Genomic DNA, 41,436 nt, shown 5'->3' on the forward strand with positions numbered 1-41,436 from the left:
GCCCCCGCCGCCGCCCGGCTCCGGGGGGGGGGGCCGCGCCCTCCCCCCGCCCCCGCCACGGTCGCGCGAGAACGATGCGCGAACCGTTGACACCCTCCTCGCGGCCTCACTACGGTCGCGCCACGATTTCGAACGTGTGACGAAATATCGAACGTACTGCGTGAAGGAGTCCCATCGACATGACCATCAACAGACGCACGGTGATGGCGGCGGGCGCCGCCGGAGTGGCGGCGGCGGCCGTGGGGGCGGCCCCGGCGTTCGCCTCCGGAGGCGGGGAACGAGTGGGCGGAAAGCCGACGAAGGAGCTGTTCGGGACCCTGTCCGACGGCACGCGCGTCCACCGGTGGACCGTGGCCGCGGGAGGCACCCGGCTGCGCGTGCTGTCGTACGGCGGCATCGTCCAGGCCCTCGAAATCCCGGACCGGCGCGGGCGGTACGCGAACGTGTCGCTGGGCTTCGACAACCTCGACGACTACGTGGCGGGCAGCCCCTACTTCGGCGCGCTCATCGGCCGCTACGGCAACCGCATCGCGGGCGGCGCCTTCACCCTCGACGGCCGTACGTACCGACTCCCCGTCAACGACGACCCGAACAGCCTGCACGGCGGGGACAAGGGCTTCGACAAACGGGTGTGGGACGTCGAGCCGTACGCGCAGGGCCCGGACACCGGCCTCACCCTGCGCTACACCAGCGCCGACGGCGAGATGGGCTACCCCGGCACCCTGCGCGTCCGGGTCGACTACGTCCTCACCCCGCGCGGCGAGTTCCGCGTCGACTACGAGGCCACGACGGACAAGGCCACCGTCGTGAACCTCACCAACCACACGTACTTCAACCTCGCGGGTGAGGGCAGCGGCAGCATCCTCGACCACCGCCTGAGGATCGCCGCCTCCCGCTACACCCCCGTCGACGCCACCCTCATTCCGACCGGCGAACTCGCCAGGGTCGCCCACACGCCCTTCGACTTCCGCGGCGGCAAGCCCATCGGCCGGGACATCCGCGAGGCGCACCCGCAGGTCGTCTTCGGCCGCGGCTTCGACCACAACTTCGTCCTCGACAAGGGACTCACCGACACCCCGCAGTATGTCGCGACCGTGGCGGAGCCCGTCTCCGGCCGCGTGATGGAGATCGCGACCACCGAGCCCGGCGTGCAGTTCTACAGCGGCAACTTCCTCGACGGCACGCTGGCGGGATCCTCCGGAAAGGTCTACCGCCAGGGGGACGGCTTCTGCCTGGAGACCCAGCACTTCCCCGACTCGCCCAACCAGCCGTCCTTCCCGTCGACGGTGCTCCGCCCGGGACAGACCTACCGCTCGACGACGGTGCACTCCTTCACCGCGCGCTGATTCAAGCCCGCGTGGACGCGCGGGCCAGTGGGAGGCGCCTGACCGGCGGAAGCCGTGTCGGGCGCCTCTTCGCGTTCCGTATTCAGATTTAACTACAGGTCTGCAGCTCTTGACCGGGGGAGATGGACACGTCTTAAATCTGGTTTTAACAAAGCGTCTCACGTGAGGAGCCCCGCCGTGACGCTCGACGCGCATGACACCAGCGCCGGACCAAGAGCCGCCGCACCCCCCAGCCCCCTCGGCAAGGGGCTTCGCCGCGGCAGCGTGGGTCTGCTCGGAGTCGTGGCCCTGGGGCTCTCCTCCACCGCCCCGGCCTACTCCATCGCCGTCACGCTCGGTCTGGTCACCATGACCGTGGGACACCTCGCCCCGGCAGCGCTGCTGATCGGCTTCGTCCCGATCCTGCTCACCGCGTTCGCCTTCCGCGAGCTCAACCGGGACATGCCCGACTGCGGCACCACCTTCGTGTGGAACACCCGCGCCTTCGGTCCGTGGACGGGATGGCTCGTCGGGAGCTGGGTGCCGACGATGGCCTCGCTCTTCGCGATGACCGCGCTCGCGCAGGTCAGCGCCACGTACCTGCTCTCGGTCCTCGGCCTGGACGCTCTGGCCGGCAACGACGCCGCCGTCACCGTCACGGGTCTCGTCCTGCTCGCCGGCGCCACCGTCCTGGCCCGCCGGGGGCTGCAGATCGCCACCGGCATCCAGTACGCGCTGCTCGGACTGCAGCTCGTGGCACTGTTCGGGATCGGCTTCGCGGCCTTCACCGCGCCCGGCGCCGCCGCGCCGTCGCTGTCCTGGCTCAACCCCTTCGCCTTCGACGGCGTCGGACCGTTCGCCGAGGCGGTGCTGCTGTGCCTCTTCATCTACTGGGGCTGGGACGCGCTGATCACCGTGAACGAGGAGAGCAGCGACGCCGACCGCGTCCCCGGTCGCGCCGTGCTGATCTCCACCTCCGTCCTCCTCGTCACCTACCTGTTCACCGCGTTCGCGGCGGTCGGATACGCCGGAACCGGCACCACCGGGATCGGTCTCGGCAACCCCGACAACGCCACGGACTTCCTCGCGGCTCTCGCCCCGCCGCTCCTCGGGAACGCGCTGGCGACCGTCGTCCAGTTCGCCGTCTGTGTCAGCGCCCTGTCCGCGATGCTCACCTGTCTGGTGGGCAGCGGCCGCGGCTTTCTGTCGATGACCACCCACGGGGCCCTGCCCGAGAGGTTCGCGCGCATCCACCCCCGCTTCCGGACGCCCACCGTCGGTACCGTCTTCCTCGGTGCCGCCACCGCCGTGACCCTGGTGGTCCTCAAGACCGCCTCACCGCGCTTCCTGGGCGACGCCATCCTCTGCATCGGTCTGCTGATCGCCTGCTACTACGGCGCCACCGCCTTCGCCTGCGTCTGGCACTTCCGCCACCGCCTCCGCGACTCCGCCCGCGACCTGCTGTTCAAGGGCGTGCTGCCGGCACTCGGCGGACTGATGATGCTCGCCGCACTCGCCCGCAGCGCGTACGACACGATCGCCGCCGACTACGGCAGCACCTCCTTCCACGGCATCGGCGGCGTCTTCCTCCTCGGCATCGGCTCCGTGGCCCTCGGGGTCCCCGTCGTCCTGCTGATCCGCACCCGCTTCCCCCGCTTCTTCCGCGAGGGCAAAGACACCGTCGCCCCGCCGACCACCACCGAATCCGCCCGGAACGAAAGCTGATCCCCCCGATGCGTACCCTGGCCATCGCCGCCGTCCAGACCGCCCCCGTGCCGTACGACCTCGAAGCCACCTGGGCCCGCTTCGCCCACCAGGTGAGGACGGTCCGCGCGCTCTTCCCCCACGTCCAGCTGGTCGTCGTCCCCGAACTGTTCCTCGCCGCCGAAGGGCCGCTGCTCGGCGAGCACCCCGAGGGGTGGATGGAGCAGGCCGCGGTCACCGTCCCCGGACCGCTCACCGACCGCCTCGCGGAACTGGCGAGGGAGACCGGGCTGTGGCTCGTGCCCGGCACCGTCTTCGAGCGCACCGCGGACGGCACGATCCACAACACCGCGCTCGCGATCTCGCCCGAGGGGGACATCGCCGCCACCTACCGCAAGGTCTTCCCCTGGCAGCCGTACGAACAGGCCACGCCCGGGAACAGCTTCACCGTGTTCGACATCCCCCAGGTGGGCCGCGTGGGCCTGGCCATCTGTTACGACGGCTCCTTCCCCGAGACCATGCGCCAGCTCGCCTGGCTCGGCGCGGAGATCGTCATCCAGCCCACCCTGACGACCACCCGCGACCGGGAGATGGAAGCGGTCTGCGCCCGCGCCAACGCCTGGACCAATCAGCTCTACGTCGTCAACGTCAACACCTCCGACCCGGCAGGCGTGGGCGGCAGCCTGATCGTCGACCCCGAGGGCACCGTCCGGCAGCAGGCCGGAACGGGCGAGGAGGTCCTCGTCGACGTCCTCGACCTCGACGCCGTCACACGCGTCCGGCGGTACGGCTCCGCGGGCATCAACCGCCCGTGGAGCCAGCTCGCCCGCCACGGATCGACCATCGAACTGCCCATGTACGGCGGAACGTTCCGCACGCCCGACTGGCTCAAGGAGACAGCAGGGCACTGAGCCGGGAACCCACCGGGTGCGGTCCCAGGTGGGTCTCCCGAGCCGGTGCCGCCCGCCCCGCCTCTGCCCTGGGGCGGGCGGCACCGGACCCCGCACGGCCGGAGTCGGCGAGGCCGGCGGAGAGCAGACGGCGGGCGGCGCGTTGCGCGGGGGGCGTCGCCGCCGAGGGCACGGAAACACGGCTCGCGCGGCCATGGGGTGGGTCCGCCCGAGGGCGCCCGGCTAAGCGCGGTCCGTGGCCCGTCGGCGGGCGCGGTAGGCGCGCAGGTTGGCCGTGTTGCCACAGGTCTTGACGTCGTGCCAGACGCCGCTGTTGTTGCGGGAGCGGTCGTAGAAGGCCGCCTTGCAGCGCGGATCGCGGCAGGTCTTCAGACGGCGGCGGGTGTCGGCCCGCTGTCCCTCGAAGGCGGCGGCGACGACCAGCGCGGCGAGTCGGCGCCACCCGGTGCCGCGGGGTTCGCGGCGTACGATCCCGTCCTCGCCGAGCTGGAGGGCGGCCGTGACGGTGTGCAGAACCGGTACGGCGCCCCCGCCCCCTTCCTCCTCCTGGCCCGCGCCCGAGCCCCGGGCGACGAGTGTCTGCAGCTCGTCGCGGAACGCGCGCAGGTCGGCGAGGCTGTCGGCGTCGAGGACTCCCGGGCGGTCGGCTTCTCGCCGAGCAGCCGACGGGCGTCGCGCGGATACCCGCGGGTCTCCTCGACGATGGCGGGGGTATCGGGGCGGTCCCTGTTCTTGTGGCCGGCGACGACGGCGCGCGGGGCGAGCGCCTCGATGCGGTCGAGCGCGTCCAGCCACGCGGAGAGCCCGCCGTCGGCGCCTTCCATGATGTAGGGGTGGACGTCGGTGTAGGCGACGTCTCCGGCGATGGCGAGACGCTGGTGCGCCGGCCGCGGCGGGCGACCTCAGCTCAGGCTCTGGCTCAGCGGTGTCGGATCGTGCTGCGTTGCGCGGAGGGAACGTCGAACCAGCAGATGGCCGCCGAACTCGGCGTTTGGCCGCAGGCAGTGGGCAAGTGGCGACCCGTTGGAGCAATCGGCGGAGTGGTGCGTCCGCCATCCGGCTATAGCCCGGCGCGTGCGACTCGTCTGCCTGTCCGCTCGGGCGATGCTCGCCCCCGAGACCGTAGGACACGCCGAGCCGAAGGGGGCTGGTGCCCGATGAAACCTGTCCGAATGCGCCTGCGCACCGCCATGACGTCCGCCGTACTCGCCCTGGCGATCGCAGGGACAGGTGGCGCCACCGCCCGGGCACAGACGATGCCTGCATCGCAGGTTCCGGCCGCGCAGCCGCCCGTCGAACACGCGTGTGCGTTCGAGGGGATCAACCTCAACGAGTTCCTCGGCGTCGCCCAGCGGCTCATCGGCCCACCTCCCTGCCGCGAGGCGTTCGTGGGCGAGCAGTGGGTCAGGACGTTCCCCTCCTGGGGCACGGCGCCGAGTGCCCAGGGAACTGTGTATCCGGCGGGCTACACGCCCGCGCGCCCCGCTCCCATGAACGACTTCACCTCGAAGTTCCTCGGCGTCCGTATCGTCAACGACATCGGCACCGCCCAGCAGCGCAGTTACACCTTCGGCCCCGAGGTGCTGCGCCGTATCGCGCTCGACCCCGAGTCCGGCTTCCTCTTCGCCTACTTCGCCACGCCCCCGCTGCATCCGCTCAGGGCCGGTGCCCACACGACCACGGTCTTCATGCGGCTGAGCGCGGAGCACTGCGACGGGATCGGCACCAACCCCGAAGAGAACTGCCTGCCGGCCGGCGAGTTCCAGTACACGGGGAACACACCCATCAGGTTCTTCCCCCGCGACGCGGGCTGACCACTCGGGGCGCCCCGCACAAGCGGGGCGCCCCCAGAGCATCAGTACCGGTGCCGGTGCGCTAGTTCTGCGCCTGAAGTTCGTTGAATATGTATAGCCTTGCGTGTGTGGCGCGCACGGTACGGCCCGTGGCCGAGGTGACGTTGACCGACGAGGAACGCGAGACACTGCTGCGCTGGTCGCGGCGGGCAACGTCCTCGCAGGCCCTGGCCCAGCGGTAACGCGTTTACCTCTTTCGCTCAACAGTCTGCGGAGGGGTGGGCGGGAAGCGCCGCTGGGCCAGCCGTCGGCGGGCGCGGGCGATCGCCGACGGGTCCCAGCCGACCTTGGGGACCGACTCGCGGAGCAGCCGTGTGTAGGGGTGGCGGGGTGCCATCAGGACGCTCTCGGTGAAACCGGTCTCGACCGCGGTGCCGCGGTGCAGGACCAGGACGTCGTCGGTGACGTACCGGACGACGGCCAGGTCGTGGCTGATGAACAGGTAGCCGATGCCGGTGTCGCGACGGATGTCGCACAGCAGGTTGAGGATCTGCGCCTGGACGGAGACGTCGAGGGCGGCGACGGCCTCGTCCAGGATCAGGACCCGCGGCTCGCAGGCCAGGGCGCGGGCGATGGCCACGCGCTGACGCTGGCCGCCGGACAGCTGCCGGGGCAGACAGCCGGCCTCCCGGGGCCCGAGGCCGACCTGGTCGAGCAGTTCGGTGACGCGCCGCTCCAGCTCGGCCCGGCCGGGGCGGAGGTGAAGACGCAGCACCTCCGCCAGGCAGTCGTGGACCGTGACGCGCGGGTCGAGCGAGAGGTACGGGTCCTGGAAGACCATCTGGATCTCACGGGCCCTCTCCAGCCGTTCACTCCGCCGGCGCCTGCCGTCGATCCGTACCCTTCCCGCGTCCGGGGTCTCCAGGTCCACCAGCATGCGGGCGATGGTGGTCTTCCCCGATCCCGATTCGCCGACGATGCCGAGCGACCTGCCCTCCTCCAGACGGAAGGAGACGTCGTTCACCGCGCGTACCGGGCCGAAGTCCTTGCGCAGGCCCTCCACTTCGAGCAGGGTCACCGGGAAACCTCCTCGGGGCGCAGGCATGCCACTTCGGCGCCGTCGTGCGTGGTCAGGGGAACGCGGTTCACGTCGCAGTCGGGAACCGCCCGTGCGCAGCGCGGTGCGAACGGGCATCCCGACACTGCCTGGTCCAGGCCCAGGGGCCGGCCGCTGATCGCGTCGAGGCGGGCGGCCGGCCCGTCCAGATGGGGGCGGGAGCCGAGCAGGGCCGCGGTGTAGGGATGGCGCGGAGCGCCGAACAGGCCCCGGGTCGGCTGGGTCTCCATCACCTGCCCCGCGTACAGCACGTACACCCGGTCGCAGAGCGCACCGGCGAGATCCAGGTCGTGGGTGACGAAGAGCATGCCCATGCCGCGCTCGCGGCGCAGCCGAGTGAGGATCGCGATGACCTCGGCCTGGGTGGACACGTCCAGGGCGGTGGTCGGCTCGTCGGCGAGCAGCAGGCGCGGATCGGCGGCCAGAGCCGCCGCGATCACGACGCGTTGCAGCATGCCGCCGGAGAACTCGTGCGGCCACCGCCGCAGTGCGGCCGCCGGATCGCCGATGCCCACCGACTCCAGGAGTTCGGCGGCCCGGGACTCGGCCTCCCGACGGGTCAGAGCACCGTTGGTGCGCATCGCCTCGGTCAGGAAGTCGCCGACGCGGTAGAGCGGGTTGATCGACGAGCGGGGGTCCTGGAAGACCATGGCCGCCGTCGCCCCGCGCATCCGTCGCAGCGACGCCTTGTCCATGCGGTACCCGGCCGCGGAGTCGAGGACGGTCGAGTCCGCGACCCTGACCGTGCCGGTGGTGGTCGCGCCCTCGGGGAACAGGCCGAGCGCGGCCCGGCTGGTCACCGACTTGCCCGACCCGGACTCGCCGACCAGGCCGACGGTCTCGCCGTCCTCGACGGTGATCGACACCCGGTCGAGGATGGGCCGGGCGGCCTGACCCGGCGGCAGGACGACCGTCAGGTCCTGGATGCTGAGGAGTGTCATCTACCGCTCCCTGCGGGTGACCCGGTCGGCGATGCCCTCGCCGACGATGTTGAACGCCACTACGGCGAGCACCACGGCGAGACCGGGCACGAGCGCCGACAGGGGCGCGCCGAGCAGGATCGCCTGCTGCGCCTGGTTGATCTCGTTGCCCCAGTCGGCGCCCGGCGGCTGCACGCCGAATCCCAGGTACGACAGGGTGGCGAGGTCGATGAGCGCGTAGCCGAAGTTCAGCGTGGACTGGGCGAAGACCACGCCCGAGATGTTCGGCAGCACGTGCCGCAGCGAGATCGTCCGGCCGGCGAAGCCCTGGACCCGGTAGGCGGCGACGTACGGCTTGGCCTGCTCGGCCAGGGCGGCGGCGCGGACCAGCCGGGCGGTGTACGGGGTGTAGGCGATGCCCATCGCGATCACCGGGGCGGTCAGGCCGGGGCCGACCATGGCCACCACGACGATGGAGATGAGCAGCGCCGGGAAGGCGAAGACCAGGTCGAGCACCCGGGCGACGCCGGCGTCGACAAGACCGCCCTTCCAGGCCGAGACCAGGCCGAGGACGACCCCGAGAACCGTGGACATGATGACCACGACCAACGGGGCGAACAGGCTCGGCCGGGTGCCGTGGATCAGCCGGGACAGGACGTCCCTGCCGGAGTAGTCGGTGCCGAGCAGGTGCGCGGCGGACGGTGGAGCCATCGACTCGGTCAGGTCCGCGAAATCCGGGTCGTGCGGCGCGATCCACGGGGCCAGGAGACCGACGACGACCAGCAGCCCGAGGACGGCGATCCCCGTCCAGAACACCGGGCCGAAACCCGCGGCCCGCAGTCGCCCGAGCAGCGCCCGGCGGTGCAGAGTGATGGTGCTCATGCCTTCCTCCACGCGCCGCGGCCGAGCCGGACCCGCGGGTCGAGGACCGACCCGATCACGTCCACCAGCGTGTTGGCGACCACGAAAACGAACACGACCAGCAGGCAGACCGCCTGCACGACGGGGAAGTCCTTGGTCGTCACCGACTGGATGAGCAGCGAACCGATCCCGGACAGACCGAACGCCACCTCGACGACGGAGGTGAGGACGAAGAGTCCGGCGGCCAGCAGACCCGTCATGGCGATCACGGGCGGCAGCGCGTTGCGCAGCACGTGCCGGCGGATGACCCGGCTCTCGGCCAGTCCGCGCGAGCGGGCGACCTCGACGTGCTCGCGCCGGACCTCCTCGAGGACGGTGGACCGGGTGACTCGGGACAGCAGGCCCACGTATGACAGGCCGAGCGCGACGGCGGGCAGGGTGAGGTGCCACATCCGGTTCCAGAAGCCGCTGCCGTCCCCGAACACCGGGAACCAGCCGAGCGTCACCGAGAACAGACCGATCAGGACGATGCCGGCGACGAACGCGGGCAGCGCGGCGGCGACGGTCGTGACGACCATCAGGACGGTGTCGACGACACCCCTGCGCAGGGCGCCGGCCAGACCGAGCAGGGTGCCGACGGTCACGCTGAGCAGAAGGGTGTAGACGACGAGGTAGAGCGTCCCCGGCAGACGGGCGGCGAGCAGCGAGGACACCTCCTGCCGGTGCTGCACCGAGCGGCCGAAGTCGCCCTGCACGACGCCGCCGAGCCAGCGGACGTACTGCTCGAAGAACGGGTCGTCCAGGTGGTACTGGGCACGGATGGCGTCCATCGCCTCAGGTGAGACCGAACGGCCCTTGGTCAGGAACGACGCCGGGTCACCGGGGGCGAGATGGACCATGCAGAACACCAGGAAGGACGTGACCAGGAGGGTGAGCGCGAGCCCACCCAGCCTGGTCAGCAGGAATCTCGTCACTGAGCCGATCCGATCTGCGCGCCCCACGGGAAGTAGAGGTAGGCGTTGGTGGCGGTCACGCCGGTGACCCCGTTGCCGAGGAAGACCGTGTTGGGGGTCTGCAGCAGCGGGATCCAGAGCAGTTCCCCGCTCACGGTCTTCTGGGCCTCGACGGTGATCGCGGCACGCTTCGCCGGGTCGTCCTCGCCGATGGCCCGCGCGATCAGCTTGTCGTACGCGGCGTTCTTGTAGCCGCCGTAGTTGGCGAAGGTGTCGCTCTGCCAGTTCGTGTACACGTTCAGCGGGTCGGCGATGTCGTCGTACCAGCTGGTGAGGAACAGGTCGATGCCCTCGCGTGCCTTGGGGTCGCTGAACAGCGCGCTGTAGGCGTCCGGCGCGACGGCCTTGATCTGCATGTCGAGGCCGACGCGCTTGCCCGCGGCCTGGACCTCGGTACAGATCAACCCGTTGATGGGGTCCGCGCTGTTGCACGCGACGGTGATCGGACGGGACGGCGCACCAGCCTCCTGGACCAGCTTCTTGGCCTGCGTGAGGTCCTGGTCCACCGAGGGGAGGGCGTCGTACGCCTTCTCGTAGACGGACCTGGCCGGCTCCTGTCCCCAGGTGAAGTTGGATACGACGGCCTTCGACGGCTCCCCGTGCCCGGCGTATGCCGTCTTGATCAGTGCCTTCCTGTCGATCGCGAGGGAGAGTGCCTTGCGGATCCTCAGGTCGGCCAGCGGGCCCTTGAGGTCGGCGACGACGATGCTGACCGAGGAGGTCGTCGGGCCGTAGTGGACCGTGCCCTTCTGCGAGGCGAGCAGCTTGGGCAGGGCGGTGGCCCCGACGTCGTAGCCGCCGTCCATCTCTCCGGAGATCAGTGCGTTGACCGCGGTCGAGGTGTCGGAGAGGAAGGCGAAGTCCAGGTTCCTGGTCTTGGCCGCGTGGGCGGTGTCCCAGTAGCCGTCGAACCGGGAGAGGCTGATCGACTGTCCCTTGGTCCACTTGGCGAGCTTGAACGGGCCGGTGCAGTCGAGGCCGCCGTCCGGGGTGCCGAACTTCTGGCCCTGCTTCTCGACGTAGGCCTTGCTCGCGACGACACCGGGCGGGGTCGCAAGGAGCTGGTTGAACAGGGCGTCGGGCTTGGTCAGCCTGACCGTCACCTGGTGGGCGCCGGTCGTCTCGACCGATGCGACGTTGGCGTAGGTGTTCGCCCAGTAGGACCCGAGTTCGGGGTTGAGATGACGGTTCAGGCTGTACGCGACGTCCTCCGCCGTCATCGTGGAGCCGTCGTGGAACCGTACCCCCTGCCGGATCGTGTAGACCCAGGTCTTCGGGTCGGGGTGGTCGATCTTCTCGGCGAGGTTGGGCTTGACGGAGAAGTCCGAGCCGAGGCGCAGCAGGCTCTCGCAGACGTTGGCGATGACGGTGTTCGGCGGGTAGTCGTAGCTGTAGATCCAGTCCAGCGAGCTCGGCTCGATGCCCAGGTTCCATCGCACCTTGTCGAGCTCGCCCTGGGCGGCGGGCGTGTCGATCGTCAGCTCGACGTCCTTCCCGGCGGAGCCCTTGGTACCGGGCTGGCCGCCGGAACAGGCGGCCGCCGTCGCCAGGACCAGCCCGACCGCGACGCATCGTGCGGCGCGGGTTCTGCGTGTGTTTCGAGTCATGCGGGAGCTCCTGTCGGAAGGGCGGGGCCACAGCTGGTGGCCACCGAGCCATCGGGAGGTGACGTGGGGAGGGGAGATCTGGTCGGCGGGTAGCCGGAGCGGGCCGTCGGCCGGGAACGGACGAGGACGGGGGCATGTCAGACACGCGGGTCGTGCGCCGGGTCCGCCCCCTCGCGACGATCAACTTGAGGCGGACAGTAGGAAACGGCGGGAGGGCGGCACCATCGTCCGGCTTACGTATATGCAGATCAGGAAGTGCGGTTCCGCGGCGAGCGCTTAACGGCGCGGACACGAACGACTCACGGGGCGGACACGGCTCGGCGGCAGGGTGAAGGCCCCCTGTTAACCTCTCGCCACCTCACGGGGGAGAGCCGATGCACACACGGACCGACACGCGCCGCCTGGGCGCCCGCCGCATGGACGTACTCGCCGAGGTCGGCTTCCGCGCCGCCCGAGGCCACGGGGCGGCGGCCGGGACCGACGTCATGGAAGCGCTCCGGGAGATCGTCCCGGCCGAGGCGTACGAACTGGTCGTCTACGACTCCGTGGCGAACCGTCACCACAGCCTGACCTATGACGGCTACGCGCCGGAGAACCCCCAGCTGGGCGCGGTGGAGTTCCCCCTGACCGAGACGTTCCGGGAGATCATGGAGCTCCGCCTTCCCAGCCGGATGAACGAGCCGGACAGCGACTTCCACCAGACCCCTTACTTCCAGGACTACATCGCCCCTTACGGCTGGCGCGCCGGCCTCACCGCACCGCTGTTCCTGCGCGACGGCCGCTACACCGGCATGCTGCACCTCAGCGACCGCGACCCAGAGGCGTTCGACGAGGGGACGAGCGAGGTCATCCGGGCCGTGTCACCCGTGCTCGCCCATGTCACGGACGTGATGCGGTACGTGGATCCGCTCGGCCTGCCGCAGGGGTGCGGCGCCCTGGTCTGCGAGGCGGCCGGTGCGCAACGCCCTCTGTCAGGGCGGCCGTTCTCCACGGCGATCGCCGCGGAACCGCGCATGGCCGGCCTCGCCCGGGAGTTCCTCTCCTCGGGCGAGGCCCACCGCAGGGGCCTCTGGCAGGACCGCGCGGGCCAGTGGAGGGATCTGCGTCTGATCCGCTCCGCTCCGTCGATCGACGGCACACCCGACTGCGTCGTGCTCGCGGAGCGGCCCTGCCGTGTCCCGTACGGCCTCACCCCGCGCGAGCTGGACGTCCTGGGCCTGATCGCCCGTGGTGACTCCAACCCCGAGATCGCCGCCCGACTCGTGCTCAGCGTGCGCACGGTCACCACGCACATCGTGCACATCTTCGACAAGCTCGGCTGCGACAGTCGCGTCCGGGCCGCGGGGATCGCCCTGCGGGAGGGGCTGGTCAGGGTGGAGTTCGCCGACGCGTGACCGCCTCACGGGGCAGGTCGCCGGCTCTCCCGGGCGCACGGACACCCCCATGAGGCACGCCTCACGGGGGTGTCCGTGCGCCCGTGTCAGGCGAGGCCGAGAAGGGTGCGGACGCGGTCGTGGGGGAGTGCGGGGGTGCGGTGACCCTGTCGGCCGGTCATGGTCTCGTTGGCGACCAGGGCGTTGAGGACGGCTTCCTCGACGCACTGCACGGCCGCCTCGTAGAAGCGGTCGATGCGGCCCCAGGGGACGAAGCGGAGGGTGTCGTACTCGTCCTCGGTGGGTTCGCCCTCGGGGAAGGTGCTGTTCAGGGCTCCGTCGTTGGCGGTGGAGAAGGCGAGGAAGATGTCGCCGGAGAAGTGGCCGCCGTTGGTGCCGGTGCGGCCGAGGCCGAGCGCGGCCCGGCGGGCCAGGGCCTTGCACTGGCCGGGGAGCAGGGGCGCGTCCGTCGCCAGGACGACGATCACGGAGCCGGCCCCGCCCGGTGCGCGGCCGGGGGCACCCGCCAGGTCGCGCTGGAGCCAGTCGTCGTCGTCCAGCGGGTTGTCGTCGAGCAGGGAGCGTCCCGCCGGCACGCCGGCGATGACGAGTTCCCGCCGTTCGCCGAAGTTGGCCTGGACGAGGGCGCCGACGGTCCAGGTGTCCGGTCCGTAGCCGACGGTACGGGACGAGGTTCCCGAACCGCCCTTGAAGCCGTAGCAGTTCATGCCGGTGCCGCCGCCGACCGAGCCCTCCTCCAGCGGGCCGGAGGCGGCCGCTTCGATGGCGGCGACGGCGTGTTCGGGATGGACGTGGCGGCCGTTGATGTCGTTGAGGTAGCCGTCCCACGTCTCGGCGACCACGGGAAGCATCCACTGCGCGGCGAGGCGCGGGTGGTGGTCGGCGACCCACCGGTCCACACCGGTGTGGACCGCGCCGACCGCGTGGGTGTTGGTGAGCGCGATCGGCAGGTTGAAGCCGCCGGACTCCTCGATCCAGGTGGTGCCGGTCATCTCGCCGTTGCCGTTGAGCGAGTACCAGCCGGCCGCACAGGCCGAGCCGACCCCGTCCCGGCCCCTCGGGAGCAGGGCGGTGACGCCGGTGCGGACGCCTTCGCCCTCGATCAGGGTGACGTGTCCGACCTCGACGCCCGGGACGTCCGTGATCGCGTTCCAGGGGCCGGGGGTGCCGTCGAGCGGGATGCCGAGGGCGCGCGCCCGGGGCCGGCCGGAGGGAGTGTGGTGGAAGGTGACGCTCGGGGTCATGATGCCTGGCTCTCTCTACGAGGGCGGAGAAGGGGCTGATTTGAATCGGAATTTAAGAAGTGCTCGTCAAGGCTGTCAACAGATGGATCTCCCTGTTTTAATGGCAGTGAGACTGTGCAGGGTGACCGAGGAGAGGGTGCGCGTGGCGAGCGGCAGGGGCAAGGGCAAGGAAGCCCGCATGGCGGAACTGGCCGAGGCGGTGGAGCGGGCCCTGCTCACGCGGGGGCTCGAATCGCTCCGGCTGCGGGACGTCGCCGAGGAAGCGGGCGTCACCCCGGCCGCGCTGCTGTACTACGGCGACCTGGACGCCCTCGTCCACGACACCTACCAGCGGGCCATCGAGCGCTTCGCGCGCGAACGCGAGGAAGCCGTCGAGGCCCACCCCGACGCACGGGACCGGCTCCGCGCCTGCATCGACAAGGGGGTGGCGACCGGACCGGACGACACGCTCACGCGGCTGCTGTTCGAGTACTGGCCGCGCTGCCTGCGCGACGTCAAGGCCGCCACGCTCGACAGCTCCCTGACCGAGCGCCAGGTGGCGATCTACTACGGCATCCTGCTGCTCGGCCAGGCCCAGGGGCACTTCACCCTCCAGGACCCGCCGCTCCAGCTCGCGGCCACCTTCATCGCCCTGGAGGACGGCTTCCAGATGGAGGTCCTCGCCGGCCGGCGCTCCCGCGCCCAGGTGATCACGGCCATCCACGCCTACGCCCGGGCGGTCACGGGCTGGGCGCCCTGAGGCCGGCTCGGCACTGTCGGTCTGGTCCCCGACCGGACGTCGGCGTCGACCTCATACTTTCGGCGCGGTGGCCGTACTCCGTCCCCCGCGGGGTGCTCAGATCATCACGTGCTTGGGCCGGGTGTAGTCGAGGAGGCCCGAGAGGGACAGGTCGCTGCCGTAGCCGGAGTGCTTGACTCCGCCGTGCGGCATCTCGGAGACCGTGGTGCCGTGGGTGTTCACCCACACGATCCCGGTGTGCAGGGCCCTGGTCGCGCGCATCGCCCGGTCGTGGTCCCTGGTCCAGACGCTCGCGGCCAGTCCGAAGCGGACGTCGTCGGCGAGCCGCAGCGCCTCGGACTCGTCGGTGAAGGGCTGCACGGTCACGACGGGGCCGAAGATCTCCTCCTGGACGATCTCGTCGTCCTGGCGTACCCCGGCGACGACGGTCGGGGCGTGGAAGAAGCCGGGCCGCGCGGGGCGCGTGCCGCCGGCCACGATCCGGGCGTGGCCGGGCAGCCGGTCGAGCAGGGCGCGGACCGAGGCGAGCTGGCCGGCGTTGTTGAGCGGGCCGAGGTCGGTGCCGGGGCGCAGGGCACGGGCGGCGCCGGCGAGGGCGTCCAGGAAGGCGTCGTGCACGCGGGCGTGGACCAGGAAGCGGGTCGGCGCGGTGCAGTCCTGGCCTGCGTTGAAGAAGGCGACCCGGGCCAGGGCGGCCGCGGTGCCGGTGACATCGACGTCGTCGTGGACGATCACGGGCGCGTTGCCGCCCAGTTCGAGGTGGACCCGCTTCAGGCCGGCCGCCGCCGCGGCGGCGATCTCCTGGCCCGCACGGACGCTGCCCGTGAGCGCGATCAACGCGACGGCCGGGTGCGTGGTGAGCGCGCGGCCGGTGTCGCGGTCGCCGCAGACGACGTTCAGGACCCCCGGGGGCAGGTGCGGGGCCGCGATCCGGGCGAGCAGCACCGATGAGGAGGGGGTGGTGTCGGCGGGTTTGAGGACCGTGGTGTTGCCGGCGGCGAGGGCCGGTGCGATCTTCCACGCGGCCATCATCAGCGGGTAGTTCCACGGCGTGATCTGGGCGCAGACGCCGACCGGTTCGCGGCGCAGCAGGGACGTGCGGCCCTCGGTGTACTCGGCCGCGGCCGCGCCCGGGAGGCTGCGGGCGGCTCCGGCGAAGTAGCGGAAGACGTCGGCGATCGCCGGGAGTTCCTCGCTACGGAACTGTGCCACGGGCTTGCCGGTGTCGGCGGTCTCCGCTGCGGTCAGCTCGTCCGCGTGCGCCTCGACGGCGTCGGCGACGGCGAGCAGGGCCCGCTGCCGGTCGGCCGGGGTGGCGGCCGACCAGGGACCGTACGCTGCCGCCGCGGCCGCGCAGGCGGCGTCGGTGTCGGCGCGGCCGGAGCGGGGGGCGCGGCCGTGCACGCGCCCGGTGGCCGGGTCGACCAGCTCGGTGGTCGCGCCCGTGGCGGCGGCCCGGTCCTCGCCGCCGATGTGGTTCAGCAGACCGTCAGCCACGGCGCAGGGCCTCCTTCGCGGCGGCGCGGCCGGTACGGACGGCGCCCTCCATGTAGCCGGCCACCCACTGGTCGGAACCGCAGACGTAGAAGGGCGGTTCATGGGTGCCGTGACGGGGGCCGACGGCCATGACGTCGCCCGGAGCCCAGTGCGTCACGTACCCCTGGGTCCAGGGGTCCGTGCCCCACAGGCGCAGGTGCGCGGAGCGCGGCCGGTGGGCCTCCTCGCCGTACAGCCGGGCGATCTCGGTGAGGAGTTCGCGGGTGCGCAGGTGGGCGGGGGTGCCGAGCAGGACGCCGTAGCGCTCGGGCGGGATCAGGGCGGACAGGATGCCCTCGCTCTGCGGCCAGGTGCTGCCGAGCACCCCCTCGCACTCGGACAGACCGCTGAGCCCCCGGTCGCGCCAGAACGGCCGGTCGTAGGCGGCGACGAACTTCGCGGCGAGGGCGTGCCGCTGGTGGTGCAGCGAGGCCAGGCGCTGCTCGCCGACGCCCGTGACGGCGAGGGAGCGCAGCGGGCCCGCGGGCAGGGCGCTGACGACGGCGGTCGCGGTGAGGGTCTCGCCGCCCGCGAGGCGCACCGAGCAGCCGCCGGAGCGGACCGCGAGCGCCTCGACGGGCGCGCCGGTACGGATGCGGCCGTCGAGCCCGGCCGCCATCCGCAGGGCCACGGTCGCCGAGCCCTCGGCCACCCGCAGGCCCTCCCAGGCCTCGTACTCGTAGGGGCCGAGGCCGGGGACGGCGGCGTGCTTGCGGAGGGCCGCGAGCAGCGAGGTGCGCTCGTTCGAGCCGTCGGCGAGCGCGAGCCGGCCGATCTCCCAGAGCCGTACGACGGCCGGGCTCGCCCCTTCGTCACGCAGCCAGCCGGCCACGGACGACAGGTCGAGCGCGGTGGCCCGCGGGTGGGACCAGGGGTCGTCGGGGTCGACGGTCGCGGCGAGGGCGGCGAAGGCGGCGGTGACCTTGCGGTGGGAGGCGTCGTCGCCGGGGCCGAACCAGTGCGGCGGGTCGCCGGCGCCGACGCCTTCCGGCGTGGCGCGGGCGAGCGCGCCGGGCTCGGCGACGTAGCTGGGGACGAGGGAGAGGCCGAGTTCGGCGACGAGGGCCGTGTACGCGGTGTGCGCCGAGCCGACGACCTCCCCGCCGAGCTGGACGAGTCGGCCGTCGGGGAGCGCCGTCTGCTCGACGCGGCCCCCGACCCGGTCGCGGGCCTCGACGACGAGGACGTCGGCCCCGCCCGCGGCCAGGTCACGGGCGGCGGCGAGTCCGGCGAGTCCCGCGCCGAGCACGATGACGTCGTGGTTCATGGGGTGTTCCTCCGTTGCGGGCCGTCGTCAGTCCAGGACCAGGCAGTGCTCGGGCCGCCAGCCGAGCTCGACCTCCTCGCCGCCGCTCCAGCGGTCCTCCCTGCGGGAGCGGGCGGTGTTCTGCTCCAGGACGTGCACGGTGACGCCGGGGGCCAGTTCGATCAGGTACGTGGTGGTGGGGCCGGAGTAGACGGTCTCCCGGACGACGCCGGTGACCCGCGCCATGCCGGGCTCGAAGTCGGACAGCCAGATCTTCTCGGGGCGCAGGGAGAGGCTGACCCGGCTGCCGTCCGCGATGCCCGGGCGGTCGCCGACGGGGAGCGCCGGGCCCTGGTCGAGCAGCACCCGTCCGGCGCGGTAGGTGCCGGGGACCAGGTTGGAGGTCCCGAGGAACGAGGCGGTGAAACTGCTGGTGGGGCGCTCGTACACGTCTTCCGGAGTCCCGCACTGTTCGATGCGGCCCTCGTTCATGACGGCGAGGCGGTCCGACATGGTCAGGGCCTCGTCCTGGTCGTGGGTGACGAACAGGAAGGTGATGCCCACCTCGCGCTGGATCTGCTTCAGTTCGACCTGCATCCGCCGCCGGAGCTTCAGGTCGAGGGCCGCGAGGGGCTCGTCGAGCAACAGCACCTGCGGGCGGTTGACCAGGGCGCGGGCGAGCGCGACGCGCTGGCGCTGGCCGCCGGAGAGGGTGGCCGGTCTGCGGCCCGCCAGGTCGCCGAGCTGCACGAGGTCGAGCATCTCGGCGACCCGGCGGCGGATCTCGGCGCGGCCGACGCCCTTGCGCTTGAGGCCGAAGGCCACGTTGTCGGCGAGGGACAGGTGGTCGAAGAGGGCGTAGCTCTGGAAGACGGTGTTGACGTCGCGCCGATGGGGCGGGAGGCCCGTCACGTCCTCCCCGCCGAGCAGGACGCTGCCCTCGGTGGGGTCGGCGAAGCCGCCGATCATGCGCAGCAGGGTGGTCTTGCCGCAGCCGGACGGGCCGAGCAGTGAGAAGAACTCGCCGGGGGCGACGGCGAGGCTGATGTCGTGGACGGCGTACGAGGCGGAGCCGCCGGGGTAGCGCTTGCCGACCCGGTCGAGCCGCACGGCGGGGTGCGGCTGTCCGGCTGCCGACTGTGGGGTGCGCGCGGGCGCGGGTTGCGAGGTCATGGCGTCTACTTCCCGGAGAGCAGGTCGAGGCCGCCGCGCCGGCCGAACAGGCGCGGGATGGCGAGGGCGAGGGCGATGAGTCCGACGGAGCCGGCCAGCATCAGCGTGCCGACGGCGTTGATGGTGGGCTGGACGCCGAACCGGATCGCCGAGTAGATCCGGACCGACAGCGGCTGCGGATCGACGCCGGTGGTGAAGTAGGCGAGGACGAAGTCGTCGAAGACCAGCGCGAAGACGAGGACGGCGGAGGCCAGGATGCTCGGCAGCAGCGCGGGCAGCGTCACCAGGCGTACGGCCTGCCGGCGGGTGGCCCCGAGGTCCATGGCCGCCTCCTCGATCTCCGGGTTGAGGGCGGCGACGCGGGAGCGCAGGATCACCGTCACGTACGAGATGGAGAAGGTGATCTCGGCGAGCATCACCGTCGTCGTGGACAGGGTGATGCCGAGGCCCTTGAACAGGAGCATCGCGGCGACGCCGGTGACGATCTCCGGGGTGACGAGCGGGACGAGCATCACCAGGCCGGCGAAGGAGCCGAGCCGGTTCCGGCCGCGGACCAGGCCGAGCGCGAGGGCGACACCGAGGACCACCGAGCCGGCCATGGCGACGAGGGAGACCCGCAGGCTCATGCCGAGCGAGTCGAGCAGCACGTCGTCGCGGAGGAACGCCCCGTACCAGCGCAGGCTGACGTCGTCGAAGACGGTCAGGGACTTCTGCGAGTTGAAGGAGAACAGGACGACGACGCCGATGGGGACGTAGAGCAGCGCGAAGAAGACGGCGGTGACGGCGAGGGCGAACCGGGGACGGCGCTCGGCGCCGCGGCGACGCCCGCGGGCGGCCCTCATCGGACCGCCTCCGCCTCGTCCTTGCGGGTGCGCCGCAGGTAGCCGAGCATGCCGAGGAGGAGGACGGCCATCAGCAGCATGGTGAGGGCGGCGCCGAGCGGCCAGTTCTGCCCCTGGAAGAACTTGTCCTGGATCAGGTTGCCGATCATGATCTGGTCGGGGCCGCCCATGAGCTGGGCACTGACGAAGTCGCCCATGGCGGGCAGCAGGACGAGGACGCAGCCGGCGGCCGCGCCCTGGCGGGTGGCCGGGACGGTGACGAACAGGAACGTCCGCAGCGGACCGGCGTACAGGTCGCGCCCGGCCTCGACGAGCGAGGTGTCCATGCGCTCCATGGCCGCGTACAGCGGGATGATCATGAAGACGACGAAGCCGTAGACGAGACCGGCGACGACGCCCGCGCCGGTCTGCAGGATCCGGGTGCCCGCGTCCGCGAGTCCGATCGCGCGCAGCGCCCGGAGCAGGGGTCCGTCGTCGGACAGGACGACGGACCAGCCGTACATCCGCACCAGGTAGTTGGCGAAGAACGGGACGACGATCGCCGCGATCAGCACGTTCTTGTAGCGGCCGCCGCTGGTCGCGATGGCGTACGCGACGGGATAGGCGATCAGGAGGCAGACGGCGCAGGTCACCAGGGCGTAGCCCAGCGAACGCAGCAGGACCGTGCGGTACGCGGGGTCGGCCAGGGCGGTGATGTTGTCGAGGACGAACCCGAAGCGGGGGTTGCCGAGCGGATCGGTGGTGCCGAACGCGAGGGTGGCCACCAGGATCAGGGAGGCGACCAGGAAGACCGTCATCCAGAGCGTGCCGGGCAGCATCAGCCAGGTCCACAGACGTTCCCTGACCGGCTTTCCTGCGGTCCGTGGGGGAGGGGCGGCATCGACCACGTCAGCCCGCCTTCACGTCGGTCCAGGCGGCGTCGCGGGCCTTCTCGCCCGCCGCGGTGCCGTTGCGGAAGAACCTGTCGTCCCTGAGGTCGGCCGCGGTCACCTGGCACTGGGGGAAGGGCTCCACGAGTGCCGTGTAGGTGTCCTCGGTGCCGCGCACCGGCATCGGGTAGCCGATGTACTCGATGTTCCGCTTCACGTTCTCGGGCCGGAGCATGTAGTCGATGAAGAGCATGGCGGTGCCGGGGTGCGGTGCGTCGGCGGGGATGGCGTAGCAGTCGGAGTTGACCGGGGCGCCCTCGCGGGCGGTCTCGAAGCCGAACACGGAGGGGTCCTCGGCCTGGGCGAGCATCGCGGCCATGTCCCCGCTCCACGCCTGGGTCATGTCGGCGTTGCCGTTGAGGAGGTTGTTGTAGCTGTCGCTGGAGAAGCCGCGCAGCCGGGGGCGCAGGGTGCGCAGGGTGTCGGTGACGCGTGCGAGGTCGTCCGGCCGCTCGGTGGTGAGGGGCAGGCCGTTCTTGAGCGCGCCGACGGCCAGCACCTCGTCGCGGTCGTCCAGGACGAAGACCTTGCCCTTGGCGTGGTCGTTCCACAGGTCGTCCCAGGAGCCGGTGAGGTCGCCGAGCCGGTCCCGGCGCCAGCCGATGCCGGTCTTGTACATGGTGAAGGGGACGGTGTGGGCGGAGCGGGGGTCGTACCAGGGGTCGGCGAAGTAGTCGTACGCGCCGAACACGGCCTCGGCGTTCCTCAGGCGCCCGTGGTCGATGCGGCGCAGCCGGCCCCCGCGGGCGAGGCGCTCGGCCCACTTCGCCGTGGGGAAGATGACGTCGTAGCGGTTGCCGGCGTTGAGTTTGGCGGCCATGCCCTCCATGGAGTCGTAGTTCGACTGGACGACCTTGACCCCGTACTCCTTGGAGAAGCCGGCGAAGACGGCCGGGTCGACGAAGTCGGCCCAGTTGAAGTAGACGAGGTCGCCGTCGACCTTGACGTCGATGGGGGCGTCGGCGGCTGCCTGGCCGGCGGCGTCGGGGGTGGACGAGAAGCCGCAGCCGGCCGCCGTGAGACCGAGGGCGGCGCCGGCGCCGGCGCGGAGCAGCGAGCGGCGGGACAGGGAAGGTGCCTCGGGGGACATGGGGTCCTCTCCGTAGGGCCGCTGGGGGACGGCGGGTGGGCAGTACAGCCGTGCGGGGTGCGGGGTGCGGGGTGCGGGGTGCGGGGTGGGGAGTGACGGGGGTGCTGAGGTGCGGGGTGCGGGGTGACGGGGCGTTGAGGTACGGGGGTGGGCGTGCCGCTCAGTGGCCCGGCGGGGCGGAGTGCGGTGCGGCGCCCCCGGGAGCTGCGGGGTCCGAAGGCTCTTCGGGGCCGGCCAGGTCGGCGCGGATGCGGTCGGCGAACCAGCCGACCGCGAGCTCGCGCCGGGACAGGGGGCCGGGCTCGAACCCCGGCGTGGACAGACCGCGTTGGACCCGGGCGACCAGCTCGGCGTCCTCGTCGTTGGTGATCCACCCGATGCGCATGTTCAGGCGCCGGGCGAGGCGGGTGCGCAGCCCGGTGCCGCGGCGGGTGTAGAAGGCGCCGGGGACGGCGACCCGGTCGACCGCGGTCGGCACGGCGGTCCACGCGAGCACGTGGTCGGGGTAGAAGTCGATGAGGGTGTTGGGGTAGATCACGGCGTACCGCCAGACCCTGCGGTCGGCCTCGGTGAGGCCGGGCATGGGTGCGGTGACGCGCTGGTAGAGCCGCTCGGCCCAGTTGGAGGAGGGCTTGGCGCGCAGCGGTGAGGTGAAAAGGACGTAGGAGTCGTGGACCTCGGAGCCGTAGCCCTGGTAGTCGAGCAGGCGCATCAGACCGGGGTGGGCGACGGGTACGTGGTACCCCTCCAGGTAGTTGTCGACCGCGACCTTCCAGTTGGCCTCCTGGACCTCGGCGCCGGCCAGGTCGTGGATGCGTTCCCGGCCGACCGGCACCAGGTCCGCCCCGGCGTAGTGCCCGACGGCCTCGGCGAGTCCCGCGCAGCTCTCGGCGAGCGGAACGGCGCCCGGGTCGAGGTTGACGAAGACGAAGCCCAGGAAGGACTCGACCCGGGCGGGGAACAGGCCGAGGCGGGGTCTGTCGAGGCAGGGGATCTGCCGGGCCTCGGGGGCGCCGACCAGGCTGCCGTCGAGGTGGTACGTCCAGCCGTGGTACGGGCAGCGGATCGCCTTTCCGGCCGGTTCGGGGGCGGTGACCAGGCGGGTTCCGCGATGGCGGCAGACGTTGAGGTGCGCGGCGAGGCCGCTGTCCTCGGTGCGGACGACCATGACCTCCCGGTCGGCGACCGTGGCGGCGAGCCGGGCCCCGGGTCCTGGCAGGTCGGACTCGTGGCACACGAGCTGCCAGGACCTGGCGAAGACCTGGCGGGTCTCGGCGGCGGCGAGGGCGGGATCGGTGTAGTGGCGGGCCGGCAGCGCGGGAGCGGGGAGGTCCCGGACGGCCGTGTCGGGTGCGGTGGGTGCGGTGGGTGCATCGGGTGCGGGGGCTCTGGGGTGCATCGGTGACTCCTCGTGCCGTGGGGCGGCGAGCGGTGTCGGGCGTCGATGTCGTGCGAACCGGCTGCGGGCAGCGGGTCGGGGCGGGAGCCGGGACCGGCTGACCGATGGGACAGCCAGAGTGGTGGCTGAATTCCGCCGGGTCAAGACTTGTCGCTGACCGATCGGTCAGCTAGCTTGGTTATTGCCTGACCGATCGGTCAGTAAACGTGTTTCTGTCGCTGCTTTGCCATCACACCGCTTCTGACCTGCGTCTTCGCTCGTCAGCCCGGTGATTTTGGCCCACGGCCCTTGCGCCGGAAGCAGCCCGGCGAGCCCTGGCATCCGCCCCGGCACGCACCTCACTCGCTCTCCTCCCCGGAGGCACGCATGAGTGGTCGTCGACATCTGGACTGGCTCGGGCTCACCCCCGAGCCGGAGCGGGAGCTGCCCGCAGCCGTCGCCGCGCTGCGAGCCTCCCTCGGCACGGCGCGGCACCCGCCCCCGGACCGGGCCGAACTCGCGGCCGCCGAGCGGCGCCGGGTGGAACGCCTGGTGCTGCGGGGCAGCCGGCACAGCTGGTTGCGCTACCTCGCCGAAGCCACCGCGCTGGTGACCGCCGTGGCCCTCCGGCTCGATGAGCAGGATGGCGAGGACGGCCACGCGGACGCCGACGTGGACATGAGCGCGGACGCGGACATGAGAGCCGACGCGGACATGAGAGCGGATGCGGACACGAGAGCCGACGTGGACACGAGAGCCGACGTGGACACGAGAGCCGACGCGGACACGGACGCCTCGACCGCGGCCGCGCTGCTGGCCGCCGAGGTGATCCTCGACCACCACCGCATGCTCATCGGCCTGCCAGGAGCGGGATACGGCCGCACCGCGGGGGACCGCGCCGCGCTCGAAGGAGCGCTGCGACTCCTGCGTACCCGGTCCCGCACCGCCGGACCCGCCCCCACCGCCCGTACAGGAGACGGCACATGACCCGCAGCCTCCCCCCGACCCCGACCACGACGCACCCCCTGACCACCATCCGTTGCCCGACCGCCCCCGCGCCGGGTTCCGTGCTGGGCGCGACGCCGTACGCGACGGAGAGCGCCGAGGCGTACGAGGCCACCGGTGGCTACGCCGCCGCCGTCACCCCCGACGAGCTGCTCCACCACCTCGACGCCTGCGGCCTGCGCGGCCGCGGCGGCGCCGGATTCCCGGCCGCCGTCAAGCTCCGCGCCGTCCGCGAGCACGGGCGACGCGGCCGGGGGAGCGGTGAGGGCTCCACTCGTGCCGGTACTCCGGTCGTGGTGGCCAACGGGGAAGAGGGCGAGCCCGGTTCGGTCAAGGACCGCTGGCTGCTGCGGGCCCGCCCGCACCTGGTCCTCGACGGCCTCGTCCACGCCGCCGCGGTCACCGGCGCCGCACACGGCTACGTCTACCTCTCCGACCCGGAGGCGGCCCGCCGTCTCCGCGGGGCCCTCGCCGAACGCCTACCGCCGCTGCCCGTCGACGTCGTCGAGACCGCCGCCGGCTATGTCGCCGGCGAGGAGACCGCGGTCGTCCGCCGGATCGACGGCGGTCCCGCCCTGCCGACCGCCAAACCGCCCCGCCCCTTCGAGCGGGGAGTCGGGGGCGCGCCGACCCTGGTCGCCAACGTCGAGACCCTCGCCAGGATCGCGCTCGTCGCCGCCCGGCCCGACCTGCGCGAGCCGATCGCGCGCTCCACCCTGGTCACCCTCTCCGGCGGCAGCGCCGTACCGGAACTCACCGAGGTGCCGTACGGGGTCCCCCTGCGCACCCTCGCCGCCGCCCACGGCACCCCGGCCCCGGCCGGCGCCCTGATGGGCGGCCTCTTCGGCGGGCTCGTCGACGCACGCGCCCTGGACCTGCCCCTCGAACCCGGCGCGCTCGCCGCCGCGGGCACGGCGCTCGGCTGCGGAGCGATCCGCTTCCTCACCGCCGACGTCTGCCCGGTGGGCGCCGCCGCCGACGCGATCGGGCACCTCGCGGCCGAGAGCGCACGGCAGTGCGGCGTCTGCGTGTCGGGCACGACCGCGATCGGCGACGCGCTGGAGCGCCTCGCCTCCGGCGCCGCCGCACCCGACACCGCCGAGCGGCTGCATCGATGGGCGCGGGGACTGCCCGGGCGGGGTGCGTGCGGGCTCCTCGACGCCGCCGCCGGGCTCGCCGGAAGCCTGCTGCGCGCCTTCCCGGCACAGGTCGGGGCCCATCTCGACGGGCCCTGCCCGGTATGCCATGCCGACGCCCCCGAACGAGGCCCGCACCGGCTGACCGTGCCGGTGCCGTTCGTCGGCACACCCTCCCCGGCCCCGCCCGCCGAGCCCCTGGCCGCCGTCCTGGAAGGAACGTCATGAAACTGCTGCTGGACGCCACACGGTGCAACGGCTACGGCCTCTGCCAGGAGAACACCCCCGAACTCGTCGAGCTCGACGAATGGGGCTACGCGAAGGTCGTCGTCGTCGACGTGCCGCCCGCCGCCGAGGACCGGGCCCGCGCCTGCGTGGAGAGCTGCCCCAACTCCGCCCTGCGCGTGGAGGGATGAGATGACGCGTGATCTGACCTCGCTCTTCGACCCCGGATCCGTCGCCGTGGTCGGCGCCAGCGACGACCCGGCGAAGTACGGCCACGCGGTCGCCGCCCAGGCCCTCCGCGCGCCCGACCGGCGGCCCGTCCACCTGGTGAACCGGCGCGGCGGCACCGTACTCGGCCGGACGGCCGCCACCTCCCTCGGCGCGATCGGCGAGCCGGTCGACCTGGTGGTGATCTCCGTACCCGGCACCGGCTTCGAGGCGGCCGTCGACGACGCCCTCGCCTGCGGGGCGAAGGCGATCGTCGCCATCACCGCCGGCTTCGCCGAGGCCGGTCCCGCCGGTCTCGCCCGCCAGCGGGCCGTCGCCGAGCGGGTCCGGGCCGCCGGAGCCGTGCTCGTCGGCCCCAACTGCCTGGGCATCGCCGACAACACCACCGAGCTGTACCTGGCCTCGGACCGGTTCGCGCCCGGCCGTGTCGCCCTGCTCAGCCAGAGCGGCAACCTGGCCCTCGAACTCCAGCTGCGCGGCACCCCGCACGGCCTCGGCTTCTCCCGTTTCGTCTCGCTCGGCAACCAGGCCGACGTCACCCTCGTCGACCTCGTCGAGGACTGCGCCCGCCACGAGCCCACCTCCGCGATCGCCGTGTACGCCGAGGACTTCGGCGACGGCAGGGCCTTCGCCCGGGCCGCCGCCGGGGCCGGCAAGCCCGTGGTCCTCCTCACCGCCGGCCGCGGCAGCGCCTCGGCCCGCAGCGCCCGGTCGCACACGGGGGCACTGACCACCTCGGCCGACGTGGTGGCCGCGGCCTGCCGCGACGCCGGCGTCGAACTCGTCCGCACCCCACGGGAGATGACCGTGGTGCTCGCCGCCCTGGCGGGCGGACGGCGGACGACCGGCCGGCGGACCGCGGTCCTCACGGACGGCGGTGGCCACGGCGCGGTCGCCGCCGACGCCGCCGAGGACGCCGGGCTCGACGTGCCCGAGCTCGGCGCCCCGGCCCAGGACCGGCTGCGGGGCGTGCTGTGGGAGCAGTCCGCCGTCCGCAACCCGGTCGACCTCGCCGGCATGGGGGAGCAGCGTCCCCTCTCGTACGCCGACACCGTCCGCGAGCTCCTTGCGGCCGACGAGGTCGACGCCGTCCTGATGACGGGCTACTTCGGCGGGTACGCCGCCTCCGAAGGCGGCCTGGGCAGCGGGCCGGCCGGCGGCTCCGTCCTCGCCGAGGGCGAGCAGCGGGCCGCGAAGGAGATCGCCGGACACCTCGCCACCACACCGAAGCCGCTGGTCGTGCAGTCCCTGTACCCCGAGTCGCCCAGCTGCCGGGCGCTCGCGGAGGCCGGCGTCCCGGTGTTCGCCGCCACGGAGGACGCGGCCCGCGCCCTCGCCGCGCTGACCGGCCGCGCGGCGGGCCCTCCGACCGGGGTGGCCGCGCCGCCGGCTGCCGCGACGCCCCTGGGGGACCCCTCGTACCACGGGGTGCGGGCACTGCTCGCCGCGGCCGGAGTGCCCTTCCCGCCGGCCCGCGCGGTCACCGGCGAGGCCGGGCTGCTCGCCGCTGCCGACTCCTTCGAGGGCCCGTACGTCCTGAAGGCCCTCCACGTCCTGCACAAGTCCGACGCCGGCGGGGTGGCGCTCCGGCTCGACGACCGGGACGCGCTCCTCGCCGCGTACCGGCAGATGCACACCCGCCTCGGCGCCCCGTCGTACTCGGTGGAGGCCATGGCGGACCTCTCGGACGGCGTCGAACTGATCGTCGGCGTCCACCGCGACCCCCGGTTCGGCCCGGTGGCGATGGTCGGCCTCGGCGGGGTGCTCACCGAGACCCTGCGCGACGTGGCCTTCGCCCTCGCGCCCGCGACCGCCGGCTCCGCCGAGCGGCTGCTGAGGGGGCTGCGGACGGCCGCCCTGCTCGACGGCGTGCGCGGCCGTCCCGCCGTGGACGTGACGGCGGCCGCCGCTGTCATCGCCCGTATCACCGAGGTCGCCGCGGCCCACCCGGAGATCGCCGAGCTGGAGGTCAACCCGCTGCTCGTACGCCCGGACGGCGCCGTCGCGCTGGACGCGCGCGCCGTCCTCGGCTGACCCCCGCTCCCGCCCCTGTCCCGTATACCCCCGCACAGCTTCCTGCCTGGAGGAACCCGCACCATGGACTTCCGCTACACCCCCGAGCAGACCGAGCTCAAGGCGCGCGCCGCGGCCTACACGCGGCTCCTGATGCGGTACGAGGAGCAGTCCGAGGAAGCGGGCGGCCCGCTGCCGGCCGACACCGTGCGGGAGCTGACGAGGGCCGCGATCGACGCCGGCGTCTACGCCATCAACATGCCCGCCGAGTGGGGCGGCGCCGGACTCTCCCTCCTCGACCAGGTGATCGTCGAGGAGGAGTTCGGCAAGGTCACCAACTGCCTGTGGGACATTCCCTGGCGGCCCGCCAACGTCCTCGCGTACGGCACCGAGGCCCAACGCGAGAAGTACCTGCTGCCGGTGATCCGCGGCGAGCGCTTCGACGCCTTCGCCGTCACCGAGCCCGGGGCCGGATCCGACCCCGGCTCGGGCACGAGCACCGCGACCCGCACGGCGGGCGGCTGGATCCTCAACGGCGAGAAGTGGTTCGTGACCTGCGGCGACATCGCCGACTTCCTGCTCGTGCAGGCCGACGCCGGGCCGGGCCGCGCGGCGACGCTGTTCTTCGTCGACAAGCAGGCGCCGGGGGTCAAGATGACGCGGGTCCCCCGTTTCATGCACTCCGCGGTGAACGGGCACCCCGAGTTCCGCTTCACCGACGTGTTCGTACCCGACGAGGACGTGCTCGGCGGCGTCGGCAACGGCTACGAGCTGACGAAGGAGTGGTTCACCGACGAGCGGCTGATGATCGCGGCCCGGACCGTCGGCGCCGCCGAGCGGGCCCTGGAGCTGGCGCGTGACTGGGCGGTCGGACGCCGTCAGTTCGGCTCCCGCATCGCCGACTTCCAGCTGATCCAGGGGATGCTCGCCGACTGCGCCGTCGACATCGCCGTCAACCGCGCCTACACCCACCAGATCGCCTGGGAGGCCGACCAGCCCGGGACCGACCGCAAGACCCTGCACGCCAAGGCCTCCACGGCGAAGCTCGCGGCGAGCGAGGCCGCCGGCCGGGTGGTCGACCGCTGCCTGCAGATCTTCGGCGGGCGCGGCTACGACCGCTCGTACCCCGTCGAGCGGATGTACCGCGAGCTGCGCGTCGACCGGATCTGGGAGGGCACCTCGGAGATCCAGCGGCTGATCATCGCCAACGAGCTGATCAAGCGCGGCACCGGGGCGCTGGCCCTGCCGCGCTGAGCCCACCACCCCGCCCTGCCACCCACACCCACGCCCGAGAGGACCAGCACCCCCATGGACTTCCGTCTCACCGCACGCCAGCAGGAGCTCAAGGAAGCGGCCCGTGACCTCACCGACTTCCTCACGAAGTACGAGCTCGACTGCGAGGAGAACAACGGTCTGCCGCCCCAGGCCCACGCCGAGATCCGCGACGCCGTCCTCGACAGCGGCCTCCAGGCCGTCAACATGCCGACCGAGTGGGGCGGCGCCGGACTCACCGTCCCCGAGCAGGTCGTCGTCCAGGAGGAACTGGGCCGGCTCACCGGCGCCCTGTGGGACATGGTGTGGCGGCCGGCCAACGCCCTCGCGCACTGCACGCCCGAGCAGCGCGAGCGGTACCTCGTGCCCGTGATCCACGGGCGCCGGCGCGACTGCTACGCGGTCAGCGAGCCCGAGGCCGGCTCCGACCCGCAGAACCTGCGCACCACCGCGACCCGGACCACCGACGGCTGGGTCCTGAACGGCGAGAAGTGGTTCGTCACCGTCGGCGACCACGCCGACTTCATGATCGTGCTCGCCGCCGCGGGGGAGGAGCGGGCGCCGACACTGTTCCTCGTGGACAAGGACACCCCCGGCATCGAGATGACCCGGGTGCCCCGCTGGATGCACACCTTCGTCTACGAACACCCCGAGTTCACCTTCACCGACGTACGCCTGCCCGAGGACGCGGTGCTCGGCGGCGTCGGCAAGGGCTACGACCTCACCCGCTCCTGGTTCTCCGAGGAGCGGCTGATGATCGCCGCCCGCACGATCGGGGCGGCCGAGCGGGCTCTGGAGCTGGCGCGTGACTGGGCGGTCGGACGCCGTCAGTTCGGCTCCCGCATCGCCGACTTCCAGCTGATCCAGGGCATGCTCGCCGACTCGGCGGTCGACATCGCCGTGAACCGCGCGTACACCCATCAGGTCGCCTGGGAGGTGGGCGAGGCCCTGACCGACCGCAAGACCCTGCACGCGAAGGCCGCGATCGCCAAGCTGGCGGCGAGCGAGGCGTCCGGTCGGGTGGTCGACCGGTGCCTGCAGATCTTCGGCGGGCGCGGCTACGACCGCTCGTACCCCGTCGAGCGTCTGTACCGGGAGCTGCGCGTCGACCGGATCTGGGAGGGCACCTCCGAGATCCAGCGGCTCATCGTCGCGGGCGAACTCGTCAAGCGCGGGACGGGTGTCCTGCAGCTTCCGACGACCCCGTGAGGGCTTCCAGCCGTACCCGGGGCGCCTGGCGGGGCAGGATGGGCAGGGATGATGGTCGGGGACGGAGACCGGATCCGGGACCGGGACGGCAAGAGGGGCCGGAACCAGGACAGGGGCCGATACCGGTGCCGAGACCGATGCCGAGACCGAAAGTGGGAATGCCGACGTGACCAAGGCCGAGCGCGCAGTCGAGACACGGGAGCGCATCCTCAAGGCCGCGTGCGAGGTGATCGCGGACATCGGGTTCGAGAACGTCAGCATGCGCAAGGTCGCCGAGCACGCGGGGGTGTCGAAGGCGCTGCTCCACTACCACTTCGACACCCGCGAGAAGCTCTTCGCCGAGGCGATGACGCACTCGTTCGCGCAGACCGGCACGGACCTCGACGGCGGCGACGCCGACGTGCCGGCCGGCGTCCTGCTCGCGCGCATCGTGCGCACCATGCTGCCCACGGACGAGGAGCTCCGGCAGGACTGGAAGCTGTGGCAGGAGCTGTGGGTGCGCGCACAGCGCGACGACGCGGCCCGGCACCTCGCCGTCGACCTCTACGACCAGCTCCACGCCTGGGTCGGCGGCGCGGTGGAACGCGGCATCGCCTCGGGCGAGTTCACCCCCTGCGACGTCGCCGCGATCAGCACCCTGATCCTGGCGCTCTGCGACGGCCTGGGCATTCGCGTGATGCTCGCCGACCCGCATGTCGACCTGTCCACGGCCCGGTCGACGATCTGGTCGGCCATCGCCCCGTCCCTCGGCATCTCTCCCGCCTTCCCCGAGGCCTGACCCGGCGGACGCCGCTTTTCCTGTCCTCGGCCTATGGCAGGCGCGCCCGTACCTCCATGATGGAAGGGGCACACCCGCCGAGTGGAGGTCAGCCATGGATCCCTTGTCTCTTGCCATCGCCGGGGCCCTCGCGGCCGGGGTCGCCACGGGGGTGGGCGAGTCCACCGGAGGGGCCCTGCCCACGCTGTGGCGGCGCGTCAGGGAGCGCTTCGCGGGGCGCCCGGCCGTGCCCGAGGCGGAGGGGGAGATCGCGAGGGCGCTGGACGAGGAGTTCACGCGCGACCCGTCGTTCCGGCAGGAGTGCGAGGCGCTGTGGAACCAGGCGGCGTCCGGCGGCGTCGCCAACGCCTTTCACGGCCAGGCGAAGAACGTCGTGCAGACGGGTGAGATCCATGGCGGCCTGACGATGGGGTGACACCCCTCACCCGCGGTCACTCCGCGCCCCTGCCTGCTCCTACGGAGGGCAGGGGCATGTCCGCGGTGATGGCCCACCGCTCGTGGTCGCGCCAGACGCCGGCGATCCTGATGAAGCCGGGCGACAGGCCCTCCCTCCGGAAGCCGAGCCGCCGGACCAGTTCGCGGGAGGCCACGTTGCCCGGCTGGACATCGGCTTCCAGGCGGTTCAGCCCCATGACGTCGAACGCATGGTGCACGGCCAGTGCCACGCCGGCGGACATGTACCCCTGGCCGGCATGGGGAAGGAACGCGGCATAGCCCAGAACTCCCCGCTGATAGGGACCGCGCACGATGCCGTTGATATTGATCATTCCCACGAGGTCGCCCTGGTCCCGGTGGGCCAGCACCATGCAGGCGGCGGTCACCTGGTCCGATCGGGCCAGGTAGGAGGCGAAACCCCGCTGTGTGCGGGGTAGTTCGACCCACGGATGATGGAACTCGGCGCTCTTGCATGCCAGTTCGAGGAATCGCGGCTCGTCGGCAGCGACGACGGGTCGAAGCACGACCTGTGACACCTGATCACATTCCCTGCGCACGCGGCCGAGTGTAGGGCAGCGCCACGGGGAGAAGGGAAGACGGAAGAGGTGAAGAGGACGGGGACAGCGGGGCGCCGTCCTGCTAGCCTGGAAAGCGAGGGGCTCCCTCTTTCACGGATCTGCGCACTTTCGATCGGCCAGCATCTCCAGCCGCACCGGAAAAGGTGACCATGACCGGAAACGAACCTCTCGGGCGTCCGCTTCCCGACCTCAGGAACGTCTCGCTGGCAAGCCTCTCCATGGACCGCGCCGGTCTGGTCGCGGAATTCCGCACCCACGTCGTCAGCCCGGAGGGCCCGGCCCGGATGGCGGCCTTCAACTCCGAAATCGGTGGGGACGCGTGCCTCCCTTCATCGACCAGTACGTCCTGAAGGTCCACGGCACCTGCGATCTCGCCTGCGACCACTGCTACGTGTACGAGCACGCCGACCAGAGCTGGCGGACGAAACCCCGGACGATGAGCCCGGCCGTCGCGGCACAGGTCGCGCAGCGCATCAAGGAACACGTGGACAGGCACGCGATACCCATGGTGCGCATCACCCTCCACGGAGGCGAACCGCTCCTTCTCGGCGTCGCGCGTCTGCGCGAGCTGATCCACACGCTCCGCACCGCCCTGGACGACGTCACCCGGCTCGGCCTGCAGATCCAGACCAACGGCGTGACGCTCGCCCCGGCCTTCCTCGAACTCTTCGCCGCGACGGGGGTGACGGTGGGGGTCTCGCTCGACGGCGACCGGGCCGCGAACGACCGGCACCGCCGGTACGCGAACGGCCGCAGCAGCCACGCCGCGGTGCTGCGCGGCCTGGACCTGCTGCGCCGCCCGGAGTTCCGCCACCTCTACGGTGGGATCCTCTGCACGGTGGACGTCGCGAACGACCCGATCGCCGTGTACGAGGCGCTGCTGGAACAGGCGCCGCCCCGGCTCGACTTCCTGCTGCCGCACGCCACCTGGGCGCAGCCGCCGCCCCGGCCGAGCGGGACCCCCGCGCCGTACGCCGACTGGCTGGGCCGTATCCACGAACGCTGGATCGCCGACGGCCGGCCCGTTCCGGTCCGCCTGTTCGACGCCCTCGCCGTGGCGGCTTGGGGAGGTGCCGGCGGCAGCGAGGCCGTGGGACTCCGGCCCGTCGCCCTCGCCGTCGTGGACACCGACGGATCCTGGGAACAGGCGGACTCCCTGAAGACGGCCTACGACGGCGCCCCGGCGACCGGCATGTCCGTCTTCACGCACAGCGTGGACCAGCTCGCCGGCCATCCCGGGGTCGCGGTCCGCAACCAGGGGTACGCGGACCTGTGCGCCACCTGCCGTGCCTGCCCGGTGGTCCGCGTCTGCGGGGGAGGCCTCTACGCTCACCGCTTCCGGCCCGGCAACGGATTCGACAACCCGTCCGTGTACTGCGCCGACCTGAAGCAGCTGGCGTCGCAGATCCCGGCCGCCCGGATGCGGGGGATCGCCGCTCCCACCCCTCCCCCCGTCCACCAGCTGCCGGACGGAGCCTTCGACGAGTTCGCCGCCGGTGCGGGCACCGTCCGGGGCACGGAAGCCCTCGCGGCCATGCAGCTCTCGCTGACCAGGGCCCTCGTGGCGAGCCTGGAGCCGTCCGACGGAGACACCTCGGACCTGGCGGTGGCGGCGTCGCTCGGCCGGCAGCTCCTCATGGAACTGGACAGCAGCCACCCGGCGGAGACCGCGGAAGTCCTCCGTCACCCGTTCGTCCAGACCTGGGCGAGAGGCCGCCTGCGCAGCGAGGCCGCCACAGACCGGGGTGCCGACCCGGGGGACGGAGCGCGCGACCGGGCGCACATCGCCGGGATCGCCGCGGCCGTCGCCCGGCGCGCGGGCGTCACGACGCGCCTTCCCCTGCCCGTACGGGACGGCCTCGCGCACCTGCCGGGACTGGGCGCGGTGCGGGTGGAACAGGCAGGACCCACGGCAGAGGTGACCGTCGAGGGGCCGGACCGGCCCCTCGACCGCTGGATCGGCGTCAGGCGGCTGACCGCACCCTGGCTGCCCCTCGCCCTGGACGACCTCGACCCGTACCGAGGCGCTCCCGTCGAAGACGTCGCCCGCCACGAGCTCGCCGCCCTCGACCGGCTCTCCCCGCGGCAGTGGACGGCCTGGCAGGTCGCACTCAGCCGGGCGGGACGCGAGCTGACCCTGTTGGTCCCGGAGTACGCCACGCCGCTGCGGGCGGCCCTCCGGGTCGTGGTGCCGCTGCGGCCGATGCCGGGGAACGGGAACTCGCCCGCCCGCCGCCGGCGGACGCCGTTCGGCGCGGTCGGCCTGGCGCTGCCCACGGGAACCGTCGACGGGGCCGCCACGCTGCTCCGGGAGTTCCAGCGCGTCAAACTCGGCGCGCTGATGGACGCGTACGTCTTCTTCGACACCGCGGGGCCCGCCACCCTCCGCGTACCCGGGCGAGACGTCCCCGTACCGGTGGCGGAAGCGCTCCACGACCTCTACGCCCGGGTCGCCCTGGCAGAACTCTGGCGTGCGCGTGCCATCGGGCCGCCCCCTCAGGAATCGCGGGGCGAAACGCGGTCGGCACAGGCCGCCGTGGCCTTCCGCAGCCACCTCACATGGGCCGACGCCGCCGTGGACGCGCTCGCCGCCCGGGCCGGGCAGGCCCCGGCCGGAGCGCGGTTCGTGACCGGGCTGCGCACCGCGATCGACCGCCTGGCGGCAAGCCCGGCCCCCGGGCCGACGGCTGCTCGCCACGCGTCCACCGTACGAAGAGCGGGGGTGTCCGCGTGACCACGGACAGCGGGAACAATGCCTTCGCCGGCCGCGCCACCCACGTGGTGCAGGCCGGGATCATCTACGGCGGCGTGCACGGCCGCGGGGACGCACCCTCGCCACCGGCCCTGCCGGTGCCGCGACAACTGCCCCGAGCCGTCACCTGTTTCATCGACCGGTCGGACGGCCTGGCCGCGCTGAGCGCGGTCGCCACCACGACGAACGGCGTCGCCACGGTCTCCGGACCGGCCGGGGTCGGCAAGAGCGCGCTCGCCGTCCACTGGGGACACCAGGCGAGGGACCGGTACCCGGACGGCCAGCTCTACGCGAACCTCAGGGGCTACGACCGGCTCGCTCCCCTCGCGCCCGAGGAGGTCCTCCACGGGTTCCTCTCGGCCCTGGGCGCGCCGGCCGACCGGATACCGGGCTCGCTGGACACCATGTCCGCGCTCTTCCGCTCCCTGCTCGACGGGAAGCGGGTGCTCCTGGTCGCGGACAACGCCGGCAGTGCCGACCAGATACGGCCCCTGCTCCCGTCCGCGCCCGGTTGCTTCACGATCGTCACGAGCAGGAGCCGGCTCGGCAACCTGACCGCCGTGGACGGCGCCACCCCCGTGCAGATCGGACCGCTGGACACGCCGCACGCGGTGGAGCTGTTCCGCAGGCTGTCGGGCGACGATGACGGGGAAGGCGCGATCCGGCTCGTCCGGCGCTGCGGCCGCCTCCCGCTCACCGTCCGCATCGCCGCCCAGCAAGCGGGCTCCGGCACGAGTCTGAGTGAACTGATCGAAGAGCTGGAAGGTGACGGCCGCCGACTGGAATCGCTGTCCACGCCCGATGAGCGAAGTGGAGTGCGCACCGTGTTCTCATGGTCCTATCAGCAACTTCCCCCCGCCGACGCCAGGGCGTTCCGGCTGCTCGCGCTGCATGCCGGGCCGGACTTCTCCGTGTCCACGGCCGCCGCGCTGATCGACCGGCCCGAGCCGGAGACCGTGCGGCTCCTGCGCGGGCTCGTGGCGGTCAACATGCTGGAGGTGGCGGGACCCAGACGGTACGGCTACCACGACCTGCTGCGGGACTACGCGCGGGAGCGGGTCGCGGAGGAGGAGACCCCGGAGGCACGGGCCCACGCGCTGGGCCGCGAACTGTCCCACTACCTGCTGATGGCGGACGCCGCGGACCGGGTCCTGGTCCCCGAGCGTCAGCACGTACCCCTCGAACACCACGCGCACGACGGGGTCCCACCGTTCCCGGGGCCCGAGGCGGCCCTCACGTGGTGCGACGCCGAACTGTCCAGCCTGGTGCCCGCCGTGGGCCAGGCGGAGGAACTCGGCCTGGACGACGTGGCCTGGAAGCTGCCGGTGGCGCTGGTGTACTTCCTGCGGCTGCGCCGGCACGACACCCACCGGCGGGCGCTGTCGGAGACCGCCGTGCGGGCCGCCCGTCGGCTGCACGACCGGTGGGCCGAGACCTGGAGCCTCATCTGTGTCGCCGGGGCGGAGTCGGACATGGGCCTCCACGAAGACGCCATGCGGCACTTCACCGAGGCGCTGACGATCAGCCGGGCCATCGACGACAGTCACTGGCAGGCGACCAGCATCTACAACATCGCCTGGACCCTCCGCCTCATGGGGCGCCACGAGGAGGCGCTGGAACGCCAGCGGGAGGCACTGCCGATCCACCGGAGCAACGGTGACCGGCGGGGCGAGTCGATCACACGGACCGAGATGGGCGCGTCGAGTCTTGCCCTCGGCCGGCCGACCGCGGCGTACGAGGAGTACGAGAAGGCCCTGGCCGGTGCCCGGACGTCGGCCGATCTGCCGACCGAGGCCAAGTCCCTGCACGGCCTCGCCGAGGTCTGCCGGGCCGTCGGCCGGACTGACGAGGCGATCGGCTGGTACGAGCAGGCCATAGACGTACGACGACGCATCGGCGACCTGTTCGGGCTGGCCCGCTCGCTCGACGGACTCGCCGGAGAGCTCACCGTCGGCGGCCGTGCGGTCGAGGCCCAGGAGGCCCTGGTCGAGGCGGTCGCGATCCTGGAGGCCCTCGGGAATCCGCTGGCGGAGGAGGTACGACGCCGTCTCGTGGCGAGCAGCGGCGGGACGGATCCCGGAACAGACGGGCAGTGAGCGGCGCCCCGGTCCGGGTGTCCGGGCAGGGGCGCCGTCTTTCTCACCCCACCTGGGCCGTACGGGCGAGGGCGTCGCGGGCCGCTGCCTCGGCGGTGGCGCGGTCCTCCGGGACCAGGCCGATGCGGGTGCGGCGGTCGAGGAGGTCGGAGGTGTCGAGGGCGCCTTCGTGGCGGACGGCCCACACGAGTTCGGCGCCGGTGACGGGGTGGCCGGGGACGACGGGTGCGGCGAGTGCGGGGTCCGCGAGGCCGAGGGCGTGGACGGCCGGTGCCTCGGAGCCGTACCGGTGGACGAGGCGGGGCGGCACGTCGAGTCCGGCCAGGGTCTGCGGCGAGGCGGCGCCGACGAGGGGGAGTGACGCGGTGCGGCACGCGCCGGCGGTCAGGCCCCGGGCGGCCACGGCCGCGTCGACGGCGTCCTGGGCCATGCGGCGGTAGGTGGTCAGCTTGCCGCCGACGACGGTGACGATGCCGTCGGGCGAGGTGAGCACGGCGTGCTTGCGCGAGATGTCGGCGGTGCGGCCCTCCGAGTCCCGGGTGTCGAGCAGGGGCCGCAGTCCGGCGAAGGCCCCGACGACGTCCGGGCGGTGGACGGTGACGTCGAGGGCGGAGCCGAGGACGTCGAGGAGGAAACCGATGTCGGTCTCGGGGACTTCCGGCACGTCGGGGACGTCGCCGTCGACGGGCTCGTCGGTGAGGCCGACGTACACCCGGCCGTCGCCCTGGGGCAGGACGAGGACGAAGCGGTTCGTCTCGCCGGGGATCGGGATGTGCAGTCCCGCGGAGAGCCGGCCGAGGGTCTCGGAACGCAGGACCAGATGGGTGCCGCGCGAGGGCCGGAGACGTACGTCGTCGACGAGGCCGCCCGCCCAGACTCCGGCCGCGTTGATGACGGTACGAGCGCGGACGCGCAGCTCCTGACCGGTGGTCTCGTCACGGACCAGCGCGCCGTCGTCGTGGAGTTCCAGGGCCCGGGTGCGGGTGAGGACGCGGGCGCCGTGGGCGGCGGCGGTGCGGGCGATCGCGGTGACCAGGCGCGCGTCGTCGGAGAGCTTGCCGTCCCAGGAGAGGAGGCCGCCGCGCAGCCCGACGGGGCGCAGGGCCGGGGCGAGGTGCCGGGTCTCGACGGCGGACAGCGTGCGCGGCTGCGGCAGCGTGCGGCGCGAGGTGCGGGCGCCGACGCGCAGCAGGTCGCCCGCGACGAATCCGGCGCGGGCGAGGGCGGCCTGGCCGCGGCTGACGAGCGGGGTGAGGGGGAGCACGAAGGGCTGGGCGCGGACGAGGTGGGGGGCGGTGCGCTCCATGAGGATGCCGCGTTCGACGGCGCTCTCGTGGGCGACGTCGAGTTGTCCCGACGCGAGGTAGCGCAGTCCGCCGTGGATCAGCTTGGAGCTCCAGCGGGACGTGCCGAACGCGAGGTCGTGCGCGTCGATCGCGGCGACGCTCAGTCCGCGGGTGGCGGCGTCGAGCGCGGCTCCGGCTCCGGTGGCGCCGAGCCCGACGACCAGGACGTCGACGACGTCGCCGTCGGCGAGCCGGTCCAGTTCGCGCCGGCGCCGTTCGGCGTTGAGCGAGGAGCCGGGCAGGGCGATGCCGCTCGTGGGGTGCACGGGGTTCATGGCGTGAGGGTCCTCTCAAGGAGGGTGCGCAGCTCGTCCAGGAAGGCGGCTTCGCTCAGGTCGGGATCGGTCTCGTCGGTCATGGTGCGCAGCGAGAGCGTGAAGGACTGGACGACGAGCAGCAGGGACCGGGCCTGCAGGTCGGGCCGGACGTGGCGGACGGAGCCGTCCTCGTGGCCGTCCTCGAGGGCGGTGTGGAGCAGCCCGAGCAGGGCGTCCTGGCTGGCTCCCCGCCGGTCGAGGATGTACGGCAGCAGCAGTTCGGGGTCGACGTCGAGGATCTTGTGGAACAGCGGGTGGGCCCGGAACGCGGCGGCTCCGGCGACGAGCCCCTCGACGATCCGGTCCCGCTGGGGCCGGTCGTCCTCGTCGGGCTGCATGGCGCCGGCGGCGACGGCGATCCACTCACGGGTCATCAGGTCGCCGACGAGGCTGCGTACGTCGGGCCAGCGCCGGTACAGCGTCATCCGGGACACGCCCGCGCGCCGGGCGACGTCGGTGAGGGTGGTCCGGCGCACGCCGACGGCGAGCACGCAGTCGCGTGCGGCGTCGAGTACGGGATCTGCGTCCACATGGTTGTGACGAATGGGCGTCATCTGTCACAGTGTAATGCCAGCGCGGGCCGAGTGGCAGCGCCGTTCGTGAACCAGACCGTGAGGAACCTCTCGAAGTGGACATGTTGTGGAGCGGCTGGGGCGACCCGGCCAAGGCGGCGCCCCTGCCCGAATCGGTGACCGGCCTGCTGCGGGACCTGCTCGGCGTCACCCCGCGCGAGAGCGGCCCGTCCGCCCTCGCCGACATCGACGCACCCGCCCCGGCACTGACCGACGAGGCGAGCGCCGCCCTGCGCGCCGCCGTCTCCGCACCGGACGGCGTACGGGACGACACCGAGACCCGCATCCGGCACACCCGCGGCAAGTCGACCCCCGACCTGCTGCGCATCCGCGCCGGAGAGGTCGACGACATCCCGGCCGCCGTCGTCCTCCCCGGCAGCCACGACGAGGTCCTCGCCGTCCTCGCGGCCTGCGCCGAACACGGCCTGTCCGCCGTCCCGTTCGGCGGCGGCACCTCCGTCGTCGGCGGCCTCGCGCCCACCACGAAGCGGCCCTTCGTCGCCCTGGACCTGCGCCGGCTCGACCAGCTCCTCGCCGTCGACGAGGTGTCGCGCACCGCGACCCTGCAGCCCGGACTGCGCGGCCCGCAGGCGGAGGCCCTGCTCAACGCGCGGGGCTGGACGCTCGGCCACTTCCCGCAGTCCTTCGAATGGGCCACCGTCGGCGGCTTCGCCGCGGCCCGCTCCAGCGGCCAGGCCTCGGCCGGCTACGGACGCTTCGACGAGATGGTCCTCGGCCTGACCGTCGCCACCCCCGAAGGCACCCTGGAGACGGGCCGCGCCCCCCGCTCGGCGGCCGGCCCCGACCTGCGGCAGCTCATCCTCGGCTCCGAGGGCGCCCTCGGCGTGATCACCGCCGTGACCGTGCGCGTCCGGCCCCTGCCGGAGAAGCGAATCTACGAGGGCTGGCGCTTCGCCTCCTTCGAGGCCGGCACCGCCGCCCTGCGCCGGCTCGCCCAGGACGGCCCGCGCCCCACCGTGCTGCGGCTGTCCGACGAGTCCGAGACCTTCATCGGACTCGCGCAGCCGGACGCCATCGGCCACACCGAACTCCCCGAGAACCCGGGCTGCATGGCCATCGTCGGCTTCGAGGGAACCGAGCAGGAGACGGCCGCCCGGCGTGCCGCCGCCCGTGAGGTCCTCCTCGCCTGCGACGGCGAGTTCATCGGCGAGGAGGCCGGCGACAAGTGGGAGCACGGCCGCTACAACGCGCCCTACCTGCGCGACGCGCTGCTCGACGCCGGCGCGTTCGCCGAGACGCTGGAGACGGCCGCCTTCTGGTCCGCGATCCCCGGCCTCTACACGGCGGTACGTGACGCGCTGACCAGCACCCTCACCGAGGCCGGCACGCCGCCGCTCGTCATGTGCCACATCTCCCACACGTACGAGAACGGCGCCTCGCTGTACTTCACCGTGGTCTCCGCGCAGGGTGAGGACGCCGTCGCGCACTGGGCGCCGGTGAAGCGGGCGGCCAACGACGCGATCCTGGCGGCGGGCGGCACCATCAGCCACCACCACGGCGTCGGCACCGACCACCGCGACTGGTACGCCCGCGAGATCGGCCCCCTCGGCATCCGTATGCTCCAGGCCGTCAAGGCCGAGATCGATCCGTCCGGCGTGCTGAGCCCCGGGGTCCTGATCCCCGTCCGCTGAGCACCGCCCCCGAAGCCCCTCCCTCCCGAACCCCCTCTTCTGCCGTCCGGAGGCCATATCCATGCGACAGTTCACCGCCGTCGTCAACCCCACCGCGGGGGGTTCCAGCGGCACGGCGGGCCTCCTCCCGGTGGCCCGGCTGCTGCGGGAGGCGGGCGCGCGGCTCGACACCGTCTACAGCCGCAGCCTGGAACACGCACAGGAACTCGCCCGGGAGGCCGGGGCGAAGGGGCACGTCGTGCTCGCCGTCGGCGGTGACGGCATGGCCGGCACCATCGGCGGCGCGCTCAGCGGCACGGACACGGTCTTCGGACTGGTCCCCGCGGGCCGCGGCAACGACTTCGCGCGCGCCCTGGGGCTTCCCACCGACGCCCCGGGCCTCGCCAAGGTGCTGCTCGACGGTGAACCGCGGGCCGTCGACACCATCCGGGTGGAGTCCGCCCAGCACGCCGGGACCTGCGTCCTCGGCAGCGTGTACGCGGGCGTCGACGCGGTGGCCAACCGCCACGCCAACGCCTCGCGCCTGCTGCGCGGCGCGGCCTCCTACTACGCCGGCGGCCTCCGGGCGGTCCTCGCCTGGAAGCCCGCCGCGTACCGCATCACCATCGACGGGGTCCGGCACGAGCGCACCGGCTACACCGTCGTCGCGGCCAACTCCGGCTTCTACGGATTCGGCAGGAACATCGCACCGGGCGCGCGGGTCGACGACGGCCTCCTCGACATCGTGGTGATCAAGGAGGCGCCCAAGCGGCTCTTCTTCGCCATGATGAACGAACTGAAGACGGGCGCGCACGTGAAGCGTCCCCAGATCGAGATCCTGCAGGGCAAGGAGGTCCGCATCGAAGCCGACCGCCCCCTGCCGTACGGCGCGGACGGCGAGGTCGACGCGACCCTGCCGGTGACCCTCAGGGCGATGCCCGCGGCCCTCCGCGTACTGGCCTGACCACGGTCGCGGAACGCCCACTCCCCGGCGGGCCGGGTCAGCCGAGGGCCGCCGGGG

At 72.7% G+C, this 41,436-nt stretch carries 35 protein-coding genes; 18 read left to right on the plus strand and 17 right to left on the minus strand.

Annotated elements, in window-relative coordinates; all coding sequences use genetic code 11:
* Window positions 1–179 precede the first annotated feature (179 nt).
* The 3 genes from ACWGN5_RS32055 (at window position 180) to ACWGN5_RS32065 (ending at window position 3,940) form a co-directional block, all read left to right on the plus strand.
* Complete coding sequence (locus ACWGN5_RS32055; RefSeq protein ID WP_453521747.1) at window positions 180–1,346, plus strand: aldose epimerase family protein; 1,167 nt, start codon at window positions 180–182, stop codon at window positions 1,344–1,346.
* A 177-nt stretch (window positions 1,347–1,523) separates the two neighbouring features.
* On the plus strand, window positions 1,524–3,050 hold the full coding sequence (locus ACWGN5_RS32060) for an APC family permease (protein ID WP_453521750.1): 1,527 nt from the start codon (window positions 1,524–1,526) through the stop codon (window positions 3,048–3,050).
* Between the two features lie 8 nt (window positions 3,051–3,058).
* On the plus strand, window positions 3,059–3,940 hold the full coding sequence (locus ACWGN5_RS32065; RefSeq protein ID WP_453521752.1) for a carbon-nitrogen hydrolase family protein: 882 nt from the start codon (window positions 3,059–3,061) through the stop codon (window positions 3,938–3,940).
* Window positions 3,941–4,162: 222 nt separating this feature from the next.
* Here the strand turns inward: ACWGN5_RS32065 and ACWGN5_RS32070 are convergent, their stop codons facing one another.
* Window positions 4,163–4,735, minus strand: a complete 573-nt coding sequence (locus tag ACWGN5_RS32070; RefSeq protein ID WP_453521755.1) for a CGNR zinc finger domain-containing protein — start codon at window positions 4,733–4,735, stop codon at window positions 4,163–4,165.
* A 362-nt stretch (window positions 4,736–5,097) separates the two neighbouring features.
* Between ACWGN5_RS32070 and ACWGN5_RS32075 the strand changes: the two genes are divergently transcribed.
* Window positions 5,098–5,754, plus strand: a complete 657-nt coding sequence (locus ACWGN5_RS32075; RefSeq protein WP_453521758.1) for a hypothetical protein — start codon at window positions 5,098–5,100, stop codon at window positions 5,752–5,754.
* Between the two features lie 226 nt (window positions 5,755–5,980).
* On the opposite strand, the gene ACWGN5_RS32080 is transcribed toward ACWGN5_RS32075, so the two are convergent.
* Genes ACWGN5_RS32080 through ACWGN5_RS32100 form a run of 5 tightly spaced genes read right to left on the minus strand, consistent with a single transcriptional unit; the run spans window position 5,981 to window position 11,251 of the window.
* Window positions 5,981–6,838, minus strand: a complete 858-nt coding sequence (locus ACWGN5_RS32080; protein ID WP_453521761.1) for an ABC transporter ATP-binding protein — start codon at window positions 6,836–6,838, stop codon at window positions 5,981–5,983.
* Entirely contained in the window at window positions 6,808–7,791 is a 984-nt protein-coding gene (locus ACWGN5_RS32085; protein ID WP_453521763.1) for an ABC transporter ATP-binding protein, read from the minus strand. Before ACWGN5_RS32085 ends, ACWGN5_RS32080 begins: the two co-directional genes overlap by 31 nt.
* Window positions 7,792–8,652, minus strand: coding sequence for an ABC transporter permease (locus ACWGN5_RS32090; RefSeq protein WP_453521766.1), 861 nt, complete (start codon window positions 8,650–8,652; stop codon window positions 7,792–7,794).
* Complete coding sequence (locus ACWGN5_RS32095) at window positions 8,649–9,605, minus strand: ABC transporter permease (protein ID WP_453521769.1); 957 nt, start codon at window positions 9,603–9,605, stop codon at window positions 8,649–8,651. Before ACWGN5_RS32095 ends, ACWGN5_RS32090 begins: the two co-directional genes overlap by 4 nt.
* A complete protein-coding gene (locus ACWGN5_RS32100; protein WP_453521771.1) occupies window positions 9,602–11,251 on the minus strand; it encodes an ABC transporter substrate-binding protein in 1,650 nt (549 codons plus the stop codon). Before ACWGN5_RS32100 ends, ACWGN5_RS32095 begins: the two co-directional genes overlap by 4 nt.
* A 374-nt stretch (window positions 11,252–11,625) precedes the next feature.
* Here ACWGN5_RS32100 and ACWGN5_RS32105 point away from each other — a divergent pair, with 374 nt between their 5' ends.
* On the plus strand, window positions 11,626–12,645 hold the full coding sequence (locus tag ACWGN5_RS32105; RefSeq protein ID WP_453521774.1) for a response regulator transcription factor: 1,020 nt from the start codon (window positions 11,626–11,628) through the stop codon (window positions 12,643–12,645).
* A gap of 86 nt (window positions 12,646–12,731) precedes the next feature.
* Here the strand turns inward: ACWGN5_RS32105 and ACWGN5_RS32110 are convergent, their stop codons facing one another.
* Window positions 12,732–13,889, minus strand: a complete 1,158-nt coding sequence (locus ACWGN5_RS32110; RefSeq protein ID WP_453521777.1) for a DmpA family aminopeptidase — start codon at window positions 13,887–13,889, stop codon at window positions 12,732–12,734.
* Window positions 13,890–14,031: 142 nt separating this feature from the next.
* Here ACWGN5_RS32110 and ACWGN5_RS32115 point away from each other — a divergent pair, with 142 nt between their 5' ends.
* Window positions 14,032–14,628, plus strand: a complete 597-nt coding sequence (locus ACWGN5_RS32115) for a TetR/AcrR family transcriptional regulator (protein ID WP_453521780.1) — start codon at window positions 14,032–14,034, stop codon at window positions 14,626–14,628.
* Window positions 14,629–14,724: 96 nt separating this feature from the next.
* On the opposite strand, the gene ACWGN5_RS32120 is transcribed toward ACWGN5_RS32115, so the two are convergent.
* From ACWGN5_RS32120 to ACWGN5_RS32150, 7 genes are all read right to left on the minus strand, one after another.
* Window positions 14,725–16,125 (minus strand): aminobutyraldehyde dehydrogenase, encoded by a 1,401-nt coding sequence (locus ACWGN5_RS32120; RefSeq protein WP_453521782.1) that lies wholly within the window; start codon window positions 16,123–16,125, stop codon window positions 14,725–14,727.
* The gene (locus ACWGN5_RS32125) at window positions 16,118–17,431 is read right to left on the minus strand and encodes a flavin monoamine oxidase family protein (protein WP_453521784.1); all 1,314 of its coding nucleotides are present in this window, start codon (window positions 17,429–17,431) and stop codon (window positions 16,118–16,120) included. Before ACWGN5_RS32125 ends, ACWGN5_RS32120 begins: the two co-directional genes overlap by 8 nt.
* A gap of 27 nt (window positions 17,432–17,458) precedes the next feature.
* On the minus strand, window positions 17,459–18,583 hold the full coding sequence (locus ACWGN5_RS32130; protein WP_453521787.1) for an ABC transporter ATP-binding protein: 1,125 nt from the start codon (window positions 18,581–18,583) through the stop codon (window positions 17,459–17,461).
* Window positions 18,584–18,588: 5 nt separating this feature from the next.
* Window positions 18,589–19,425, minus strand: coding sequence for an ABC transporter permease (locus ACWGN5_RS32135; protein ID WP_453521790.1), 837 nt, complete (start codon window positions 19,423–19,425; stop codon window positions 18,589–18,591).
* Complete coding sequence (locus ACWGN5_RS32140) at window positions 19,422–20,312, minus strand: ABC transporter permease (RefSeq protein WP_453521793.1); 891 nt, start codon at window positions 20,310–20,312, stop codon at window positions 19,422–19,424. Before ACWGN5_RS32140 ends, ACWGN5_RS32135 begins: the two co-directional genes overlap by 4 nt.
* 1 nt (window position 20,313) lies before the next feature.
* Window positions 20,314–21,444 (minus strand): polyamine ABC transporter substrate-binding protein, encoded by a 1,131-nt coding sequence (locus ACWGN5_RS32145; RefSeq protein ID WP_453521795.1) that lies wholly within the window; start codon window positions 21,442–21,444, stop codon window positions 20,314–20,316.
* A 160-nt stretch (window positions 21,445–21,604) separates the two neighbouring features.
* On the minus strand, window positions 21,605–22,843 hold the full coding sequence (locus ACWGN5_RS32150) for an aromatic ring-hydroxylating oxygenase subunit alpha (protein ID WP_453521797.1): 1,239 nt from the start codon (window positions 22,841–22,843) through the stop codon (window positions 21,605–21,607).
* A gap of 366 nt (window positions 22,844–23,209) precedes the next feature.
* On the opposite strand from ACWGN5_RS32150, the gene ACWGN5_RS32155 reads away from it, so the two are divergent.
* The 8 genes from ACWGN5_RS32155 to ACWGN5_RS32190 all read left to right on the plus strand — a co-directional run bounded on the left by ACWGN5_RS32155 (window position 23,210) and on the right by ACWGN5_RS32190 (window position 31,103).
* The gene (locus tag ACWGN5_RS32155) at window positions 23,210–23,809 is read left to right on the plus strand and encodes a hypothetical protein (protein WP_453521800.1); all 600 of its coding nucleotides are present in this window, start codon (window positions 23,210–23,212) and stop codon (window positions 23,807–23,809) included.
* Window positions 23,806–25,191, plus strand: a complete 1,386-nt coding sequence (locus ACWGN5_RS32160) for an NADH-ubiquinone oxidoreductase-F iron-sulfur binding region domain-containing protein (RefSeq protein ID WP_453521802.1) — start codon at window positions 23,806–23,808, stop codon at window positions 25,189–25,191. The genes ACWGN5_RS32155 and ACWGN5_RS32160 overlap by 4 nt, the downstream gene beginning before the upstream one ends.
* The gene (locus tag ACWGN5_RS32165; protein ID WP_453521804.1) at window positions 25,188–25,379 is read left to right on the plus strand and encodes a ferredoxin; all 192 of its coding nucleotides are present in this window, start codon (window positions 25,188–25,190) and stop codon (window positions 25,377–25,379) included. The genes ACWGN5_RS32160 and ACWGN5_RS32165 overlap by 4 nt, the downstream gene beginning before the upstream one ends.
* A 1-nt stretch (window position 25,380) precedes the next feature.
* Entirely contained in the window at window positions 25,381–27,450 is a 2,070-nt protein-coding gene (locus ACWGN5_RS32170) for an acetate--CoA ligase family protein (RefSeq protein ID WP_453521807.1), read from the plus strand.
* Between the two features lie 63 nt (window positions 27,451–27,513).
* A complete protein-coding gene (locus tag ACWGN5_RS32175) occupies window positions 27,514–28,683 on the plus strand; it encodes an acyl-CoA dehydrogenase family protein (protein ID WP_453521810.1) in 1,170 nt (389 codons plus the stop codon).
* Window positions 28,684–28,737: 54 nt separating this feature from the next.
* Window positions 28,738–29,910 carry an acyl-CoA dehydrogenase family protein gene (locus ACWGN5_RS32180; RefSeq protein WP_453521813.1) on the plus strand — a complete coding sequence of 391 codons (1,173 nt, stop codon included), beginning with the start codon at window positions 28,738–28,740 and terminating at the stop codon, window positions 29,908–29,910.
* Window positions 29,911–30,076: 166 nt separating this feature from the next.
* On the plus strand, window positions 30,077–30,688 hold the full coding sequence (locus tag ACWGN5_RS32185; protein ID WP_453521815.1) for a TetR/AcrR family transcriptional regulator: 612 nt from the start codon (window positions 30,077–30,079) through the stop codon (window positions 30,686–30,688).
* A gap of 94 nt (window positions 30,689–30,782) precedes the next feature.
* On the plus strand, window positions 30,783–31,103 hold the full coding sequence (locus tag ACWGN5_RS32190; protein ID WP_453521817.1) for a hypothetical protein: 321 nt from the start codon (window positions 30,783–30,785) through the stop codon (window positions 31,101–31,103).
* Between the two features lie 16 nt (window positions 31,104–31,119).
* On the opposite strand, the gene ACWGN5_RS32195 is transcribed toward ACWGN5_RS32190, so the two are convergent.
* The gene (locus ACWGN5_RS32195) at window positions 31,120–31,659 is read right to left on the minus strand and encodes a GNAT family N-acetyltransferase (protein WP_453521820.1); all 540 of its coding nucleotides are present in this window, start codon (window positions 31,657–31,659) and stop codon (window positions 31,120–31,122) included.
* Window positions 31,660–32,020: 361 nt separating this feature from the next.
* Between ACWGN5_RS32195 and ACWGN5_RS32200 the strand changes: the two genes are divergently transcribed.
* Window positions 32,021–34,435 (plus strand): FxsB family cyclophane-forming radical SAM/SPASM peptide maturase, encoded by a 2,415-nt coding sequence (locus ACWGN5_RS32200; protein ID WP_453521823.1) that lies wholly within the window; start codon window positions 32,021–32,023, stop codon window positions 34,433–34,435.
* Window positions 34,432–36,549 (plus strand): ATP-binding protein, encoded by a 2,118-nt coding sequence (locus tag ACWGN5_RS32205; RefSeq protein WP_453521826.1) that lies wholly within the window; start codon window positions 34,432–34,434, stop codon window positions 36,547–36,549. The genes ACWGN5_RS32200 and ACWGN5_RS32205 overlap by 4 nt, the downstream gene beginning before the upstream one ends.
* 43 nt (window positions 36,550–36,592) lie before the next feature.
* Here the strand turns inward: ACWGN5_RS32205 and ACWGN5_RS32210 are convergent, their stop codons facing one another.
* Both ACWGN5_RS32210 and ACWGN5_RS32215 read right to left on the minus strand, forming a co-directional pair.
* The gene (locus ACWGN5_RS32210; RefSeq protein ID WP_453521829.1) at window positions 36,593–38,170 is read right to left on the minus strand and encodes a glycerol-3-phosphate dehydrogenase/oxidase; all 1,578 of its coding nucleotides are present in this window, start codon (window positions 38,168–38,170) and stop codon (window positions 36,593–36,595) included.
* A complete protein-coding gene (locus tag ACWGN5_RS32215) occupies window positions 38,167–38,766 on the minus strand; it encodes a TetR/AcrR family transcriptional regulator (RefSeq protein ID WP_453521832.1) in 600 nt (199 codons plus the stop codon). The genes ACWGN5_RS32210 and ACWGN5_RS32215 overlap by 4 nt, the downstream gene beginning before the upstream one ends.
* 74 nt (window positions 38,767–38,840) lie before the next feature.
* Between ACWGN5_RS32215 and ACWGN5_RS32220 the strand changes: the two genes are divergently transcribed.
* Window positions 38,841–40,436 (plus strand): FAD-binding oxidoreductase, encoded by a 1,596-nt coding sequence (locus ACWGN5_RS32220; protein WP_453521835.1) that lies wholly within the window; start codon window positions 38,841–38,843, stop codon window positions 40,434–40,436.
* 61 nt (window positions 40,437–40,497) lie between these two features.
* Window positions 40,498–41,379, plus strand: coding sequence for a diacylglycerol/lipid kinase family protein (locus tag ACWGN5_RS32225; RefSeq protein ID WP_453521836.1), 882 nt, complete (start codon window positions 40,498–40,500; stop codon window positions 41,377–41,379).
* Window positions 41,380–41,436 lie beyond the last annotated feature (57 nt).

It is taken from the genome of Streptomyces sp. NPDC055815 (assembly GCF_053616475.1).

Bases quoted from the DNA above. Each gene is read 5' to 3' on its own strand.
- ACWGN5_RS32100 (WP_453521771.1), bottom strand. From the start codon at position 11,251: ATGACTCGAAACACACGCAGAACCCGCGCCGCACGATGCGTCGCGGTC.
- ACWGN5_RS32170 (WP_453521807.1), top strand. From the start codon at position 25,381: ATGACGCGTGATCTGACCTCGCTCTTCGACCCCGGATCCGTCGCCGTG.
- ACWGN5_RS32190 (WP_453521817.1), top strand. From the start codon at position 30,783: ATGGATCCCTTGTCTCTTGCCATCGCCGGGGCCCTCGCGGCCGGGGTC.
- ACWGN5_RS32165 (WP_453521804.1), top strand. From the start codon at position 25,188: ATGAAACTGCTGCTGGACGCCACACGGTGCAACGGCTACGGCCTCTGC.
- ACWGN5_RS32225 (WP_453521836.1), top strand. From the start codon at position 40,498: ATGCGACAGTTCACCGCCGTCGTCAACCCCACCGCGGGGGGTTCCAGC.
- ACWGN5_RS32080 (WP_453521761.1), bottom strand. From the start codon at position 6,838: ATGCCTGCGCCCCGAGGAGGTTTCCCGGTGACCCTGCTCGAAGTGGAG.
- ACWGN5_RS32145 (WP_453521795.1), bottom strand. From the start codon at position 21,444: ATGTCCCCCGAGGCACCTTCCCTGTCCCGCCGCTCGCTGCTCCGCGCC.
- ACWGN5_RS32090 (WP_453521766.1), bottom strand. From the start codon at position 8,652: ATGAGCACCATCACTCTGCACCGCCGGGCGCTGCTCGGGCGACTGCGG.
- ACWGN5_RS32150 (WP_453521797.1), bottom strand. From the start codon at position 22,843: ATGCACCCCAGAGCCCCCGCACCCGATGCACCCACCGCACCCACCGCA.
- ACWGN5_RS32055 (WP_453521747.1), top strand. From the start codon at position 180: ATGACCATCAACAGACGCACGGTGATGGCGGCGGGCGCCGCCGGAGTG.
- ACWGN5_RS32075 (WP_453521758.1), top strand. From the start codon at position 5,098: ATGAAACCTGTCCGAATGCGCCTGCGCACCGCCATGACGTCCGCCGTA.
- ACWGN5_RS32215 (WP_453521832.1), bottom strand. From the start codon at position 38,766: ATGACGCCCATTCGTCACAACCATGTGGACGCAGATCCCGTACTCGAC.
- ACWGN5_RS32105 (WP_453521774.1), top strand. From the start codon at position 11,626: ATGCACACACGGACCGACACGCGCCGCCTGGGCGCCCGCCGCATGGAC.
- ACWGN5_RS32175 (WP_453521810.1), top strand. From the start codon at position 27,514: ATGGACTTCCGCTACACCCCCGAGCAGACCGAGCTCAAGGCGCGCGCC.
- ACWGN5_RS32180 (WP_453521813.1), top strand. From the start codon at position 28,738: ATGGACTTCCGTCTCACCGCACGCCAGCAGGAGCTCAAGGAAGCGGCC.
- ACWGN5_RS32135 (WP_453521790.1), bottom strand. From the start codon at position 19,425: ATGAGGGCCGCCCGCGGGCGTCGCCGCGGCGCCGAGCGCCGTCCCCGG.
- ACWGN5_RS32160 (WP_453521802.1), top strand. From the start codon at position 23,806: ATGACCCGCAGCCTCCCCCCGACCCCGACCACGACGCACCCCCTGACC.
- ACWGN5_RS32210 (WP_453521829.1), bottom strand. From the start codon at position 38,170: ATGAACCCCGTGCACCCCACGAGCGGCATCGCCCTGCCCGGCTCCTCG.
- ACWGN5_RS32110 (WP_453521777.1), bottom strand. From the start codon at position 13,889: ATGACCCCGAGCGTCACCTTCCACCACACTCCCTCCGGCCGGCCCCGG.
- ACWGN5_RS32085 (WP_453521763.1), bottom strand. From the start codon at position 7,791: ATGACACTCCTCAGCATCCAGGACCTGACGGTCGTCCTGCCGCCGGGT.
- ACWGN5_RS32125 (WP_453521784.1), bottom strand. From the start codon at position 17,431: ATGAACCACGACGTCATCGTGCTCGGCGCGGGACTCGCCGGACTCGCC.
- ACWGN5_RS32155 (WP_453521800.1), top strand. From the start codon at position 23,210: ATGAGTGGTCGTCGACATCTGGACTGGCTCGGGCTCACCCCCGAGCCG.
- ACWGN5_RS32130 (WP_453521787.1), bottom strand. From the start codon at position 18,583: ATGACCTCGCAACCCGCGCCCGCGCGCACCCCACAGTCGGCAGCCGGA.
- ACWGN5_RS32065 (WP_453521752.1), top strand. From the start codon at position 3,059: ATGCGTACCCTGGCCATCGCCGCCGTCCAGACCGCCCCCGTGCCGTAC.